Consider the following 57,671-nt stretch of genomic DNA (forward strand, 5'->3'; position numbering starts at 1 on the left):
ATCGGTTCCACCCCGAGGAGTCCACGTGCCGAACTCCCCTGCCGTTCCCGACTCCGCGGATCCGTCCGCCCCGTCCCCGTACGCCTCGTTCCCGGCCGACCTGCCGCCGGCCACCCCGCCCGAGCTGACCGCCGCAGCGTGGGAGCGGGCATCGCGCCGCCTGCTCGCCAAGATGATCGGCGAGTTCGCGTACGAGGAGATCATCCGGCCCGTCCGGCAAGCCGCCGCCGCGCCGGCCCCGGCCCGGCCCCCCGCCCCGTCCGCTGCCCCGCCCGCGACCGCCCCCGCCGCTTCCCCCGGGACGGCCCCTGCCGCGCCGGCCCCGGCCGGTGACCCGTACGCGCTCCGGCTCGACGACGGCAGCACCCTCACCTTCACCGCGCGCCGCACCGCGTACGGAAGCTGGCGGGTGGCCCCCGATTCCCTCGCCTGCGACGGGCACCCCTTCACGGACGCCCTCGGCTTCCTCGTGCGCGCCCGGAGCCTGCTCTCCCTCGACGGCGCCACCCTCGGCCACCTGCTGCGGGAGCTGACCACCACGCTCGCCGCCGACACCCGCCTCGACCACACGGCACTCACCGCCGACCGGCTCGCCGATCTCGGCTACGCGGAACTGGAGGGCCACCAGACCGGGCACCCGTGGATCGTCCTCAACAAAGGCCGCATCGGTTTCTCCGCCGGCGACGCCGCCCGCTGGGCACCCGAAGCACGCAGACCGAGCACCCTGCCGTGGATCGCCGTCAGCACCGACCTCGCCGCCTACCGGGGAGTCGCCGGTCTCGAAGGCCCCGAGCAGCTCTACGCCCGCGAACTCGACCCCGCCGTGCACGAGTCGTTCACCACCGTGCTGCGTGACCGTGGCCTCGACCCCGCCGCGTACCTCCTCCTCCCCGTCCACCCATGGCAGTGGGACGAGGTGCTCCTGCCCCTTTACGCACCGGCGATCGCACGCAACCGGATCGTGCCCCTCGGCACCGACAACGACCTGCGGCTTCCCCAGCAGTCCGTCCGCACCTTCCTCAACACCAGCCACCCGGACCGCCACACGGTCAAGCTGCCGCTGTCCGTCCTCAACACCCTCGTCTGGCGCGGTCTGCCCACCACCCGCACCCTCGCGGCCCCGGCCGTCACCGCCTGGGTGCACGCACTGCGCGACCACGATCCGTTCCTGCGGGACGAGTGCGGGGTGATCCTGCTCGGCGAAGTCGCCTCCGTCACCGTCGAGCACCCCCTGTACGACCACCTGCCCGAGGTCCCGTACCAGTACAAGGAGCTCCTCGGGGCGATCTGGCGCGAGCCTCTCCGGCTCCCGCCCGGGGAGCGCGCCCGCACCCTCGCCTCCCTGCTCCACACCGATCCGCACGGCCGCGCCTTCACCGCCGAGCTCGTGGCCAGGTCGGGGCTCGCCCCCGCGGTCTGGCTCCAGCACCTCTTCGCGGCTCTGCTGCCGCCGCTGATCCACTTCCTCCACCGCTACGGCACCGTGTTCTCCCCGCACGGCGAGAACGCCATCGTCGTCTTCGACGACCGGGACGTGCCCGTACGGCTGGCGATCAAGGACTTCGTCGACGACATCAACGTCAGCGCGCACCCGCTGCCGGAGCACGCGACGATGCCCGACGAGGTACGGACCATCCTGCTCACCGAGGACCCCGGCTTCCTCACCCAGTTCATCCACTCCGGTCTCTTCATCGGCGTCTTCCGCTACCTCGCCCCCCTGTGCGAGGAGCAACTGGGCGTCCCGGAGCGTGACTTCTGGTCACTCGTACGGGCGGAGATCCTCAGGTACCAGACCCGCTTCCCCGAGCTGAAGGACCGTTTCGAGCTCTTCGACCTGCTCACGCCCCGCATCGAGCGGCTGTGCCTCAACCGCAACCGGCTGCACCTCGACGGCTACCGGGACCGCCCGGAGCGCCCGCACGCGGCCGTCCACGGCACGGTCCCCAATCCGCTGGCGTGATCCCGGTCCTCCTGGTGATCGGCGGGACCGGAATGTCAGTGCCGCACCGTAGGGTGGACGGGCTATGACGAAGCCATCCCTCCCCGATCTCCTCCACGCCGCCGTCACCGCCGTCGGCGGCGTGGAGCGGCCAGGCCAGGTCACCATGGCCGAGGCCGTCGCCCAGGCCATCGACGACGGCTCCCACCTGCTCGTCCAGGCCGGCACCGGCACCGGAAAGTCCCTGGGCTACCTGGTGCCCGCTCTGGCGCACGGGGACCGGGTCGTGGTGGCCACCGCGACCCTGGCCCTCCAGCGGCAGCTGGTCGAGCGGGACCTGCCGCGCACGGTCGAGGCGCTGCACCCGCAGCTTCGGCGGCGCCCGGAGTTCGCCATGCTCAAGGGGCGGTCGAACTACCTGTGCCTGCACCGCCTGCACGAGGGCGTCCCGCAGGACGACGAGGACGGTCTCTTCGACGCCTTCGAGGCCGCGGCGCCCACCAGCAAGCTGGGCAAGGACCTCCTCCGGCTGCGGGACTGGTCGGACGAGACCGAGACCGGTGACCGGGACGATCTGACACCGGGCGTCTCCGACCGGGCCTGGGCCCAGGTGTCGGTCTCCTCGCGGGAGTGCCTGGGCGCGTCGAAGTGCGCGTACGGCGCGGAGTGCTTCGCCGAGGCCGCCCGCGAGCGCGCCAAGCTCGCCGAGGTCGTGGTGACCAACCACGCCCTGCTCGCGATCGACGCGATCGAGGGCGCCCCGGTGCTGCCGCAGCACGAGGTGCTGATCGTCGACGAGGCCCATGAGCTGGTGTCCCGGGTCACCGGCGTCGCCACCGGCGAACTCACCCCCGGCCAGGTCAACCGTGCCGTGCGCCGAGCCGTCAAGCTCGTCGACGAGAAGGTCGCGGACCAGTTGCAGACGGCCGCCGAGGGCTTCGAGCGGCTGATGGAGCTGGCACTCCCGGGACGCCTCGAGGAGATCCCGGAGGACCTCGCGTATGCCCTGATGGCGCTGCGTGACGCGGCCCGTGCCGTCATCTCGGCACTCGGCTCGACGCGTGACCGGTCCGTGCAGGACGAGGACGCGGTCCGCAAGCAGGCCCTGGCCTCCGTCGAGACCATCCACGACGTGGCCGAGCGCATCACCAACGGTTCCGAGTACGACGTCGTCTGGTACGAGCGCCATGACCGTTTCGGGGCCTCCCTGCGTGTCGCGCCGCTGTCCGTGTCGGGGCTGCTGCGGGAGAAGCTGTTCTCGGACCGGTCGGTCGTCCTCACATCGGCGACGCTCAAGCTGGGCGGTGACTTCAACGGGGTGGGTGCGTCCCTCGGGCTGGCTCCGGAGGGCACGGAGGGCGAGGACGTACCGGTCTGGAAGGGCATCGACGTCGGCTCACCCTTCGACTATCCGAAGCAGGGCATCCTGTACGTCGCGCGACACCTGGCCACTCCGGGGCGCGAGGGCAGCCGTACCGACATGATGGACGAGCTCGCCGAGCTGGTGGAGGCCGCCGGCGGCCGCACCCTCGGACTGTTCTCCTCCATGAGGGCGGCCCAGGCGGCCGCCGAGGAACTGCGCGGCCGGCTCGACAAGCCGATCCTGCTGCAGGGCGAGGACACCCTCGGCGAATTGATCAAGACCTTCGCCGGCGACCCGGAGACCTGTCTGTTCGGCACCCTGTCCCTGTGGCAGGGCGTGGATGTGCCGGGTCCGAACTGCCAGCTCGTGGTCATGGACCGCATCCCGTTCCCGCGTCCGGACGACCCGCTGATGAGTGCGCGCCAGAAGGCGGTGGAGGAGGCCGGGGGCAACGGCTTCATGGCCGTGGCCGCCACCCATGCCGCTCTTCTCATGGCGCAGGGGGCCGGCCGCCTGGTGCGGGCGTCGGGGGACCGGGGCGTGGTGGCCGTGCTGGACCCGCGCCTGGCCACCGCCCGGTACGGCAGCTACTTGCGGGCCTCGCTGCCGGACTTCTGGTACACCACGGACCGCAACCAGGTGCGGCGCTCGCTCGCCGCGATCGACGCCGCCGCGAAGGCGAAGGCGGACGGCGCCTGATCGGGCCGGTCTGTCCGGGGCCGTGCCACCGCGCGGGGGCGTGACTCGTGCAGCGCGGCGTGTGCCGGACCGGAGGCGTGGCTTGTGCAGTGGGGCGTGTGCCGGCCCGGATGCCGTGGCGCTGGACCTCGTGGGGCTGTCAGCCCCTGCCGGAGGCGCCGCGGGGGCGAGAAGGCCGCACAGGGTGGCTGGCGCGTGCGGGCGGCGCGCCTCCGCCGGACAGGGGCAGGGCGCGCGGACATAGCTGGACCCCGGGACCGGCGCAGTGGGTCCCGGGGCCGTCAGGGGGCGGCGGGGAGAAGTCAGACCCGCCGCAGTACCGCCACGACCTTGCCGAGGATCGTGGCCTCGTCACCGGGGATCGGCTGGTACGCCGCGTTGTGCGGGAGCAGCCATACGTGGCCGTCCTCCCGCTTGAAGCGCTTGACCGTGGCCTCGCCGTCCAGCATGGCGGCCACGATGTCGCCGTTCTCCGCGACCGGCTGACGACGTACGGTCACCCAGTCGCCGTCGCAGATGGCGGCTTCGATCATCGAGTCACCGACGACCTTCAGGACGAAGAGCTCACCGTCACCGACGAGCTGGCGGGGCAGGGGGAAGACGTCCTCCACGGACTCCTCCGCCAGGATCGGCCCACCGGCGGCGATCCGTCCGACCAGGGGGACGTACGACGCGGCGGGCTTGCCGGTCGTGTCCGTCGGCTGGGTACTGGGCTGGTCCGAACCCCGGACCTCGTACGCCCTCGGGCGGTGCGGGTCGCGGCGAAGGAAGCCCTTGCGCTCCAGAGCCATCAGCTGGTGGGCGACGGACGACGTGCTGGAGAGCCCGACCGCCTGGCCGATCTCCCGCATCGACGGCGGGTACCCGCGCCGCTGCACCGAGTCGCGGATGACCTCGATGACGCGCCTCTGCCGGTCCGTGAGTCCGGAGCTGTCCGCCCGGATGCCGGGAGGTCGGCCGGGCAGTGAGCGCGAGGGCTTGGGCCCCTCGGCGTTCGTGATCGCGTCATTCATGGCATGTACCGGCTCGAGTCGGCTCTGGGAGCGGTCCTGGGCAGTGATGGTGGCACTGTCTGCGGTGGTGGTCACGTCGGCCCCTCTCGAATGGTCTCCCTAGCCGGACAACGGTAGTAGCTTTCGAAAGGTTGCGCCAAACACACGTTCGAGTGAAAAATCGCGGAATGGCTTACCTGTGCGTGTGACGAGGTGTATGTACGACCCTTCGTGCCCTCGTGGACCCTCGGTGCGGTGGCATTTCGGGCCATCAAGGTAACCCTCGCCGCCGGCGCCCGGTGAGGCGGGGGCGAGGGCACCCAGTCTGTCATCCGGTGACCCCGGATCCTGGGCGCCGCGCCCGTCCCGTAGGCTCGTTGCCGCCGCCGCTGGTGACCTGTCCGGTCACGCAGCGTGTCCGGCGTCCCTCGTCCGGCGCCCGCGACCCCGCCGTCCGGGCTTTCCGGTCTCCCGGCCCGTACTACGGGCCACCCGTGCGCTCCTCGGGGTGCACGGTGCCGCCCGGCCGGGCGGCACCCGCCCGGTCGTGCGGGAGGCGCGCCGGTTTTCCGTGCGCTGCGGTTCGAATCGTTGTGCGCGGGCATGCGTCGATTCTGGTTCCATGTCGGTTCGGTACGTGCCCGGCCCGCGACACGCGGTAGGCGTGGATTGACCGACCGGACCCCAGATCTAGTGGTTGTATTGCCTCGGCCACCCAGAAGTTGTGGTCCCCGGGTCCTTCGGGGGCGCGGCGATCGCCTATGCTTATGGCTGCTTCGAGGGGCCCGACGGGCCTTGGCGAGGCTATTCAGTCGTGCTGTGAAGGAGGGAGGGGAGCCATGCACTGCCCCTTCTGCAGGCACCCCGACAGCCGCGTCGTCGACAGTCGCACCACCGACGACGGGACGTCCATCCGGCGCCGCCGCCAGTGTCCCGACTGCTCCCGCCGTTTCACCACGGTGGAGACGTGCTCACTGATGGTGATCAAGCGCAGCGGGGTGACCGAGCCCTTCAGCCGCACCAAGGTCATCAACGGTGTCCGCAAGGCATGCCAGGGGCGACCCGTCACCGAGGACGCCCTGGCCCAGCTCGGCCAGCGGGTCGAGGAGGCGGTGCGTGCCACCGGCAGCGCGGAGCTGACCACCCACGACGTCGGACTGGCCATACTGGGCCCGCTGCAGGAGCTCGACCTCGTCGCGTACCTGCGCTTCGCGTCCGTGTACCGCGCGTTCGACTCGCTCGAAGACTTCGAGGCCGCCATCGCGGAGCTCCGCGAACAGCGGCCACCCGCGGACGAGCGCGGGCCCGGTGCGACCCCGGAGGTCCCGGTGCCCGCGAGCGCCGTCGACTGATCGCCCCGTCCGGCGAGCGGTGGCGATACGCATCGATCGGTAGATCGGCAAACGACCTGTCGCAGGAGCTGTGCGTGGCTCCTGTGACAACAGACAAAGACTGTGCCTTGGGAAGATCTGGGCACTTCAGGGCGTTTTTGCCCACATATGGGAGGCGGCATGACAGAGACGACGAGCGGCCCGGCACGAGGCGCCCGCGCCAAGGGAGCCAAGGTGAACAAGGGCCTGCGTATCGAGCGCATCCACACGACCCCCGGCGTGCACCCGTACGACGAGGTCACCTGGGAGCGCCGTGACGTCGTCATGACCAACTGGCGCGACGGCTCGGTCAACTTCGAGCAGCGTGGCGTCGAGTTCCCCGACTTCTGGTCGGTGAACGCGGTCAACATCGTCACCAGCAAGTACTTCCGCGGGGCCGTCGGCACCCCGCAGCGCGAGACCGGTCTCAAGCAGCTGATCGACCGGATCGTGAAGACGTACCGCAAGGCCGGGGAGGACTACAACTACTTCGCCTCGCCCGCCGACGCCGAGATCTTCGAGCACGAACTGGCCTACGCCCTCCTGCACCAGATCTTCAGCTTCAACTCCCCGGTGTGGTTCAACGTCGGCACGCCGCAGCCCCAGCAGGTCTCCGCCTGCTTCATCCTGTCCGTCGACGACTCCATGGAGTCGATCCTCGACTGGTACAAGGAAGAGGGCATGATCTTCAAGGGCGGCTCGGGCGCCGGCCTGAACCTCTCCCGCATCCGCTCCTCCAAGGAGCTGCTCTCCTCCGGCGGCAACGCCTCCGGCCCGGTCTCCTTCATGCGTGGTGCCGACGCCTCCGCCGGAACGATCAAGTCCGGCGGTGCCACCCGCCGCGCGGCCAAGATGGTCATCCTCGACGTCGACCACCCCGACATCGAGGACTTCATCGAGACCAAGGTCAAGGAGGAGGAGAAGATCCGCGCCCTCCGCGACGCGGGCTTCGACATGGACCTGGGCGGCGACGACATCACGTCCGTCCAGTACCAGAACGCCAACAACTCCGTCCGCGTGAACGACGAGTTCATGAAGGCCGTGGAGTCCGGCGGCAAGTTCGGCCTGCGCGCCCGCATGACCGGTGAGGTCATCGAGGAGGTCGACGCCAAGGCGCTCTTCCGCAAGATGGCCGAGGCCGCCTGGGCCTGCGCCGACCCCGGCATCCAGTACGACGACACGATCAACCACTGGCACACGTGCCCGGAGTCGGGCCGCATCAACGGCTCGAACCCGTGCAGCGAGTACATGCACCTGGACAACACCTCGTGCAACCTGGCCTCGCTGAACCTGATGAAGTTCCTCAAGGACGACGGCAAGGGCCGCCAGTCGTTCGAGTCCGAGCGCTTCGCCAAGGTCGTCGAGCTGGTCATCACCGCGATGGACATCTCCATCTGCTTCGCGGACTTCCCGACCCAGAAGATCGGCGAGAACACCCGCGCCTTCCGCCAGCTGGGCATCGGCTACGCCAACCTCGGCGCCCTGCTGATGGCCACGGGCCACGCGTACGACTCCGACGGCGGCCGCGCGCTGGCCGGTGCCATCACCTCGCTGATGACGGCCACCTCCTACCGCCGCTCCGCCGAGCTGGCCGCGGTCGTCGGCCCGTACGACGGCTACGCCCTCAACGCGGAGCCGCACAAGCGCGTCATGAAGCAGCACGCCGACGCCAACGCCAAGGCCGTCCGCATGGACGACCTGGACACCCCGATCTGGGCCGCCGCGACGGAGGCCTGGCAGGACGTGGTCCGCCTCGGCGAGAAGAACGGTTTCCGCAACAGCCAGGCGTCCGTCATCGCCCCGACCGGCACCATCGGTCTGGCGATGTCCTGCGACACCACCGGCCTGGAGCCCGACCTCGCCCTGGTCAAGTTCAAGAAGCTGGTCGGCGGCGGCTCCATGCAGATCGTCAACGGCACGGTCCCGCAGGCCCTGCGCCGCCTGGGTTACCAGGAGGAGCAGATCGAGGCGATCGTCGCGCACATCGCCGAGCACGGCAACGTGATCGACGCCCCCGGCCTCAAGCAGGAGCACTACGAGGTCTTCGACTGCGCCATGGGCGAGCGTTCCATCTCCGCGATGGGCCACGTCCGGATGATGGCCGCCATCCAGCCCTGGATCTCCGGCGCGCTCTCCAAGACGGTCAACCTCCCCGAGACGGCCACCGTCGAGGACGTGGAGGAGGTCTACTTCGAGGCGTGGAAGATGGGCGTCAAGGCGCTCGCCATCTACCGCGACAACTGCAAGGTCGGCCAGCCCCTCTCCGCGAAGAAGAAGGAGCAGGAGAAGGCGGAGGTCACCGAGAAGGCCGAGGAGACGATCCGCGCGGCGGTCGAGAAGGTCGTCGAGTACCGTCCCGTCCGCAAGCGCCTCCCCAAGGGCCGTCCCGGCATCACCACCTCCTTCACGGTGGGCGGCGCCGAGGGCTACATGACCGCCAACTCCTACCCGGACGACGGTCTCGGCGAGGTCTTCCTGAAGATGTCCAAGCAGGGTTCGACGCTCGCCGGCATGATGGACGCCTTCTCCATCGCCGTCTCGGTCGGTCTGCAGTACGGCGTGCCCCTGGAGACGTACGTCTCGAAGTTCACCAACATGCGCTTCGAGCCGGCCGGCATGACGGACGATCCGGACGTGCGGATGGCGCAGTCGATCGTCGACTACATCTTCCGCCGCCTGGCGCTGGACTTCCTGCCCTTCGAGACGCGCTCGGCGCTCGGCATCCACTCGGCCGAGGAGCGGCAGCGCCACCTGGAGACCGGTTCGTACGAGCAGTCCGTCGACGATGTCGAGGTGGACGTCGAGGGTCTCGCCCAGTCGGCGCCCCGCCAGCAGGAGACGCCCAAGGCGGTCGCGGCCACGCCGGCGAAGGCCGAGGTCCCCGCCCCGAAGCAGGCCCACACCTCGGCGGAGCTCGTCGAGATGCAGCTCGGCATCAGCGCGGACGCCCCGCTGTGCTTCTCCTGCGGTACGAAGATGCAGCGGGCCGGCTCCTGCTACATCTGCGAGGGCTGCGGCTCCACCAGCGGCTGCAGCTGATACCGGGCGGAATTGCGTCGGATGCGACATCCGGCGTAGCTGAACCCGAAGCGTGATCTCCGTGAGGGAGGGGCGTCAGTCCTGTGCTGACGCCCCTCCCTCACCGCGGTCTGTACACCACGACTGCGTTCGGGGAGCGCGTGTCGCGCCGAAGGCGCGAGAAGAGGTCGTTCCGGGGCGCAAGCCTCCTGGCGGACGGGGTCGTGCATCTCGACCCTGAGCCGGCGGTCCTCCAGGACCGGCTGGTCGCCGCCGATCCGGAAGCGGCCGGTGCGCTCGCCGGGGCCTCGCTGACGGCCGCAGCCGCATCTGGGTGGAGGATGCGGCCATCGCCTTGATCGATGAGGCGGAGCTGCCGCGCTTCGTGCAGCGCCGCTTCACCATCGGCTACTGAAAGCCACAGCCAGCGTTCCCGTGGGGGATCGCATCAACTCCCCCACGGGCCAGGGCGACGACCGTCTGAGCCGGCCCGGCTGGTCGGCCTTCCAGTGTCGTCAGCCCGGCATGGACCCGGCCGACCCATCACCAACTGGCCGAAGCACCCCACACCCGAGCCGCCCTCACCGGCACCGACCGCGGCGAGCCCTGGCTCTTCCCCGGCCGCCCCATCTCGCAGACCGGCCTCAGCTCGAGACTCCTGTCCCAAGGCATCGACACCCGGCCTGCCCGGAACGCGGCCTGGTCGCGCTCGCCGGTGACCTTCCCGCACCGGTCCTTGCCAGCGTCCTCGGCCTCCGTCTCAACACCGCCGTCCGCCGGTCAGGTTCGCCAGGACCTCCTGGGCCTGCTACCACGCCGCCCGAGCCCACGGCGTGCGGAGGCATCCGGGCAAGGTGGTCCAGGACGGAGTCGCCCGTCTCCTTTCGAGCAGAAACACGCAGGACAACTGCCACTGACTCCGGGACCATCAACCAATGACCACAGAACCGCATCTGCTGTCCCTCCGCGTCGTCGTGCCACCGCTGGGAAGCCGACACGGCGCCGTGGAATGCCGACCGATCATCAACGGACGAGACATCCTGGCCGACGTGTTCGATGAGGGGCCGGCAGGTGACCCTCGGTATCTGTTGGGGTCGGATGCGCCGCTTCACGCGACAGATACCCCCCGCGAGGTTCGGCTTGCCGAGGCCGAATGCACGGAAGGATGCTGCGGCGCTCTCTACGTGACCATCAAGCGCGAGGGGCAACACGTGATGTGGAGCGGCTGGCGCAACCCGGATGATGACGATGTCGATCTCCCAGAGCTTCGATTCGACGTCGATCAGTACGAGGTGGAGGTCCGCCGGGCCTCGACGGACCACAGCTGGGAGTGGCCGGCCCGAACAGTCGCCAGGCTTCTGGAGGAAAGGCTCCGGGAGCGAGTCGACTGGCTGACGACCTGGGAATGCGAACTGGGAGCCGTCTCAGCTTGGCACTGGGAACCTGACCGGATCAGCGTCTTCCTGTTCCACCCCGGCCGTTCCGCGATCAGGGAAGACCGTCCCTGGCTTCAGTTCAGAATGACCCTCCCGGTCTCCGGAGATGACCCGGGTGACCAGGCAGAGCACCTTGAGGCGCGTCTCACGGCCGAGGATCCCCGCGAGGTCGCGGAGGTTTGCGGCGGTTCGAAGGACTCTGCTGATCGGCTCGGCTACCCCTGGCCAGGCCCCCGACGACACGCATGAAACGCGAGCGAGGCGAGGAACACGCCGAATCCCAGGGCCTGGGGGACTTGGGGACTGAGCCCCTGGGCTGCCCCTGGGTCTGCCCCCGCGGGCTTGAGCTCCCTGGGACCCTGAGCCCCTTGGTCGCTGAGCTCTGAATGCCCGCGGGGCGTGGTGCCGGTGGAATGCCGGGTCCACGCCCCGCGGGCCGTCTGCATGCGTGTGCGGTACGGATCAGTCCTGGCGGGCACCCATCAGGCTCGTGAAGGCCTGCGGGTCGGCGTCGAAGCCGCGGACCGTGCGGCGGTACTCCCAGCCGCCCGCTCCGTCCCGTACGAACTCGACGACGGTCGCGGCGGTCGCCTCCTGGACATCGTGGAAATCGTGTCCCTCCAGGTCCCGGTAACCCTGCCGGACGAGCACGTGCGCTCCGGACACGTCGGCGAAGGTGACGCGGCCACCGCCCTGCTGTATGGCCACACCCACGACCACGCGCGTGTACACCGGGGCGAGCCGGAACAGCTCGAGCGTCATCAGCTCGTCGGCCCCGAAGCCCTGCCCCGTCCTGCTGTCCCTGTTGAGCGTGATCGTGCCGTCCGGGGAACGGCTGCCGAAGTGCACCAGATAGGCCGGCTCCCCATGGGGGTCGTCCTCGCCGTAGACCGCGGCGATGATGTCGAGATCGTGGTCCGGTGCGCCGGCGGGGCTCGGGTCCCACTTGAGCGTCACCTCGACCTTGTCGACCCCCTTGTTGACATTGCTCACCGGATTCCCCTCTCTCGTCGGACAAGGCCAACTCCCCGTGGCCCCGGCTCCTTCGACATGGTGTCACGGGCTCCGGCGCGGATCATGTGGTTGTGGATGAGCGCGCGGGTCCGGTGGTGGATGGGCGTGCCGATACGGGTGCGGCGGGTGCCGATGCGGTGCCGTCCGCTTCCCGCGGGAGTCCGGCCTGCCGGAGCGTGACCCGCGCCACGTTCCCCGGCCGTACGATGGCGCGGTGCTGGTCAAGTGGATTCGCTGCACCGTGGTGGACCGCCGTGGGTTCGAGCGGGGGCAGCGGAAGTGGGCGGGGCTGCTCGGTGAGCCGGGGTTCCGGGGACAGGGCGGCGGCTGGAGCCGCTCCCGCCCCGGAGTGGCCCACGTCTTCTCCTTCTGGGAGAGCCGTGCCTTCTACGACTCGTTCATGGCGCGATCGCACGACCGGCTGGCGGCCTCCCAGTCGGGTACGTACAAGAACCTGCAGGCCAAGCTGTTCGACCACCGCTTCGACGTGAAGCTCGGCTTCGAGCCGCGGTTCACCGACGCCGATGTGGTCCGGGTCGCGCACAGCAGGGTCCACGAGGAGCGGGTCGAGCACTTCGCCCTGATGCAGGAGAAGGTCTGGAACCCGGCCATGGCCGGATCGCCCGGGATGCTGCGCGGGCTGTTCGGCGAGGCGCCGGGCAACGAGTTCCTGGTGCTGTCGATGTGGAAGTCGGCGGCCGAGCACGGCAAGTACCGCACAGAGCGGGTGGAGCGCCTGGCGTTGCGCGCGCAGATCGAGGCGGACGTGGCGGCGCTGACGGGGGACGTCGTGGACCTGGAGCCGGCCTGGACGGTGTGAGGGCCGTCGCCCCGGCCGACGGGCGGACAGCCCAGCGGCCCGTCGGGCGTCCGCCCCCGGGCTTCCGAGGCGTCGCGCCTATCGGGGCTGCGGGCCCCGTCACTTCCGCGACCCGGACACATCCGCGACCCGGACACTTCCGGGCCCGGGCACTTCCGCGACCCGGGCACTTCCGGGCCCGGGCGCTTCCAGGAAACCAGGCCCGCGACGCTCCGGTACGTCCGGGATTCCCGCCTCGCGAGGGAGACGGCTCCGGGCCTGCGGGGCACGCCGCACCACCCGTGCGAGCATCGACGGACCCCGGAACCGCCGGGCATCACCGGATAGAGTGGCAGTGCGATGACCGCTGACTCCTCTCTCGACTCGCTCGACGGGCGCTTCCGACGCGCCCTGGCCAGCCTGCGCGGCCTGGCTGTGGGAGACGCCCTGGGCTCCCAGTTCTTCGTCCCCGTCCACTACCCCCTGCTGAAGCGGCGTGAGCTCCCGCCCGGCCTCTGGCAGTGGACCGACGACACCGAGATGGCCTGTTCGGTGCTCGCCGTGCTCGCCGAGCACGGCCGGATCGACCAGGACGCGCTCGCTCGTTCCTTCGCCGTGCACCATGACTTCGACCGTGGCTACGGCCCCGCCGTCAACCGGATGCTCCGGCTGATCCGGGAAGGGGGCGACTGGCGCGAGCTGGCCGCCGGTCTCTTCAAGGGCCAGGGTTCCTGGGGCAACGGCGCAGCCATGCGGATCGCCCCGCTCGGGGCCTGGTACGCCGACGACCCCGAGCAGGCCACGCACCAGGCGGAGATCTCCTCGTACACCACCCACCAGCACCGCGAGGCCGTGGTGGGCTGCATGGCGGTGGCCGCCGCCGCCGCGCTCGCGGCCGCTCCGGACGGGCCTCCCAAGCCCGAGGAGCTCCTCGACGGCGTCATCGCGCTGGTGCCGCGCAGCGCGGTGGGCGCGGGCCTGCGCCGGGCCCGCGACATGCTGGACTACGGCGACGCCGGGACCGTGGCCGCGGTGCTCGGCTGCGGCCGGCGTACCAGCGCGCACGACACGGTGCCGTTCGCCCTGTGGTCGGCGGCGCGTGCCCTGGGCGACTTCGAGCATGCCTTCTGGACGACCGCCCAGGTGGGCGGCGACGTCGACACGACCTGCGCCATCGCCGGGGGAGTGGTGGCCGCTACGGAGGGTGGGGCGCCGCCCGCGCAGTGGCTGGCGCGGACGGAGGAGCTTCCCGACTGGCTGCCCTCCGGCCCGACGGGCTGAGGCCGCGCTCGACACCCGGCCGCCGGGCCGACGGTCGAAGCCTGACGGCCGGCGGGCGGATGCCTGCCGGCCTGCCGGCCTGCCGGTGTACCGCGTACCGCGTACCGGCCCAGTGTCACGGTCCTGCCACAGCACCGGGCCGCCCCGCGGTGGACAGCGCGTTCAGGGCTAGCCTTTCCGCCACGCCGTCGCGTTGATCATGACAAGCGCGCCGAAGACCACCGTGCCCCGTACGTCGCCTCAATTGCCCCAGTCGCCCCAGCGCCGCGGCGAGCCGACCTGTCCGGGACCGGTCAGGAGGGGGGTTCCATGCCAGATACACCGTCCGCATCGCCTTCACCGTCGGATCCGCCGCCTCGGGACACGCCCCCGCCGTCGCCCTCCGGAGCGCAGTCCGAGGGCTCGGCCCCGGCTGCCGCCCGGGCCACGGCCACGTCCGCCGCCCGGGCCACGGCCGCGTCCGCCGTTCCGGCCACGGCCACGGTCCCGGCGCCGCCCAACCCCTGGCGCAGCCCTTCCCCGCCCCCGCCGGTGTCGTGGCTCGCGCGCATCCGCCCCGAGGCGCCCGGCTCCGTGCCGACGGCCACTCTCTGGTCCGTCCTGGCCACGGCAGTGCTGAGCGCCGTACTGCTCGGGGAAGGTCTCGGCCTCAACCTGTTCCTGGTCGCGATCCCCGCGGCGCTCGCCGCGTACTTCGCCGCGGCTGCCGCCGGACGCCGGCTCCGCCCGTGGACCGCGGTCTGGGGCACCGGCGGCCTCGCCCTTCTGGTGGTGCCCGCGCTCCGCGACGCCGGCTGGCCGACGTTCCTCGCCGTCGTCACCGCTGTCGGGCTGGGCTCGCTCGCACTGCACGGCAGCCGCACCTGGCGGGGCATCGTCCTCGGGCCGGTCGGCCTCGCCGAGTCCGTGGCCTCGGGCATCGGCTGGGGCTGGCGCGGGCTGCGCGACCGTGCCGGCGGCTCGCAGGGCCGCTGGGGCCCGGTCCTGCGTACGACCGCGGTGGCCGTGGGGCTCCTCGTGGTGTTCGGTGCGCTGTTCGCGGGGGCCGACGCCGCCTTCGCCGATCTCCTCGGCTCCCTGACGCCGGACATCGACTCGGTGGCCGACACACCCCTGCGCCTCTTCCTCTTCGCGCTCGGTCTCGTCGGTGCGCTCGCCGCCGCGCGCACCGCCGCCGCCCCGCTGCGCTGGGACCGCCTGGAAGCGCGTCCCGGACGACCCCGCGGCCGGCTGGAGTGGGCGCTTCCGCTGATCGTGCTCAACCTGCTGTTCGCCGTCTTCAACGCCGTTCAGCTCGCCGTGCTCTTCGGCGGGTACGAGAAGGTCCTCAGCGAGACGGGCCTGACCTACGCCGAGTACGCACGCCAGGGCTTCTGGCAACTGCTGTGGGCCACCCTGCTCACCCTCGTGGTCATCGCCTTCGCTCTGCGCTGGGCGCCGCGCGAGGGCGGGCGCGACCGCACCCTGGTCCGCTCCGTCCTCGGCTCGCTGTGTCTGCTGACGCTGGTCGTGGTCGCGTCGGCGCTGCGTCGCATGGACCTCTACGTCGACGCGTACGGGCTGACGCGGCTGCGGATATCCGTGGCCGCGATGGAGCTGTGGCTCGGTGTCGTCATCGTGCTCATCATGCTGGCCGGTGCCGTCGGTGCGCGCCGGCTGCCGCTGCCGCGTGCCGTCGCCGTGAGCGCCGCCGCGGGGGTCCTCGCCTTCGGCCTCATGTCGCCGGACGCGCTGGTGGCGGAGCGGAACGTGCAGCGGTACGAGACGACGGGCAAGATCGACATCGGTTACCTGGACGGGCTGTCGGCCGACGCCGCACCGGCTCTCGACCGGCTGCCCGAGCCGCTGCGCTCCTGTGCCCTCCGTACCATCGAGGCGGATCTGGAGGGCGAGGACGAGCCCTGGTACGCGGCCAGTTGGGGCGAGCGCCGAGCCCGGGGCATCCTCGCCGAGCGCGCGGTCAAGACGAACGGATACTCCTGCACGCCGGAGCGCAACGGCATCGAGGACGAGTTCGGCCACGGCGGCGAGTCCGGCGAGTCGGGTGACTTCGGCGGCTCCGGTGACCCCGGCGGCTACGTCCCGCACGTCGGCCCGCTCGTCCCGCACGGCCCGCAGGGCCCGTACAGCGGGCCCTGAGACCAGGGCCCGCGGCGGCCGGGCCCGCCGGGAGCGGTGAAGCGGTTGAAGGCGGTGGAGGCGCTAGGCAGCCGGTGGCCCCGCCGCCTCCGCCGTGCCGCTGAGCGCCGCCAGGTCGCTCTTGCGGACGCGGATGACGATCAGCGCGGTGAGCAGCGCCAGGCCCACCATGGCGACCGCCGCCGTGAATGCCGTCGAGATCCCGTGGGTCAGCACCTCGTGCGACCACGGGGCCGGCAGCTGGTGCGTCCGGGCGAACTCGGCCTGCTGCTCGGGCGTCGCGTGGGCCAGGAAGTCCCGCGCCTGCTTGTCCCCTTCCTCGCGGCTCGCCGTGCCGAAGACCGTCACCAGGATGGAAAGACCCAGCGAGCCGCCCACCTGCTGGGTCGCGTTCAGCAGTCCGGAGGCCGCGCCCGCCTCGTGCTGGGCGACCCCCGACACGGCGGTGAGCGTCAGCGTCACGAAGTTCAGGCCCATGCCGAAGCCGAAGAGCACCATGGGGCCGAGTACGCCGGTCACGTAGGAGCTGTCGGGGGAGATGAAGGTCTGCCAGAGGAGGCCCACGCCGGTGAGAGCGGAACCCGTCACCATGAAGGGCTTGGGGCCGAGGACGGGGAGCAGCCGCTGCGAGAGCCCGGCGCCCGTGATGATCGCCACCGTCACGGGCAGGAACGCCAGACCGGCCTCGATCGGGCTGTAGCCGAGGACGTTCTGTACGAACAGGACGATGAAGAAGAACATGCCGAACATCGCCGCGGCCAGGCTCAGCATGATGACGTACGTACCCGATCGGTTCCGGTCGGCGAACATCCTGAGCGGCGTGATGGGCTCACGTGCCCGTGACTCGACGACCGCGAAGGCAGCCAGCAGGACGACGGCGGCGACGAAGGACGCGACGGTGAGCGAGTCCCGCCAGCCCTCCTCGGAGGCGCGGATGAAGCCGTAGACGAGCGAGGCCATGCCCAGCGTGCTGGTCAGCGCACCGGCGATGTCGAAGCGGCCGGGGTGGCGCTCGGACTCGGTGATGTAGAGCGGTGTGAGGAAGGCGATCAGCGCGCCGATCGGTACGTTGACGAAGAGCACCCAGCGCCAGTCCAGCCACTCGGTGAGCATGCCGCCGGCCAGAAGCCCGATCGCGCCACCACCGGCCGAGACGGCGGCGAAGACACCGAACGCCCGGTTCCGTTCCGGTCCTTCAGGGAACGTCGTGGTGATGAGAGCGAGCGAGGTGGGCGAGGCTATCGCGCCGCCCACGCCCTGGAGTGCGCGTGCCGCGAGCAACTGCCAGGGCTCCTGCGCGAATCCGCCCAGCAGGGAGGCGAAGGTGAACAGCAGGATGCCGGTCATGAAGACCCGGCGGCGCCCCAGGATGTCGCCCGCCCGGCCGCCGAGCAGCAGCAGACCGCCGAAGGTGAGCGTGTAGGCGCTCAGCACCCAGGAGAGGTCGGTGGTCGAGAAGGAGAGGGCTTCCTGGATGTGCGGCAGCGCGATGTTCACGATCGTGGCGTCGAGCACCACCATCAACTGGCAGGCCGCGATGACGGTCAGGGCGATTCCGGGGCGGCCTTCCCGGCGGGCCTGGCCGGGCGTGACCTGTGTTTTCAACGGAGAGGTTGGCACTATGGGTCCCCCACACATGAGTCAGTGAACGTATCCGTTCACTGTTGTCGCAACGGTAGTGAGTCCCCGTCAGTGAACGCAAGCGTTCACTGTCCTCCGCTTCCGTCCAAAGGAACCGCTCTGATGGAGAGTTGTTGATGGTTGCCATGCGTTCGCCGGCCACCGCTCGGTCGCAGCCGGTGCCCTCGCGGCGCCGGGGTCCCGTACTGGAACAGGCCATTCTCGAAGCCGCTCTGGAGCAGTTGAGCACCGTCGGCTGGAACGGTCTGACCATGGAGGGGGTCGCCGCCGGTGCCCGGACCGGCAAGGCCGCCGTCTATCGGCGCTGGCCCTCCAAGGAGGACCTCGTCGTGGAGGCGCTGCGCTCCGGACTCCCGTCGTTCGAGCAGGCTCCTGACCGCGGGAGCGTGCGCGACGACCTGTACGAGCTCTGTCTGCGCATGCGCGACGTGATGTTCTCCAGGCCGGGCTGTGCGCTGCGGTCAGTGCTTCACGAATGCGACAGCGTGACGGCGGAGAGGTTCCACGAGGTGATCGTCAGTGGCGTGATCGAGCCCTCCGCGCAGCTCTTCCGTCAGGTCGTACGCCGTGGAATCGAGCGCGGAGAAGCCCGGGCGGACGCAATGGACGACATGGTCAGGGACGTGATCCCGGCCATTCTCATGTACCGGGCGAAGGTGTGCGGGAGCGAATGGACGGACGTCGATATCGCGGAGATGATCGACCGGGTGATGGTGCCGCTGCTGCGGCCGGCGGCTGGTTGACACCCCCGCGACCGGCGGCTGGGCCGGTGTGCCGACTCGAGCGGCCCGGCCGGTCGGCCGTCCGTCCGCCCGCCCGTCGGCCGGGCTCGCTCGGGTACGCCGGGTCCGGGGCGGCCCGGTCGCGGTGCTCGGCGGCGGGCGGCCCGGCAGGACCGGTGGCTGCCGGGGCGGTACGGACGGGGCGCCGGGGCTCCGCGGCTCCCTGGTTCCGGCTCCGGCGTGGTCCGGTGCCTCGTGGTGGCCTGGCACCGGCCTGGTCCAGTGCCCGGGAGTGGCCTGGTACCGGCCTGGCCCGGGTCCCGGGCTCCGGCGTGGTCCGGTGGTCCGGTCGTGGTCCGGCTCCGGCCTGTGCCGGCCCTGGCCCTGGTCTGCTCCGGCCTCGGCCCCGGCCCGGCTTCGGCCTGATGGCGGCTGCCCGTGGAGGGCCGGGCGGACGCGGTGGTCGGCGAGATCGCAATCCCGGTGTTGCAGGCGGGGCCGGGCGGCGTAACCTATCTGGCGCCATGCCGTACGAACCACCCACCCACACCGTCGAGCGCTCGATCCGGGCGACCACCGGCGCCAAGATCATCGCCGGAGTCGACGAAGTCGGACGCGGGGCGTGGGCCGGGCCGGTCACGGTCTGCGCTGCGATCACCGGACTGCGCCGGCCCCCCATCGGCCTCACCGACTCCAAGCTCATCACCCCGAAGCGCCGCGGCGAACTCGCCGAGGAGCTGGAGAAGTGGGTGACGTCGTACGCGCTCGGCCACTCCTCGCCCGAGGAGATCGACGAGCTCGGCATGACCGCGGCGCTCCGGCTCGCGGCGGTCCGTGCTCTGGACGGTCTCCCGGTGCGGCCCGACGCGGTGATCCTCGACGGCAAGCACGACTACCTCGGCAACCCCTGGCAGGTCCGTACGGTGATCAAGGGCGACCAGTCCTGCGTCGCGGTCGCGGCGGCCTCGGTGATCGCCAAGGTGCGGCGGGACGCGATGATGGCCGAACTGGAAGCGGAGTCCGCGCAATACGCGGCGTTCGGTTTCGCGGCCAACGCCGGTTATCCCTCCCCGGTGCACAAGGCGGCGCTGCGGGAGTGGGGGCCGACGCCGTACCACCGCCTGACGTGGGCGTACCTGGACGCGCTGCCCCAGTGGCGGCACCTCAAGAAGGTCCGTATCTCCGCGGAGGCGGCCGCACTGGAAAGCGGGGGCCAGCTGGGCTTCGACTTCTGAACCCTCCGGCAGTCCCCGGCTGAACAGCCGTGCCGCGTACATGCGCCACCCGCCGATGCCGTTCGCACCGGCGTTTGATAGACATCCATTCATGCCTCTCATCCCCGAGGAGCCTCAGATTCACGAGAGTGCCCAGGGTCCCCGCGCCACTCCGGCCCCCGGCCGTCCCGCGCCGACCCCCCGTCCCGTACCCGGTCCGCGTACTGCGGCCTCGCCGCGTCCCGGCCGTCCGGGCCCCGCTCCCGCCAGGCCCACGCCTCCGGCGCCGCGCCCGCACAGCGGTGCCGGGCCGGCCCCTTCGCCCGCTGCCTCCCCGTCGTCCCCGCCCAGGCCGGAGAATCGTTCCGCGTCCCGGACCCGGCCGCAGATCCAGCTGATCCCCGCCCCGCCGGCCGGTGCGCTGGACGCGGCCGAGGAGGCCGTGGACCTGCTGCTCGAGACCGGTCGTGCTCCGGGCGACATCCTGGTCCTCACCACCGGTGAGCAGCACCCGTGGGCGACGCACGAGCTGTCCTTCGGCGACGCCGCCTACTGGGCTCAGCACGACGCCCGCGACGACGTCTTCTTCGCCGACGCTTCCGCCGTGGAGCGTGCCGCGCTGCGGCCCGTGGTGGTCGTGGCGGTCAACGGTGGCGACGCCGAGGTGGCTGCCCGGGCGCTGCCCGCCGCGCTGACGCGGGCAGGTGCGCTGCTGATCGTCTGCGGCGACCCGCAGCTGATCAACTCCGTGCTGGGCGCGGGCGTCTGACGCCAGGGCCTGGGTCGTGGGGCCCGGTGGCCCGCTCGGCGCACCCCGCACTGCGCGGGGGCGCGGCACAGCGGCCCACCGGTGGACGACGCCCGGTGGCCGGCCACGGTCCGGCGCGGACTCTTCGGGTCCTTGCCTCCGGTGGCCGCCATGCGGTGGGAGTTGTCCCCAGCGTGCCGCTGTGCGGTGAGGGGGCCGTCCTCACCGCGGTGCTGTGCGGTGAGGAGGTCGTCCTCAGCGTGCCGCTGTACGGCGCAGGGGTTCGGCCGCGCCGCCGGCGGTCCGTGGGGCGGGGAGTCCTACGTCGGCCGAGGAGTCCGCGAGGTCTCCCGGCTTGGACCGGGAGTGGGGGCGTCGGCCGCCGCGGCCTTCGCCCAGCACCTGCCAGCCGCTCTCGGTCAGCGTGATGTACGCCCCGCAGCGCAGCCCGTGCAGGGTGCATGCGTCGCGCAGGCCCCACATCCAGGCCCCGTCCTCCTCCGTCCAGCGCTCGTCGCCCTCGCGGCAGTAGAGCAGGACCGCGGTGCGCACCGGGGTGCGGCGCCGCAGGTCGTGCGGGACGACCCTGCGCAGGTGCGCGAGCAGCGCGTTGCGGAACTCCCACCCGTCCGCGGCAACGGGCCGCCGCGTGAACGAGGCGCTGGCAGTGAGCCGTTCCTCGTGGTCGAGGACGGCGACGACCGCGGTCGCCGGCGTCGGCCGGTGGCGGGCGTGCAGGCCGCTGACAACCTCGCGGGGGTTGCGCAGCAGCGGAATCCCCGCCGCTGCCCACTCGGCGGGTTCGAGCATTCGGGCAAGTCGGCTGGGAGAGTCGGCCGGGCCGGTGAGCGAGGTGGCTGCGGACGGAGCGAATCCGAAGGTCACGGTCCTCCCTTCGCATACGCGCCCACAGAGCGGGCAGGGTCGAGTGGGGGCGCACCGCGGCACAGCCCTTCGGACCGCGAACGGACCGTGCGGGGGGCGGTCTCCAATTCTGTCGGGCGCAACGGGCAGGCGGCAACGAGCAATTGACGCCACTGCCTGGTATGGGCTGGTATGACACTCATATCCTGCCCCGTGGAGCCCCTGCTGACGCGTCGTGTCATCCCTGGACGGCCAGGACCAGCGGAAACACCCCCTCGGCTCCGGCCTTCCGCAGCAGCCGCGCCGCCACCGCAAGGGTCCAGCCGCTGTCCGCGAGGTCGTCGACGAGGAGGACCGGTCCGGCTGCCGCGGCCAACTGCTGGGCGAGCGGCTGGGGGACCGTCAGCGCCCGGTGCAGGCCGACCACTCGCTGCGCGCTGTTCGTACGCGAGATCCGCGCCTCCACCGCTTCCGGTACGTACTCGACGGAGCCCAGCAGCGGCATCCGGCCGACCTCGGCGATACGCCGGCCGAGCGAGCCGACCAGCTGCGGCCTGCTGCGCGACGCGACGGTGACCACGCCGACCGGCCGGGGCGGTGCTTCCGCCTCGCCGGATGCCCAGCCGCCGGGACCCTTTGCCCAGTCGGCGAGCACGGTCACCACGGCGTTCACCACATCGTCCGGCACCGGGCCGTCCGGGGCGCTCTCCGCCAGCATGGGGCGCAGCCGGTTCCCCCAGCCGATGTCGGAGAGCCGCCCCAGCGCACGGCCCGGGAAGGACTGCTCGCCCGCCGGGATACGGCCCTTGAGATCGACGCCCACCGCGGTGAGCCCGGTGGGCCACATCTTGCGCGGCTCGACCTCCACGCCGGGCCGGCCCAGCTCGCCCCGCGCCGCGTCCAGCGCGGCGGCCGACACCTTGGCGTCGTACCGCGGGCCCGCGCAGTTGTCGCACCGCCCGCAGGGAGCGGCCTCCTCGTCGTCCAACTGCCGCCGCAGGAACTCCATCCGGCACGTCGTGGCGGACGCGTACTCGCGCATCGCCTGCTGCTCGGACCGGCGCTGCCGCGCCACCCACGTGTACCGCTCGGAGTCGTACGACCAGGGCTGCCCGGTGGCCGTCCAGCCGCCCTTCACGCGGCGTACCGCGCCGTCCACGTCGAGGACCTTGAGCATCGTCTCCAGTCGGGTACGGCGCAGTTCGACCAGTGGTTCCAGGGCGGGCAGGGACAGGGGCCGGTCGGCCTGCGCCAGTACGTCGAGGGTGCGGCGCACCTGCTCCTCGGGCGGGAAGGCGACGGAGGCGAAGTACTGCCAGATGGCCTCGTCCTCCTTGCCCGGCAGCAGCAGCACCTCGGCGTGCTCCACCCCGCGGCCGGCCCGGCCCACCTGCTGGTAGTAGGCGATGGGGGAGGACGGCGAGCCGAGGTGCACGACGAAGCCCAGATCCGGCTTGTCGAAGCCCATACCCAGCGCGGAGGTCGCGACGAGCGCCTTCACCCGGTTCGCGAGCAGGTCCTCCTCCGCCTGCTGCCGGTCCGCGTTCTCCGTGCGGCCGGTGTACGAGGCCACGGTGTGGCCGCACTGCCGCAGGTACGCGGTGACCTCCTCGGCGGCCGCCACGGTCAAGGTGTAGATGATCCCGGAGCCGGGCAGCTCCCCGAGGTGATCCGCCAGCCAGGCCAGGCGGTGGGCCGCGTCGGGCAGCCGCAGTACCCCGAGGCTGAGGCTCTCCCGGTCGAGCGGGCCGCGCAGGACCAGTGCGTCGGTGCCCGCGCCGGTCCCCAGCTGTTCGGCGACGTCCGCCGTCACGCGCGCGTTGGCCGTGGCCGTGGTGGCCAGGACGGGCACCCCCGGCGGCAGCTCCGCGAGCATGGTGCGCAGCCGGCGGTAGTCCGGGCGGAAGTCGTGGCCCCAGTCGGAGATGCAGTGCGCTTCATCGACGACGAGCAGGCCGGTGGCGGCGGCGAGCCGCGGGAGGACCTGGTCGCGGAAGTCCGGATTGTTGAGCCGCTCGGGGCTGACCAGCAGCACGTCGACCGAGCCCGCGGCCACTTCCTCCTGGATATTGTCCCACTCCTCCGTGTTCGAGGAGTTGATCGTCCGGGCGCGGATCCCAGCCCTTGCCGCGGCCTCCACCTGGTTGCGCATCAGCGCGAGCAGCGGCGAGACGATCACGGTCGGCCCGCTGCCCTGCGCCCGCAGCAACGAGGTCGCGACGAAGTACACCGCCGACTTGCCCCAGCCGGTGCGCTGCACGACCAGCGCACGCCGCTTGTGCGCGACCAGTGCTTCGATGGCCCGCCACTGGTCCTCGCGCAGCCGGGCGGTACCGCTGCCGTCCCCGACGAGACGGGCGAGCACGGCATCGGCGGATGCGCGGAGTGTGCTGGGTCCTGCGTCGCTCGTGTGCTCCATGCCCCCATGCAACAGCACGGGTCTGACAACAGGCGAACCGACGGCCGGCGGAGCCCCCCGGATTCCTTCCACCACGAGGCGGCCCGCGCCCGGAAGAACCGGGACCAGGCCGGGCACGGCGAGCCGTGCGGTACGGCGCACCGGCCGGGGGCGGGCCCACGCGGCGGCCGACGCGGCGATACGGGGAGCCATGCCCGAGCGGCGGCGCACCGGCCGGCGGCGGCACGCAGCGGCCGATGCGGCGATACGCGGGAGTCGCGCGGGCGCGCGTCCGCGCATAACAGGGGATCACCGCACGCGCCAGCGGACGGCCCGGCCTGTGGACGACGCACGACCGGCGACGATCCGCGGTTATCCACAGGGGTCGACGGCCCGCGGGGTTCGCGGGACCGTCGTGACCATGAACAGGCACCACGACTCGACCGGACCCGTCGGCGACCAGCAGCAGATCACCCTGCGCGGCCCCGCCGAACTCGCCGACGCCCTGCCCTACATGATGGGTTACCACCCGACCGACTCGATCGTCCTCGTCGCACTCCACGGCGACCGGGGTCGCTTCGGCGGCCGCGTACGCCTCGGCATTCCGCGCTCGCCGAGGGAGTGGCCACCCGTCGCCGAACAGCTCGCCGAGTGCCTGGTCGAAGGGTGTGAACGCCGTGGCTCCCGCCCCGAGGGCATCGTCGTCTTCCTCTGCCAGGACCCGGCCGACGGCGAGACGGGCGTGCGCGTGATGGAGCGCCTGCGCCCCCTCGCCCAGCGGCTGCGTACCGCCTGCGGTGCCCTCGACGTGCCGGTGTACGAAGCACTCTGCATCTCCGGCGGCCGCTTCTGGTCGTACTGCTGCCCCGACTCGCGCTGCTGCCCGCCGGAGGGCAACGTCCTCGCCCTGCCCGGTACGACCGTGATGGCCGCCGCCGCGGCGTACGCCGGCATCCAGGTCCGCGGCTCGCTGAGGGAGCTGGAGGAACGGCTGGCACCGTGGCGGTCGGGGCAGGCGGAGGAGCAGAGCCGTGCGCTGGACGCGGCGTGCGCTGCGCTGGTCCCCAGGATCCTGGACGTGGATCACCGCGAGGATGTACGCACGGAGACGATCCGGCTGGCGCGGCAGGTCATGCGCCGGCTGACGGAGAAGGTGCCGGCGCCCGAGCCGGCGGTGGCCGATGCCGCCGACGACTCCTTGATCGCCCACGATGAGGCCGCCGCGCTGATCGTCGGCCTTCAGGACCGGGAAACCAGGGACCGGGCGGCGGAGTGGATGGAAGGTGCGGAGGCACCCCCGGCGCTGCGGCTCTGGCGCGCACTGTCCCGCCGGTGCGTCGGCGCCTACGCCGAGCACGCCGCGGCGCCCCTGACCCTCGCCGGCTGGGTCGCCTGGTCGACCGGCGACGAGCCGAGCGCGCGGGTCGCCCTGGGGCTCGCGCTGACCGCCGACCCGGAGTACGTCTTCGCCCGGCTGCTGCACCAGGCCTGCAACGAAGGGCTCGACCCGGAGTCGCTGCGCGCCTGCCTGCGCCAGGAGCGCGGTGCGCGTGCCGCCGCGGGCGGGTGCGGCGTGCCGGGTACGGGTGGCCCCGCCCGCAGGGGCGTCACCAGGCGCGCGGGCGCGGCGGTGCGGCGGACCCGGGTCCGGGCGGTATGCCGGCCCGCACCCGGGAAGCACGCGCCGGAGCGGACCGCACCGGACAGGACCGCCCCCGACCGGGCGGGCCCCACCCGGACCGGTCACCACACGACAGGTACTGGCACGCCGAGCGCTGCCATGGCAGGTGCCGACACCGGCCCGGACACGACCGCTGCCGGGGCCGATACGACCGCCCCCGGCACGACCGCTCCCGGGCCCGGTACGACCGGCCCCGGCCCCGGCAGCGCCGGCCCCGCCGCGGGGCCGCCCCTCCGGCCGGCTCCCGCCCGGACGCGGAACCGGACGGCCAAGGGCAGCGGCCGCCGCGGCAGCAGGAGCGGACAGTGATGGCCGTGACCCGTGACCCGGTGCCGCCGTTCACGTCTTCGGCGGAGTCGTATGACCCGTGCCGCCGTACCTCCAGCGGCTGTCCGGAGCGCACAGAAGGCTCAGCGAACCACTCATGGACCGTCCCGTCCCGAACCGAACCCCCGTCCCGCAGTTCCGGCAACCGTCCACCGCCGGCCTCCCACCGGCGAGCGCGCCGGGAGCTCCGGCTTCCCGGGGTGCCGCCGGTGCGCCCGCGGCTGCCGTTCATCCGGTCATCGATCCCTCCCGTGCACCGGGTGCCCGCGGGCTCGTCGGAGCCGGGCCACCGGGCGCCCTGTGGCCGGGCCCCGCACGCGCCGACGACCTGCCACCCGTGCACGACGCCCTCATCTGCGTCGCCCTGCCCCACCTCGCGGTGTCGCAGGACCACGGCCAGCTCACCGGGCACGGTCTGGAAGGCTTCTACCAGTCCGGCCGCCGGCTCCTGTCCCACTGCCGGCTGCGGGTGGGCGGCCGTGAACCCGTTCCCGTACAGGGCAGGCTCCTCACCGCCGACCGTGCCCACTTCGTCGGCGTCGTCCGCACACCCGCGGACCCCGGCCCCGACCCCGGCATCCGCGTGGAGCGCTCCCGGCATGCCGAAGGGACCGAGCGCATCACCTTCCGCAGCTCACTCGGGCACACCGTCCGGCTCCCCGTCGAGCTGTCCCTGGGCACCGACCTGGCGCACCTGGGCGCGGTCGCGGCAGGTCGGCCCGCGGCCGAGCTCCGCGCCACCGTCCACGACGCGGGCATGCGCTGGACCGCCTCCGACGGCCACCACGCCATCGTCACCGCCGACCCGCCTCCCAAGGACGCCCTGGCGTCCGCCGGGCTCCTGCGCTGGGAGCTCGTGCTCCAGCCCGGCGGGGCGAGCACCATCGAGCTGCGGGTCCGCTCCGGGCAGCCGATCCGTCCGGCGAGCAGGACGACGAACGGCCCGGTCCTCCCCGAGGCTCGCGCCGAGAGCGACGATCCCCGGGCCGGGAAACTGCTGCGCACCGCGCTCGACGATCTGCGCGCGATGCTCCTGCGCGACCCTGCCCACCCCGCGGATCTCCACCCGGCCGGAGGCGTGCCCTGGCGCTGCGGCCTCGCCGCGGCCGAAGCCCTCTGGACGGTCAGGATGGCGCTGCCCCTCGGCACCCGGCTCGCCGCCGCCACCCTGCGCACCATCGCCCGCACCCAGCTCACCGGCCCGGGGCCCGGTACCGGCCGCATCCCCGGTCCGCTCCGGGACGCGGGCCCCCACCTCCCGCCCGGCTGCACGGGCGTCGAAGCGACCCTCGCCTTTCCCGCCGTACTCGCCGAAGCCCATCGCTGGGGCCTGCCGGAGCAGGAACTCGCCGAGCTGCTGCCGGCTGCCGAGCGCTGCCTGCACTGGCTGCGCTCCGCCGCGGGTGACAGCGCCCTGGTTCCGGAGCCGAGCCCCGCCGGCCTGCGGCGCGCGGAGACCCAGGCGCACGCGCACCGGGCGGCGCTGCTGGGGGCCGATCTGCTGGATGCCTGCGGCCGTGCAGGTGCGGAGGGCTGGCGGGACTGGGCGGCCGACCTGCGCCGGCGCTTCCGCGAGGAGTTCTGGATCGACGATCGGGCCGGCGGACGCCCGGCCGCCGCCCTCGCCCCGGACGGCCGGCCGCTGCCCCACCTCGGGGCGGGCGCGGCCCACCTCCTCGACACCGGTCTGCTGGGCGGTGGACGGCTCGCCGACGGCCTGCTGGACAAGGTGCAGACCGAGCAGCTCGCCAGGCTGCTCGGAGGCCCCGCCGTGGACTGCGGATGGGGCCTGCGCAGCCTCGGTTCCCGCGAGCCGGGCCACAACCCCTTCGGCCACCGCTCCGGGGCGGTACGGGTGCACGAGACGGCCGTCGCCGTCGCGGGACTCGCCGGCGCGGGGTACGACAAGGAGGCCACGTCCCTGCTGCGCGGACTGCTCGACGCCGCTGAGGTCTTCGGATACCGCCTGCCCGAGATGTACGCCGGGCTTCAGCGCACCGCGGACAGCGCCCCGGTCGCGCATCCGGCCGCCTGCCGCCCGGCAGCGGTGGCCTCGGCCGCCGCCGTCCAGGTGCTGACCACGCTGGCCGGTGTCCGCCCCGACGCACCGGGCCGGACGGTCACCCTGCAGCCGCTGCGCTGCGTCCCGCTGGGGGCCATCAGGCTGTCCGGGCTGTGCATCGCGGGGGAACCGTTCGCGGTGCGGATCAGCAGGATGGGACTCGGCATGGTGGAGGAGGCGGCCCCGGGACTTCAGTTGGGTGTCTGACCGAGGAGGGAAAGTGGCCATCACGGACGTCGGGGGCGTGCTTATCGTCAGTGAGACGACTATGATCAACGGCATGTCGCCCTACGACCCGTCGGCCTTTCCACCCTTCGCCGTCACCGTCGATCTGGTCGTGCTCACCGTGCGCCGTCATGCGCTGTGCGCCTTGGTCGTACGCCGCGGCGAGCCACCGTTCCAGGGGCGCTGGGCCCTGCCCGGAGGGTTCGTGCGGCCGGACGAGGACCTCGGCACGGCCGCGGCACGGGAGCTCTCCGAGGAGACCGGTCTCCGTGCCCACGAACCCGGCACGCCTCTGCCGGCCGAAGGGAACGGTGCGCATCTGGAACAGCTCGCCACCTACGGGGACCCCAAGCGGGACCCGCGGATGAGGGTCGTGAGCGTGGCCCACCTCGCGCTCGCCCCCGACCTGCCGGCACCACGCGCTGGGGGCGACGCCCACAGCGCCCGCTGGGCGCCCGTCGAGGACCTGCTCCAGGAGGCGGGCTTCGGGCGCGAGGGCGAGCAGCCGGCGCCGCTCGCCTTCGACCACGCCCAGATCCTGGCCGACGGGGTGGAGCGCGCCCGGTCGAAGATCGAGTACTCGTCGCTGGCCACCGCCTTCTGCCCGCCCGAGTTCACGGTCGGCGAGCTGAGACGGGTCTACGAAGCCGTCTGGGGTGTTGCCCTCGACCCCCGGAACTTCCATCGCAAGGTGACCGGTACGCCGGGCTTCCTCGTGCCGTCCGGCGGCACCACCACGCGGCAGGGCGGCCGGCCCGCCCAGCTCTTCCGGGCCGGCGGCGCCACCCTGCTCAATCCGCCGATGCTGCGCCCCGAGGTCTGACACCAGGGGCCGCGCGCCCTCAACCCTGCGCAAAAAGTCCGAAATGTCGCGTTATCTTGCTGCGGTACCCGACCTGCCGCCGAGCGGTCTCATCTACCGCGGGAGAAGCGATGCTCCAGGCAATCGGACTGACCAGCACCCCTCGGCGGGGATGCGACTTCGCCGTGCGCGACCTCACGTTCGAGGCCCGGCCCGGCGCGGTCACCGTGCTCCTCGGGGCGCCGGGCGCAGGCAAGACCACCGCACTGCGGCTGATGCTCGAACTCGAACCGGGCCGTGGCATCACGTACTTCCGCGGCCGCCCCCTGCACCGCATCGCCCATCCCGCCCGTGAGGTCGGCGTCCTTCTCGCCGATGTCCCGGGCCGTCCCTCCCGTACCGTCCGTGGGCAGCTCCGGATGCTCTGCGCGGCCGCCGGTGTCCCCGTCGCGCGCGCCGACTCGGTGCTCGAGGCCGTCGGGCTCCACGGCCTGCAGGACCAGCGCCTCGGTGCCCTCTCGACCGGTATGGAGCGCCGACTCGGGCTCGCCGCCGCCCTGTTGGGCGACCCGCACACCCTCCTGCTCGACCAGCCCGCAGTGAGCCTGTCGCCGCGCGAGGCCGGCTGGCTGCACGAACTCCTGCGTGCTCACGCCACCGACGGCGGCACCGTCCTGTGCACCACCGACGACCCCAAGGAGGCCGCCCGCATCGCCGACCACGTCGTCACCATCGACGAAGGCCGGCTCGTCGCGGACCAGGACGCCGCCGACTTCGCCCGCACCCGGCTGCGCCCCCGCGTCGCCGTCCGTACGCCCCACGCCGCCCGCCTGGCCGCCGTCGTCAACCGCGAGGCCCGCGCCGCCCGGCGCTCGGTCGAGGTGGTCACCGAGAACGGAAACCGTCTGTGCGTGTACGGCAGCACGTGTGCCGAGATCGGCGAGACGGCCTTCCGGCACGGGGTCCTGCTCCACCAACTCGCCGACGAGACCGGCGACACCGGTCCCGCTCTCGCCCCCGAGGCCGCTCCCGGACCCCGATCGGCACCCGCATCCGGCTTCGGGGCGGAAGCCGGGCCGCATGCCGGGCCCCGTTCCTCCGGAGCGTCCCCCTCCGGCGCACCCCCCTCCAGTGGGCCTTCATCCAGCGCGCCTTCGTCCGGCGCAGGACCGGCTCCCGGGGCCCCGGAAGAAGCCCTCGCGGCTCCCGGTGCCGGCGCACCGTCCGGGCCGGCCCCCGCGCCACGCCGGGGCTCCGACGCGGCCGGGACGCACGTGCGTCCCGTGCTCGCCGGCTCCGTGGTCCCGAGCCGCCCCGGCGAAGCAGGTTCGCGTGCCGCTGCCCCCGGAGGCGCGCTCCCCGGACCACGTGCCGCCACCTCCGCCGAGGACGCGCACCCCGGCCCCTTGCCGCCGCCGCTCCGCCCCAAGCCCGTACGCAGCCCGCTGCACCCCGTGCGGTACGAGATGCGCCGACTGCTCGGTGCGCCCGCCACGTACGCGGTCACCGTCGCTGTGCTCGTCGCCTCCGCAGCCATCGCCGTGCTGCTGGCCCGGACCGGCCGCACGCCGCTCCCGAGCGTGATCGCCGCCTGGCCCGGCCTGCTGCCGCTGCCCCCCGCGGCCCTCGGGGCCGGCCTGCTCGGCGCCTTCTCGTTCGGCGACGAATACCGTTACCCCGTCCTCTCCTCCGGTCGCGGCGCCGTCCCGCGCCGCCCCGGCCTCCTGCTCGCGAAACTGGCCCTCACCGCCATCACCGCGCTGATGCTGGCCCTGGTCGCCGCCGTGATCGACCTCGAAGCACTCCGCCTCGTCTACGGCGGAGACTTGATTCCCGTGCCGGACAACTGGCCCACCCTGTGCGCCAGCTGGGCCGGACTGGCGGTCGGATGCGCCTGGGCGGGCCTCCTGGCGGCGGGGATCTTCCGGGCGACCGCGGCCGGTGTGACCGCCGTCCTCGCCGTGCCGGTCCTCATCACCCCGCTCGTGCAGAAGGTACTCGTGGGGCCGTCCGTGCGTTCGATCACGGGACTGCCCGGCCGACTGCGCGAACTGTCCTGGACGCGCTGGCCGTACGAGGTCGATCGCTGGCTGATGGGAGCGGTGCACGTGGTGGCGCAACCCGTCGGCGCGGCACTGGTGTTGTCGCTGACCGCCCTCATCTGCGCCTATCTGCTCACAGGGCTGCGGCGCCGCGCCCGTTGGTGACCAAGCGGTGACCAAAGCGCTTCGAACGGTCATAACTCCCTTGGAAATTGCCCGCTTCCTTCCGATAAGGCGTCAATTGAGAAGCGAGCGCCGATCACCCTTTCGTGTGCTTTTCACCAAAGACCTCAAGGGCCGTGGAAACGACGCCGACAAAGGATGCGTGAGTACCCTTGCGCACACCATGATGACCGCCGCCCGCCCCGTGGAGACCGGCCTCGCGGCCCCGGGCGGACTGGACCGATACCCCTACGCGGAAGGCCCTGGTGCCGACCGCGTCGGCCCGCCCGCGTGGGAAGGCGCCGACACGGACCTTGGCCGGGTGGGCCGGCGGGCGGCGGGCAGTCGCGGCCGCGGACTGCACGGCCAACTCGTCCAACAGCTCGGCCAGATGATCGTTTCCGGCGATCTGGGCGCGGACCGGCCGCTCGTACCCGAGGAGATCGGCCAGCGCTTCGAGGTCTCCCGCACCGTCGTCCGGGAGTCCCTGCGCGTCCTCGAAGCCAAGGGCCTGGTCAGCGCGCGCCCCAACGTCGGCACCCGGGTCCGGCCGGTCAGTGACTGGAACCTGCTCGATCCGGACATCATCGAGTGGCGGGCCTTCGGGCCGCAGCGCGAGGATCAGCGCCGCGAGCTGAGCGAGCTGCGGTGGACGATCGAACCGCTGGCCGCGCGCCTCGCCGCAGGGCATGGCCGCGAGGACATGCAGCAGCGGCTCGGGGACATGGTCGAGATCATGGGCCACGCCTTCGCGCAGGGTGACGCGATCACCTTCTCCCGCGCGGACGCCGAGTTCCACTCCCTGCTGATCCAGGTCGCGGGCAACCGGATGCTCGAGCACCTCTCCGGCATCGTCTCCGCCGCCCTCCAGGTCTCGGGATCCCCGGCCATCAGCTGCGACCGTCCGAGCGAGCCCTGCCTCGCGCACCACGCGCGCATCGTCGACGCCCTGGCCACGGGTGACGGGCATGCGGCGGAGTCGGCCATGCGGCAGCTGCTGACGACCCACCCGGAGGTGGAGCGGGTCGTGCCCGCTCCTCGCGAGCACTGAGCCGCCGGCGGCAACCGCGCACGCGCACGGATCACGGGCGCGGGTGCTGTGTGCCGCCGGGCCCCGGTCGATCCCGCGCGTCGATCACGTTCAACATGGCGCCTGCGGCGTACGTGCAGCATGCTGCGCGCGCGACGCAAGCGGTACAAGTGGCGTACGCGGCGTAGTCGCGCACGCCGCGCCCGTCCGGACGTACCGGATCCGGACGTACCCCGGCGGTCCGCCGACGTGCATTTACAGGGGTGATCTCCCCATCTGGCCGTTTTGAACATATTTGGGGTGTGACTCGGGCCACGTGAAACGGGCGTAACGCTCCACGAAGCCCTGCGATGACCTAAGAGGTGATGGCCGAGGAAGGAATACAGCCGCCGTTCAGGGCGCTGTCCAGCTCCGAGGTCCACCCGCGTCGTCGGCACATTCCCCGCCGGCGGTCGTCGGCTCCGGCTCGATCATGAGCGGGGCCGGAAGCCGTTTCCATCGTTCCGAGAGGTTGTTCGTGTCGGCCAGCACATCCCGTACGCTCCCGCCGGAGATCGCCGAGTCCGAGTCTGTGATGGCGCTCATCGAGCGGGGAAAGGCTGATGGGCAGATCGCCGGCGATGACGTGCGTCGGGCCTTCGAGGCTGACCAGATTCCGCCAACCCAGTGGAAGAATGTTCTGCGCAGCCTCAATCAGATCCTCGAGGAAGAGGGTGTGACGCTGATGGTCAGTGCAGCGGAGTCGCCGAAGCGCGCCCGTAAGAGCGTCGCAGCGAAGAGCCCGGCAAAGCGCACCGCCACCAAGACCGTCACCGCCAAGACGACCGTGACGAAGCCCGTCGCGGCCGCCACGGCCCCGGCGGCCCCGAGCGCGGACGCCCCGGCCGACGAGGCCGGTACCCCCGCCAAGAAGGCGGCCGCGAAGAAGACCGCCGCGAAGAAGACGGCGGTGAAGAAGACCGCCGCCGCGAAGAAGACGACGGCCAAGAAGACCACGGCCAAGAAGGACCCCGACGAGCTCATCGAGGGCGAAGAGCTGCTCGACGACGTCGCCCCCGGCAAGGGCGAGGAGGAAGAGGCCGACGGCGAGACCAAGGGCTTCGTCCTGTCCGACGAGGACGAGGACGACGCGCCCGCGCAGCAGGTCGCCGTCGCCGGTGCCACCGCCGACCCGGTCAAGGACTACCTCAAGCAGATCGGTAAGGTCCCGCTCCTCAACGCCGAGCAGGAGGTCGAGCTCGCCAAGCGCATCGAGGCCGGTCTGTTCGCCGAGGACAAGCTGGCGAACTCCGACAAGCTGGCCCCGAAGCTCAAGCGCGAGCTCGAGATCATCGCCGAGGACGGCCGCCGCGCCAAGAACCACCTGCTGGAGGCCAACCTCCGCCTCGTGGTCTCGCTCGCCAAGCGCTACACCGGCCGCGGCATGCTCTTCCTGGACCTGATCCAGGAAGGCAACCTCGGTCTGATCCGCGCGGTCGAGAAGTTCGACTACACCAAGGGCTACAAGTTCTCCACGTACGCCACCTGGTGGATCCGGCAGGCGATCACCCGTGCCATGGCCGACCAGGCCCGCACCATCCGTATCCCGGTGCACATGGTCGAGGTCATCAACAAGCTGGCGCGCGTCCAGCGCCAGATGCTCCAGGACCTGGGCCGCGAGCCCACCCCGGAGGAGCTGGCCAAGGAGCTCGACATGACCCCCGAGAAGGTCATCGAGGTCCAGAAGTACGGCCGCGAGCCGATCTCGCTGCACACCCCCCTCGGTGAGGACGGCGACAGCGAGTTCGGTGACCTGATCGAGGACTCCGAGGCGGTCGTGCCGGCCGACGCGGTCAGCTTCACCCTCCTCCAGGAGCAGCTGCACTCCGTGCTCGACACGCTCTCCGAGCGCGAGGCGGGCGTGGTCTCCATGCGCTTCGGCCTCACGGACGGTCAGCCGAAGACCCTGGACGAGATCGGCAAGGTCTACGGCGTGACCCGTGAGCGGATCCGCCAGATCGAGTCCAAGACCATGTCGAAGCTCCGTCACCCGTCGCGCTCGCAGGTCCTGCGCGACTACCTCGACTGAGTCGGCAGCGCAAACGCAGCTGGGCGGAGGGCCCGGTTCCCGGAAGGGAGCCGGGCCCTCCGGCGTCCGAGCGGGTGCGGCCGCGGGCCAAATGGCCGACGCTGGGTGAACGGGGTTCACCGGAGAGTCAGGAGACCGCATGCGTCGTCTGCGTCGACCCATCAGCCGGATCCGGACGGGGGCCGTGGCCGTGGCCATGGGCGCACTGGCGGCCGTGGCGCTGCCCCTCGCCGTGCCGGCGCCCGTGTCCGCCGACAGCGTGGTGGTCGGCGGACAGCCGGTCCGCGCCGCCGACAGCCCCTGGGCCGTGGCCCTGGCGAGCCGTGAACGGTTCGGGGCCATGCGCTCCGGCCAGTTCTGCGGTGGTGTGGTCGTCGCGCCCACCAAGGTGGTGACCGCCGCCCACTGCCTGGGACCCGCGGTGCTCGGCAGCGAACCCGGCTCCGTGGCCGATCTGGCGGTCATCGCGGGGCGGACGAACCTGAGTGGCACGGGCGGGCGTGAGGTGTCCGTGACGCGGGCGTGGATCAGCCCGGCGTACGACCCCGAGACGCAGTCGGGCGACCTCGCCGTGCTGACGCTGGGGAGCGCCCTGCCCGCCTCGTATGTGATCAAGGTCGCGGGACGGGACGATCCGGCATACCGGCCCGGCACGAGCGCGGACGTGTACGGCTGGGGGGATACGACGGGTGGTGGCGCCTATGCGCACGGTCTGCACTCGGCGCGGGTGCAGGTCCTGCCCGACGACGTCTGCCGTCGCGCCTACGCGACGGGAGCGGGCGGGGCGTACGTGCCGGCGACGATGCTGTGCGCGGGGGTGCCCGACGGGGGGCGGGACGCCTGCCAGGGCGACAGTGGAGGGCCGCTGGTGGCGCAGGGCCGGCTGATCGGCCTGGTCTCCTGGGGCAGCGGTTGCGGGCAGCCGGGAAGTCCGGGGGTGTACACCCGCGTCTCGGCAGTGATGCCGGCGCTCTGACGACCTCGCCGCATGGGCGCGCACGCACCCGGGCGCCCGGTTCTCCGCTGCGCCGGGGTGTACGAGAACGGGCGGCCGACCCCCGTGGTGCGGGGGGCGGCCGCCCGTCGGCCGGTCCTGGACCGGCCCGTAGCTCGTCGGGATGTGAGCGTCAGCGATCCTCTTCGGTGCTGGCCGGCACGGTGGTGAGCCGGTCCGTCTCATCCTGTATTTCCGCGGCGATCTTCTTGAGTTCCGGCTCGAACTTGCGCCCGTGGTGGGCGCAGAAGAGCAGTTCGCCACCGCTGGTCAGCACGACGCGCAGATATGCCTGGGCGCCGCAGCGGTCGCAGCGGTCGGCGGCCGTCAGCGGGCTCGCGGGGGTCAGAACAGTAGTCACGTCGCCTCTTCTCTAGCTCGACGAGCTGTCGTACCAGGGTCAACATCCAACCAGGCCGAAAACGTTCCCGCTCGTGGCTTTTCCTCGAAACTTTTTCCAAGGTGGCTGTCTGCTGCCGGTTGGCGGCGAATGAGCCGTATTGCTGTGCTCTACGGGTTTCGCGTTGTTTGCGGTGTATGTCTCGTTCGTCCTCCCGGCTGGTTGCCGGTTGTGCATGAGGACGTGCCCGGAGCCTAAATGGTTCATGCCTGGAAGGGAACGTGATGTGCACGTCACCCCATCGAGGGATCGAACACCTATACGACGCTGGACTAGCATGAGTGTTCCACGAGGGTGGCGTTACAACGGCTCTACCAGGCATCGGTACCCTCTGACCCGGTGACAGACGCCGGGCCTTACCCCCATGGGCCAGATCCCAAATTCAGCGAGGAGCGAACCGCGTGACCGCCGAGACGTCCGTGCCGTCCAGTGCGCTGCTGACCGCAGACCGTGACGGTTCCAATTACACCGCTCGGCACCTGCTCGTCCTGGAGGGCCTCGAGGCGGTTCGCAAGCGCCCCGGCATGTACATCGGGTCCACGGACAGCCGCGGCCTGATGCACTGCCTCTGGGAGATCATCGACAACTCGGTCGACGAAGCCCTCGGCGGGTACTGCGATCACATCGAGGTGATCCTGCACGACGACGGCTCGGTCGAGGTCCGGGACAACGGCCGCGGCATCCCGGTGGACGTCGAGCCGAAGACCGGTCTCTCCGGCGTCGAAGTGGTCATGACCAAGCTGCACGCCGGCGGCAAGTTCGGCGGCGGGTCGTACGCCGCCTCCGGCGGTCTGCACGGCGTGGGCGCCTCGGTGGTGAACGCCCTGTCGGCCCGCCTCGACGTCGAGGTCGACCGCAGCAGCTCCACCCACGCCATCAGCTTCCGCCGCGGAGTCCCGGGCATCTTCACCGAGTCCGGCCCGGACGCCCCCTTCGACCCGGCGAACGGCCTGCGCAAGACCAAGCGTGTGCCGAAGACCCGCACCGGCACCCGCGTGCGGTACTGGGCGGACCGCCAGATCTTCCTGAAGGACGCCAAGCTCTCCCTGGAGACGCTGCACCAGCGCGCCCGCCAGACCGCCTTCCTGGTCCCCGGCCTGACCATCGTCGTGCGGGACGAGCGCGACCTCGAGGGCGAGGGCAAGAGCGAGGAGACGTTCCGGTTCGACGGCGGCATCAGCGAGTTCTGCGAGTACCTGGCCCAGGACAAGGCCGTCTGCGACGTGCTCCGGCTCACCGGCCAGGGCACCTTCAAGGAGACGGTGCCGGTCCTCGACGAGCGCGGCCACATGACGCCCACCGAGGTCACCCGCGAGCTCGGCGTCGACGTTGCCCTGCGCTGGGGCACCGGGTACGACTCCACGGTCAAGTCCTTCGTGAACATCATCGCCACCCCCAAGGGCGGCACCCACGTCACCGGCTTCGAGCGTGCCGTCACCAAGACGGTGAACGAGGTGCTGCGCTCCACCAAGCTGCTGCGCGTCGCCGAGGACGACATCGTCAAGGACGACGCCCTGGAGGGCCTCACCGCCGTCGTGACCGTACGGCTGGCCGAGCCGCAGTTCGAGGGCCAGACCAAGGAGGTCCTCGGCACGTCCGCGGCGAACCGCATCGTGGCCACGGTGGTCGCCAAGGAGCTCAAGGCCTTCCTGACCTCCACCAAGCGCGACGCCAAGGCGCAGGCCCGCGCCGTCCTGGAGAAGGCCGTCGCCGCGGCCCGGACACGCATCGCCGCCCGCCAGCACAAGGAGGCGCAGCGTCGCAAGACCGCGCTGGAGTCCTCCTCCCTCCCCGCCAAGCTGGCCGACTGCCGCAGTGACGACGTGGAGCGCAGCGAGCTCTTCATCGTCGAGGGGGACTCCGCGCTCGGTACGGCGAAGCTCGCGCGGAACAGCGAGTTCCAGGCGCTGCTGCCGATCCGCGGCAAGATCCTCAATGTCCAGAAGTCATCCGTCTCGGACATGCTGAAGAACGCCGAGTGCGGCGCGATCATCCAGGTCATAGGGGCGGGATCCGGCCGGACCTTCGACATCGACGCGGCGCGCTACGGGAAGATCGTGCTCCTCGTCGACGCCGACGTCGACGGCGCCCACATCCGCTGCCTGCTGCTGACGCTCTTCCAGCGCTACATGCGGCCGATGGTCGAGGCGGGCCGGGTCTTCGCCGCCGTACCGCCGCTGCACCGCATCGAGCTGATCCAGCCGAAGAAGGGCCAGGACAAGTACGTCTACACGTACTCGGACAACGAGCTGCGGCAGACGCTGCTGGAGTTCCAGCGCAAGGGCGTCCGGTACAAGGACTCGATCCAGCGGTACAAGGGTCTCGGCGAGATGGACGCCGACCAGCTCGCGGAGACCACGATGGACCCCCGGCACCGCACCCTGCGCAGGATCAACATCGGTGACCTGGAGGCCTCGGAGCAGGTCTTCGACCTGCTGATGGGCAACGAGGTGGCGCCGCGCAAGGAGTTCATCACCAGCTCCGCCGCGACGCTGGACCGTTCCCGCATCGACGCCTGATTCACCGGAGCTCCCCGCCGACTTCACCTGATGGGGTGAAGAGGTCGGGGACGGGAGGTCGGGATCCTTCCGGAATGCCCATCCTTGGGCACGCGGCCGAAACGGTTCGCTGACAAGGAGGGTCGATTCCGTGATCCATGACCCGTGGTATGACGCGGCGGCCTCCGGCTGGGGAGAGCCGGCCGGAGCGGACGAGCCCGCCGCTGCGGGGCCGCGGCGGGCACAGCCGCCGCAGCGGCCCCCGGCCGCGACCGACATCTACCGCGAAGTGCAGCGCAGCGCCGCCTTCCAGGAGGTACGCAGCCGCTACCGGCGGTTCGTGGTGCCGGCCGCGCTCGCCTTCCTCGCCTGGTACCTGGCGTACGTCGTCGCCGCGACCGCCGCGCCCGGGCTGATGTCCCGGCCGGTGGCCGGCGCGGTCAATGTGGCGATGATCGCGGGACTCGGCCAGTTCCTCACCACCTTCGTGCTGACCTGGGCGTACGTACGTCATGCCCGGCTGCACCGGGACCGGGCGGCGCTGGACCTGCGCTGGGCCGTGTTCGACCAGGAGCGAGGCCGGGACAGGGACCGGCGGAGCAGCCGGGAGAGGGGCCCGGAGTCGACCCGGGAGGAGGCCGGGCGGTGAGCGGAGACCACCAGACCCTGGCGCTGCTGCTGTTCAGCACGTTCGTCGCGGTGACCCTGGCCATCACGACCTGGGCCGGCCGCAACCGGCGCGGCTCCGCCGAGGAGTTCTACGCCGGAGGACGGCTGTTCTCCCCCATGGAGAACGGTTTCGCCATCGCCGGCGACTACATGTCCGCCGCCTCCTTCCTCGGTATCTCCGGGCTCATCGCGCTCTACGGATACGACGGAATGCTCTATTCCGTGGGCTTCCTGGTGGCCTGGCTCGTCGTCCTGCTGTTCGTGGCCGAACTCGTCCGCAACTGTGGCCGGTTCACGCTCGCCGACGTCATCGCCGCGCGGATGAGGGAGCGGCCGGTGCGGATCGCGGCGGGCACGTCCTCCGTCACCGTGTCGGTGCTCTACCTCGTGGCCCAGATGGTCGGCGCGGGCAGTCTGGTCGCCCTGCTGCTGGGCGGTACGAGCGAGGCCGCGCGCTCCTGGACCGTCATCGGGGTCGGGGCGCTGATGGTCGTCTACGTATCCCTGGGCGGTATGCGCGCCACCACCTGGATTCAGATCGTCAAGGCCGTGCTGCTGATGGCGGGGACACTCGCCCTCACGGTCCTCGTCCTGCTGCGCTTCCACGGCGACGTCGACCAGCTGCTCACCACCGCGGCAGAACGCAGCGGCCACGGCTCCGACTTCCTCGCCCCCGGCCTGAAGTACGGCGCGGACTGGACCGCGCGCCTGGACTTCATCAGCCTCGGTCTCGCGCTCGTCCTCGGCACCGCCGGCCTGCCCCACATCCTGTCCCGCTTCTACACCGTGCCGACCGCCCGCGCGGCACGGCGCTCGGTCGTCTGGTCCATCGGACTCATCGGCAGCTTCTACCTCATGACGATCGTGCTCGGCTTCGGCGCGGCCGCGATCGTCGGCAGCGACGACGTGCGGGCGTCCAGCGCCGCCGGCAACACCGCCGTGCCGCTCCTCGCCCTCGACCTGGGCGGCGGAGCGGGCACGACGGGCGGGGCGGTGCTGTTCGCCGTGGTCGCGGCGGTTGCCTTCGCGACGATCCTGGCCGTCGTCGCCGGCATCACGCTCGCCTCTTCCGCCTCGGTCGCACACGACCTGTACGCCTCGCTGCGGCGGCGCCGGCGCTCCACGGCGTACAGCGAGGTCGCGGTGGCACGCGTGGCCGCGGCCGGGATCGGCGCGGTGGCGATCGGCCTGGGCCTCCTCGCCCGGGACCTGAACGTGGCGTTCCTGGTGGGCCTCGCCTTCGCGGTCGCCGCCTCCGCCAACCTGCCGGTCCTGATCTACTCGCTCTTCTGGCGGAACTTCACCACGCGCGGCGCGGTCTGGTCGGTGTACGGAGGGCTCGTGCCGGCCGTCCTGCTGGTGGTGCTCTCCCCGGTCGTCTCCGGCAGTCCCGACTCGCTCTTCCCCGGTGTGGACTTCCAGCTCTTCCCGCTCCAGAACCCCGGAGCGGTTTCCATCCCGCTGGGCTTCCTGGCCGGCTGGCTCGGTACGGTCACCTCGCCCGAGCCGCCCGACGAGGCCGGGCACGCGGAGACGGAGGTACGGGCGCTGACGGGCGCGGGCGCGGTCTGAGGCTTTCCGGGCCGCCCCTCAGGAGATCCGGGCCTCGAAGAGCGCCCCTCAGGAGGTGGCCCACGCGTAGCGGTGCTCCGGGCGGCCGGTCTCGCCGTACCTCAGCGACAGCCGCACCCGCCCCGCCCGCTCCAGCAGCTTCAGGTAGCGCTGCGCGGTCTGCCGGCTCACCCCCGCCCGTTCGGCGATCTCCTGTGCCGACAGCGGACCGCCGGCGGCCAGCAGCACCTGCCGTACGAGCTCCGCCGTGGTCGGGGAGTGCCCCTTGGGCAGGTCCGGCGCGCCGGAGCCGACCGACAGCGCACCGAAGATCCGGTCCACCTCGGCCTGTTCGGCCTCGCCGCCGCCGTCCAGGGTGCGGCGCAGCGCGGCGTACGCCTCCAGCTTGGGGCGCAGACCCGCGAAGTTGAACGGCTTCACCAGGTACTGCAACGCCCCGTGACGCTGGGCGGCCTGGACGGTGGCGACGTCCCGGGCCGCCGTGACCATGATCACGTCGGTCTCGTGGCCGCGCCGCCGCAGCTCCCGCACGACCGCGAGCCCGTTCCGGTCCGGCAGGTAGTGGTCGAGGAGGACCAGGTCGAGGCCGGGCAGCTCCTGCACGCGTGCCAGGGCCTCCGCCGCGGTGTGCGCGCGGGCGGCGACCTCGAATCCCGGCACCTTGGCCACGTACGCGGCGTTGATCTCCGCGACCCGGACGTCGTCGTCCACGACGAGCACGCGGATCACGGGACGACCTCCGCTCCGGGGACGACCTCCGCCGCCGGAGGGTCTCCCGCCGGGTCGCGCGGCGCCGGTGCGGGCTCCGTCAGGGCCTCCGGCAGCACGACGGTGAACTCGGCGCCTCCACCCGCGCCCTCCCCCACCCGCACGCTGCCGCCCTGCCGCTCCGCCAGCCGGCGCACCATGGCCAGTCCCAGGCCCCGCTGTCCGCCGTGCGCGGGCAGGTCCTTGGTGGACCAGCCCTCCGTGAAGATCACCTCGCGTCGCTCGGCCGGCACGCCCGGCCCGGTGTCCGTGACCCGCAGCACCGCGGTACGCCCCTCGGCGCCCAGCTCGACCACCACGACGGGCTCCTCGGAGCCGGCTGCCGCGTCCAGCGCGTTGTCGACCAGGTTGCCGACGACCGTGACCACCTCGCGCGGCTCCACCAGCCGGTCCGGCAGCAGTGTGCCCGGCGCGACGCGCAGCGAGACGCCGCGCTCCGCCGCCACCGTGGCCTTGCCCACCAGCAGCGCCGCCAGCAGCGGATCGTGCACCCGCTCGGTGACCTGCTCGGCGGTCGCCCGGTGCACGCCCACCACCTCGGTGACGAACTCCACCGCCTCCTCGTGCATCTCCAGCTCCAGCAGCCCGAGGAGCGTGTGCATCCGGTTGGCGTGCTCGTGGTCCTGGGCGCGCAGCGCGTCGATCAGCCCGCGCGTCGAGTCCAGCTCGCGCCCCAGCCGCTCCAGCTCGGTCCGGTCACGCAGCGTCGCGACGGCGCCTCCGTCGTCCGTGGGCATCCGGTTGGCGATCAGTACGCGCTGTCCGCGTACGGTCACCAGGTCCTCGCCCGTGACCCGGCCGGCCAGCACGTCCGCCGTCCGCCCCTCCCCGAGCACCTCGTCCAGCGGCCGCCCGGCCGTCTCGGGCCCCACGCCCAGCAGCCGCTGCGCCTCGTCGTTCAGCAGCCGGATCCGCCCGGCCCCGTCCAGGGCGACGACCCCTTCGCGGATGCCGTGCAGCATCGCCTCGCGCTCCGCGAGGAGCGCCGAGATGTCGGAGAAGGCGAGGTCGTGCGTACGGCGCTGGAGCCGGCGCGAGATCAGGTACGCGGCCAGTGCTCCCGCGGCCAGCGCCCCGCCCGCGTACGCCAGCAGCCCCGGGATGGCCGCCAGCAGCCGGGCCCGGACGCTGTCGTACTCGATGCCGACCGACACCGCGCCGACGATGTCGCCGGCCGCCGCGCGCAGCGGCACCTTGCCGCGGGCGGAGCGGCCGAGCGTGCCGCTGTCGATCTCCATGACGTCCCGGCCCGCGAGGGCGTCGCTGGGATCGGTGGACACTACCTGGCCGATCTTGCGCGGATCGGTGTGCGACCAGCGCACTCCACGGGTGTCCATGATCACCACGTACTCGGCGCCGGTGGCCGTCCTGATCCGCTCGGCCTCCGCCTGGACGGGCCCGTCGGCGCTGGGCGGCGTGGCCAGCAGCTCGCCGGCGACCTCGGGGGAGGCCGTGGCCTCGGCGATGGCCAGGGCCCGCCGCATGGCCTGGTCGTCGAGCTGCTCGCTCAGCGGTGCCAGGAACAGTCCCGTGGCGAGGACGGTGACCCCGGTCGCGATGGCCAGCTGCATCAGCAGGACCTGCGAGAACACCCGCTGCGGCCAGCCGAACCGCCTCCGCCGCGCCGGTGCGCGCACGGCGGGGGAGGGGGCGGGGACCGGTGCGGGGCTCATCCCAGGAACCGTAAACGGCCGAGCCCCCTCGGGGAAATGCCGGACATCACGCCGGCTCCCCGCGCTGATCACCACGCCTATCCTGGGTAGCCGTGATCCGGAGCCGTCGACCGGAAGCCCCAGCGGAAAGGTGTCCCTTGAGCAGCGTGCAGCAGATCCCCGTCGTGGTCCTCTCGGGCTTCCTCGGGTCGGGGAAGACGACCCTGCTGAACCATCTGCTGCGCAGCGCCCGGGGCACCCGCATCGGCGTCATGGTCAACGACTTCGGCTCGATCGAGATCGACGCCATGACGGTCGCCGGCCAGGTCGGCTCCACCGTCTCCCTCGGCAACGGCTGCCTGTGCTGCGCGGTCGACGCCAGTGAGCTCGACACCTACCTGGAGGCCCTCACCCGGCCCTCCGCCCACCTCGACGTCATCGTCATCGAGGCGAGCGGCCTCGCCGAGCCGCAGGAGCTGGTGCGGATGGTCCTCGCCAGCGACAACGAGCGGATCGTGTACGGCGGACTGGTCCAGGTCGTCGACGCGGCCGAGTTCGACGCCACGCGCGCCCGGCACCCCGAGACCGACCGCCACCTCGCCATCGCCGACCTCGTCGTCGTCAACAAGGCCGACCGGGTGGATCCGGAGGAGCTGCGCCGCGTGCACACCGTCGTCGCCGGCCTGGCGGACCGGGCCGCCGTGATCGACGCCGCGTACGGCCGGGTCGATCCGGAGCTGCTCTTCGACCGGGCCGCGCGACGGGACGACGACGGGATCGAGGGACAGCTCTCCTTCGACGACCTGCGGGAGGACGAGCACCACGCCCACCCGCACGCGGAGTACGAGACGCTCTCCTTCACCGCCGGGGACCCCTTGCACCCGCGCCGCCTGCTGGACTTCCTCGACTCGCGCGCGGAGGGCCTGTACCGGATCAAGGGCTTCGTTGACTTCGGCGACGCCGACCCCGCCAACCGGTACGCGGTCCACGCGGTCGGCCGCTTCCTGCGCTTCCACCCCGAGCCCTGGCCGGCCGACGAGCAGCGCCTCACCCAGCTGGTGCTCATCGGCTCGGGCATCGAGCCCGACGCCCTGCGCACCTCCCTGGACGGCTGCCGGGTGACCGGCCCGCACGACGCCCCGGAGGAGCACAGCATGTGGGGCGTCCTGCGCTTCGTCCCCGACAAGGGCGAGCCCGACGAGGTTCCCTAGAGATCGTCCGTGTCGTCGGGGTCGTCCAGGCTGACCGCCGTCTCGGCAGTGGCCGGTTCCTCGCCCATGGCCTTGCCCATCTCGGCGGAGATCCTGCCGAGGAGGGCGGCCTTGCGGTCCTCGAAGAATCCTGTGAAGTCGTCGCCGGACATACGGTCCGGGGAGATGAGGTGGGACCGGATGTGCTCGGCCACGACATCCGGCGTCGATTCCGCACTCTTGGCGAGCCGTACGAGGTATTCGGAGGGGGCGGCGCCCCCTATGATCCGGTTCGTGCGCGCCGTGAGCGGGGTCTTGTTCACGATCGAGTTGTAGACCTCCGACGGGTGCCCGGCCTTCTCGCACCACGTCTTCGGGAAGACGTGGTGAATATCGATCGACTCGTCGAAGTACCCCGTCACCTCAGCCTTCTCTCCCGTGCGCCAGTCCACGGCGCCGGCCTTGAGGAGCAATGCGTAGATTCCCTTGTAGGCGGCGCTGTTGCGGGTACGCAGGGTGAGAAGCCGGCCGGGAGCGAATTCCGCCGCTTCGACGGTCCGGGGCTCCGTTGCCGAGCCGCCGATCCAGTCGACCACATCGGGAAGGTCCTGGCTGAAGCGCGTTTCCGTCGAACCGCCGTACAGCTCGCCGAACACGCCGCACCAATACCAGCGTGCCAGTTTCTGCTGGGCTCCGGCGCTCTGCGCGGACTCCCCCGCCAGTGCCAGGATGGCGGCGAGAGGGATGAGCTGGGTGCCGTACGGCAGGAACTTGGTGTCGAAGATGTACTGCTGCCGCAGGAACTTGGCGGCTGCCTTGAAGCCCTGGACCACGACGGGTGCGAAGCGCTCGTATTCGTCCAGTGCGAGCGCCAGCATGTCCTTGCGCTTGCAGCCGATGCGCGGCCGGCGCTCCTCGGGAATGCCCGCCCGCGCGGCCGCCGCGTGGCGGTCGGCGGTTGCCAGCAGAGTCACCGCCTGGAGGAAGTCGGTGTTCGAGACGTCCCTCAGGATGCGGTACTCGGGCGCTCGCCACGCCGCTTTGCAGTGCTTTTCCCAGTGCTGCCTGAGGTCGAATTCGTCGGCGGCGAAGGTGGCGGTCAGCAACTCGAAGACGGTCAGGGTCACGCCGCCCGTATTGACCTTCTCGAACACCTGGCAGACGGCCTGTCGCGGTGTCGCCCTGCCCAGGGAGATGACCGGGATCTGGTACCGGTCGAAGGGCTTGATGAATTCGTTGTAGAACGTCTTCCAGAACTTCCGCTTCTCCTTGTCGTACTCCCAGTGGTCCTCGAAGCCGGATTCCCAGTCATCGGGGTCGAAGACGGAGCTCAACGGGAAGAGGTGCGCTTCGTACTCCCGCTCACTGGTCGAGTAGTCCTCGACCGGCTCCCCGCGGAAGTTGCGCACGACCCGGTCGGCGGGGAGGAAGCGGATGGCGTCCTCCCGGTCGGTGTTGCCGTCGACGGCCGCCCGCATGTCGACGTAGAACCACCCCGAGACGCGTTGCTTGCGCAGGTCCTGCGTGACGACGGGGCTTCCCTGTTTCAGGGACTGGAACAGGGACGTGAGCCGTTGCTGTCCGTCGAGAACCAGGGTGTCCGGCGTCGCGGTGGCCGGTGGCGTGGCGCCTTCGATGGGCCGGTACTTGAACCGGACATCACCACCTGCCTGCAGCAGCATCACCGTACCGACGGGATAGCTCAGAGATATCGACGCGAGCAGACTCGCGATGTTCGGATGAGGCCAGACCCAGCCGCGCTGGAACTCGGGCAGCTGCGCCCGGCCGTCCTCGACCTGGCGCAGCAGATCGCGCAACGGGCGCTTGTCGATGCTGAATGCCTCTTCCGTCAACGCTGGCCATCCTTCCCCAGGGGTGCCGGACACACCGGCAGCCTCCGCGAGCGTCGGGGGAGGGCTGCCGATCATGTCGAGGCTATCCGGCGTACCGGGCCGGCATGCGGGAATCGGCAGGACATCGCCGTGAGACACGAAGACCTCCCGCGGCACGGCGTGAACCGCCGACCGCAGGAGGTCCTCGCGCCGGGTTACGACGCCGGGCCCGCCACCACCGCGACCGGCTTCGGGAGCGGCGTGCCCGAGCCGTCGCGGCGCGGGTCGGGCTCCGGCAGGTCGACCGGGGAGCCGTTCTTCTGGGCCGCCCGGGCCGGGGCGGCCCCCGCCCAGGCCAGGATCAGCATGTCCTCGCCCTTCAGGAAGCGCTGGCAGCGCACGCCGCCCGTCGCCCGGCCCTTGCGCGGGTACTGGTCGAACGGGGTCAGCTTCGCCGACGTGCCCGCCTCCGGGTCCAGCGCGCCGGACGAGCCGGCGACCGTGAAGACCACCGCGTCCGCCGCCGGGTCGACCGCGGTGAACGAGATCACCTCGGCGCCGGCCGACAGCTTGATCCCCGTCATACCGCCCGCCGGGCGGCCCTGCGGCCGCACCTGGGAGGCCGGGTAGCGCAGCAGCTGCGCGTCGGAGGTGATGAAGACCAGGTCCTCCTCGCCGGTGCGCAGCTCGGCCGCGCCCACGATCCGGTCACCCTCCTTGAGGGTGATCACCTCCAGCTCCTCCTTGTTCGCCGGGTAGTCCGGCACGACGCGCTTGACGACGCCCTGGAGCGTGCCGATCGCCAGACCCGGGGACGACTCGTCCAGCGTGGTCAGGCAGACCACCGTCTCGTCCTTCTCCAGCGTCAGGAACTCGGAGATCTGCGCCCCGCCCGACAGGTTCGGCGCGGACGCCGTGTCCGGCAGCTGCGGCAGGTCGATCACCGACAGCCGCAGCAGCCGCCCGGCGGACGTCACCGCGCCCACCTCGCCGCGCTGCGTCGCGGGCACCGCCGAGACGATCACGTCGTGCTTGGTGCGCCGGCCGCCGCTGTCCGGGAGCGGCTCGCCGCTCGCCGTGCGCGCCAGCAGACCCGTCGACGACAGCATCACCCGGCACGGGTCGTCCGCGACCTGCAGCGACGCCGCCTGGACCGGCGTGCCCGCCGACTCCAGCAGCACCGTGCGCCGCTCGGTGCCGAACTTCTTGGCCACCGCGGCGAGTTCCGACGAGACCAGCTTGCGCAGCTCGGCGTCCGAGTCCAGGATCCGGGTCAGCTCCGCGATCTCGGCGTTCAGCCGGTCCCGCTCGCTCTCCAGCTCCAGCCGGTCGAACTTGGTGAGCCGGCGCAGCGGGGTGTCCAGGATGTACTGCGTCTGGACCTCGCTCAGCGAGAACCGCTCGATCAGCCGCTCCTTGGCCTGCGCCGAGTTCTCGCTCGACCGGATCAGCCGGATGACCTCGTCGATGTCGAGGAGCGCGACGAGCAGGCCCTCGACCAGGTGCAGCCGGTCCCGCTTCTTGCCGCGCCGGAACTCGCTGCGGCGCCGCACGACCTCGAAGCGGTGGTCGAGGTAGACCTCCAGCAGTTCCTTCAGGCCCAGCGTCAGGGGCTGCCCGTCGACCAGCGCCACGTTGTTGATGCCGAAGGACTCCTCCATCGGCGTCAGCTTGTACAGCTGCTCCAGCACGGCCTCGGGGATGAAGCCGTTCTTGACCTCGATGACCAGCCGCAGGCCGTGCTCGCGGTCGGTCAGGTCCTTGACGTCGGCGATGCCCTGGAGCTTCTTGGCCGCGACCAGATCCTTGATCTTGGCGATGACCTTCTCGGGGCCGACCGTGAAGGGCAGTTCGGTGACGACCAGTCCCTTGCGCCGGGGCGTCACGTTCTCCACGGCCACGGTGGCGCGGATCTTGAAGGTGCCGCGGCCCGTCTCGTACGCGTCCTTGATCCCGGACAGCCCCACGATCCGGCCGCCGGTCGGCAGGTCCGGCCCCGGCACGTACCGCATCAGGGTCTCCAGGTCCGCGCCCGGGTGCCTGATCAGGTGCCGGGCCGCGGCGATGACCTCGCCCAGGTTGTGCGGCGGCATGTTGGTCGCCATGCCGACCGCGATCCCGGACGCGCCGTTGACCAAAAGGTTGGGGAAGGCGGCGGGCAGCGCGACCGGCTCGCGCTCCTGCCCGTCGTAGTTCGGTGTGAAGTCGACGGTGTCCTCGTCGATCGACTCCGTCATGAGGGAGGTGGCGTCCGCCATCCGGCACTCGGTGTACCGCATCGCCGCCGGCGGGTCGTCGTTGCCGAGGGAGCCGAAGTTGCCGTGGCCGTCCACCAGCGGCAGGCGCATGGAGAAGGGCTGCGCCATGCGCACCAGCGCGTCGTAGATCGAGGCGTCGCCGTGGGGGTGCAGCTTGCCCATCACCTCGCCGACGACCCGGGCGCACTTGACGAAGCCGCGTTCGGGCCGCAGGCCCATCTCGTTCATCTGGTACACGATGCGGCGGTGCACCGGCTTCATGCCGTCGCGGGCGTCGGGCAGTGCCCGGGAGTAGATCACCGAGTACGCGTACTCGAGGAAGGAGCCCTGCATTTCGTCGACGACGTCGATGTCGAGGATCCGCTCCTCGAAGTCGTCGGGCTGCGCGGTCTTCGTGCTGCGGCGGGCCATCGCGGCTGCGCTCCTTCACCAGGCAAGGGCTGATCTGACGCCGACCATTGTGGACCGTCCCACCGACAACGCCGACCGCGACCCGGAAGAGGGACGATCCGGCGGTACGGGAACTTCGCCAGGTGTCGGTCCGCTTGCATACAGTGGCAGCACTTTCCACTCCGCGATCGAAGGGACGTACATGCCCATGGGTCACACGGCCACAGCCCAGGCCGGCTCCGGCGGCCTGACAGCGACCGAGCACCGCCTGGCCAACGGCCTGCGCGTGGTGCTCTCCGAGGACCACCTGACCCCGGTCGCCGCGGTGTGCCTCTGGTACGACGTCGGCTCCCGTCACGAGGTCGAGGGCCGCACCGGCCTCGCCCACCTCTTCGAGCACCTGATGTTCCAGGGCTCGGCCCAGGTGAAGGGCAACGGCCACTTCGAGCTGGTGCAGGGTGCCGGCGGCTCGCTCAACGGCACCACGAGCTTCGAGCGGACCAACTACTTCGAGACCATGCCCGCCCACCAGCTGGAGCTGGCCCTGTGGCTCGAGGCCGACCGGATGGGCTCCCTGCTCGCCGCGCTCGACGAGGAGTCCATGGAGAACCAGCGGGACGTCGTCAAGAACGAGCGCCGCCAGCGGTACGACAACGTCCCGTACGGCACGGCCTTCGAGCGGCTGACCGCCCTCGCGTACCCGGAAGGCCACCCCTACCACCACACGCCGATCGGCTCCATGGCCGACCTCGACGCCGCCACCCTCGAGGACGCGCGGAACTTCTTCCGCACGTACTACGCGCCCAACAACGCCGTCCTGTCGGTCGTCGGCGACATCGACCCCGCCCAGACGCTCGCCTGGATCGAGAAGTACTTCGGCTCCATCCCGGCCCACGACGGCAAGCAGCCGCCGCGCGACGGGACCCTGCCCGACACCATCGGCGAGCAGCTGCGCCACGTCGTCGAGGAGGAGGTCCCGGCCCGCGCGCTGATGGCCGCCTACCGCCTGCCGCACGACGGCACGCGCGAGTGCGACGCCGCCGACCTGGCCCTGACCGTCCTCGGCGGCGGCGAGTCCTCCCGGCTGCACAACCGCCTGGTGCGCCGCGACCGTACGGCCGTGTCGGCCGGCTTCGGCCTGCTGCGGCTGTCCGGCGCTCCGTCGCTCGGCTGGCTGGACGTGAAGACCTCCGCCGGCGTGGACGTGCCCGACATCGAGGCCGCCGTCGACGACGAGCTGGCCCGGTTCGCCGCCGAGGGCCCCACCCCGGAGGAGATGGAGCGGGCCCAGGCCCAGCTGGAGCGGGAGTGGCTCGACCGGCTCGCCACGGTCGCGGGCCGCGCGGACGAACTGTGCCGCTTCGCCGTCCTGTTCGGTGACCCGCAGCTCGCCCTCACCGCCGTCCAGCGCGTCCTGGACGTCACCGCAGAGGAGGTGCAGGCGGTCGCCAAGGCCCGGCTGCGCCCGGACAACAGGGCCGTACTGGTCTATGAGCCCGTCACCGCAGACCGCAGCGAGCAGGAAGAGGGAGCCGACCAGTGAGCGACGCCGCTGTGTCCCTGACGTCCATGGAGTTCCACCCGCAGCCCCGGGCGGGCACGCCCAAGCCCTGGGCCTTCCCGGCCCCCGAGCGCGGCACCCTCGACAACGGCCTGACAGTGCTGCGCTGCCACCGCCCCGGCCAGCAGGTCGTGGCCGTCGACATCTCCCTCGCCGCCCCGCTGGAGGCCGAGCCGGAGGGCCTCGACGGAGTCGCCACGATCATGTCCCGGGCCCTGTCCGAGGGCACCGACAAGTACTCGGCGGAGGAGTTCGCCGCCGAGCTGGAGCGCTGCGGCGCCACGCTCGACGCGCACGCCGACCACCCCGGCGTCCGGGTCTCCCTCGAGGTGCCGGTGTCCCGGCTGGCCAAGGCCCTCGGGCTGGTCGCCGAGGCGCTGCGCGCCCCTGCCTTCGCCGACAGCGAGGTCGAGCGCCTGGTGCGCAACCGGCTCGACGAGATCCCGCACGAGCTCGCCAACCCGGCCCGCCGCGCCGCCATGCAGCTCTCCAAGGAGCTCTTCCCGGCCGCCTCGCGCATGTCCCGCCCCCGCCAGGGCACCGAGGAGACGGTGGCGCGGATCGACGCCGCGGCCGTGCGGGCCTTCTACGAGGCACACGTCCGGCCCGCCACGGCCACCGCGGTCGTCGTGGGCGACCTGACGGGCGTCGACCTCGACGCGGTGCTCGCCGACACCCTCGGCGCCTGGACGGGCGACACCGCCGCGCCCCGCCCCGTCCCGCCGGTCACCGCCGACGACACGGGTCGCGTCGTCATCGTCGACCGGCCCGGCGCCGTGCAGACGCAGCTGCTGATCGGCCGCATCGGCCCCGACCGGCACGACCGCGTGTGGCCCGCGCAGGTCCTCGGTACGTACTGCCTGGGCGGCACCCTCACCTCCCGGCTGGACCGCGTCCTGCGTGAGGAGAAGGGCTACACCTACGGCGTGCGCGCCTTCGGACAGGTGCTGCGCTCCGGTCCCGAGGGCAACGGCGCCGCGATGCTGGCCATCAGCGGATCCGTCGACACGCCCAACACGGGTCCGGCGCTCGGCGACCTGTGGAAGGTGCTGCGCACCCTGGCAGCCGAGGGCCTGACCGACGCCGAGCGCGAGACTGCCGTGCAGAACCTGGTGGGCGTCGCCCCGCTGAAGTACGAGACGGCGGCCTCGGTCGCGGGCACCCTCGCCGACCAGGTCGAGCAGCACCTCCCGGACGACTTCCAGGCGCAGTTGTACGCCCGCCTGGCCGAGACCGGGACCGTGGAGGCCACCGCCGCCGTCGTCAGCGCCTTCCCGGTGGACCGTCTCGTCACCGTGCTCGTCGGTGACGCCGCGCAGATCAAGGAGCCCGTCGAGGCGCTCGGCATCGGCGAAGTGACCGTCGTCTCCGGCTGATTGACGACGGGTCGGGCGCCCGCCGTCCGCCCGGTTCGCGGAACCCCGGCATCCGATCGGATGCCGGGGTTCCCCTGTCTCCTCGCCGTATGTCCGTTTTATTGGGGAGGTTACGTGTCTGCCCTGTGGCGTGCGCTACAAAAAAGCGTGTTCGTTTGGTGATTGAAAGATCGGCCGCTTAGCGTCTGATGCGCTGTCCGCCCGCTGCACCCGCCGCACCCGCGGCACCGGACAGCCATCGCCGAATCCCCATCGGGCGCGAGCCCGGGGAGCCGGGGACCCATGCAGTCCCTGGGGTGAATCGGACGCCTTCGCATCCGTGCGGAGGGGCCCGTAGGAGACCTTCCTGCTCCGAACCCGTCAGCTAACCCGGTAGGCGAGAAGGAAGGAAAGGACCAGCCACTTCATGGCGTTCACCCGTGCCACCGGGAAGCACCGTGCCCCGAGCCGTCTGAGCCGCAAGAGCGCACACGCCGCAGGCGTCGCGGCTCTCGCCACCACCGGCGTGATCGGAACCCTCGCTTCCCCGGCGCTCGCCGCCGACACGGACACCCGCGCTCTCGAGGACACCGGCCTGAACCAGGCGGTCATCACCGACACGATCGCCGACCGCATCGACGCCCAGGCCGAGGCCCAGGAGCGGGAGGCCGAGGAGGCCGCCGCCCTCGCCGAGGCCCAGGCCAAGGCGGAGGCCGAGGCCAAGCGCAAGGCGGAGGCCCGCGCCAAGGCGGCCCGTGAGGCCGAGGAGCGCGCCGCCCGCGAGGCCGAGCGCAAGCGGCTCAACTCCTTCACGCTCCCGGTCGCCGGCTCGTACGTCAGCACCTCCTACGGGGCCGGCGGGGCCATGTGGTCCTCGGGCAGCCACACCGGCATCGACTTCCACGCCCCCTACGGCAGCGAGGTCGTCTCCGTGGGCCTGGGCACCGTCGTCGAGGCCGGCTGGGGCGGCGCGTACGGCAACAACGTCGTGATCCGGATGGCGGACGGCACGTACACCCAGTACGGCCACCTCTCCTCCGTCAGCGTCGCCGTGGGCGAGCGCGTCATGCCGGGCCAGCAGATAGGCATCTCCGGCTCGACCGGCAACTCGTCAGGTCCGCACCTCCACTTCGAGGCCCGCACGAGCGCCGAGTACGGCTCCGACATCGACCCGGTCGCGTACCTGCGCTCCCACGGCGTCAACGTCTGACCCCGACGCCCGGGACCCACCCGGCGTCCGCCGGCCCCGGCTCGCTCCACGCGAGCAGGGGCCTTTCGGCATGCCCGGGCCCGTCGGGCACGGCTCCGTGCCGGCCCACCCCCCCCGCTCGATGCCGGCCGGTCCCGCTCTATCCCGCTCGATCCCGCTCGGTCCCGGCCCGTTCCGGCCGATCCTGGCCAAAAGATATCCATGGTTTTCGGTCGGCCATCGGAAATTCAGCCGTGCTGCAATAGAGTCACTGAACACTCGTCAAATCGTCGGCGCTCATTGTTCCGCGCGGATCCAGTCGGAGGTTCGGTATGCGCATTCCCGCGCACTCGGTATGCACGGCTATCCGCGACGACATCGTCTCCGGGGTCTTCGAGCGCGGCGGCCGGCTCACCGAGGAGCAGCTGGCGCGCCGCTACGGGGTCTCCCGCGTCCCCGTTCGCGAGGCCCTGCGCACCCTGGAGTCGGAGGGCTTCGTCACCACGCGCCGGCACATCGGGGCGTGCGTCGCCGAGCCGACCGAGCAGGAGGCCGCCGACCTGCTGGAGATCCGCGCCCTGCTCGAACCGCTCGGCGCGGCACGCGCCGCCCAGCGGCGCACCGAGGCGCACCTCAAGGTGCTGCGGGGCCTGGTCAGACTCGGTCAGGAGCGGGCGCGCCGGGGCCGGGGCGAGGACCTGCGCTCGCTCGGCGGCTGGTTCCACGAGACCCTCGCCCAGGCCTCCGGAAGCCCCGGACTGACCGCCCTGCTGACCCAGCTGCGGCACAAGATCGCATGGATGTACGTGGTCGAGGAGTCCGCGCAACCGGTGGAGGAGTGGGCCGAGCACGGCGCCATCGTCGACGCCGTGGCGCGCGGTGACGCGGAGCGGGCCAGGGCGCTCACCGCCCTGCACGCGGAGCGGTCCCGCGGGGCCCACCGGCTGCGTGTGAGGACTTCGCAACCTGACGTCAACACAGCGAGCGTCCGCAATTAACAGCGGGGCCGTATACAAAGAAGAGCAATTCCGCGGCGTGGATATTCCTGTCCAGCCCTGTCATTCACGTCCGCACCACGAAAACGGTGGAGCCGTACCGGCCCGGAATCGAATTCCGTGGCGATACGGCTCCGCCGCTCGTGTCCGGAAACCGGGAACGGCCGGGTAAAGCCCCGTCCCGGAAGTCCGGAAGACTCAGACGGTCTCGGGGAGCTCTTCGAGACCCTCGGCGACCAGCTTCGCCAGACGGTCCAGGGCGGCGTCGGCACCCTCCGCGTCCGAAGCGAGCACGATCTCCTCGCCGCCCTGCGCGCCCAGGCCGAGCACCGCGAGCATCGAGGCGGCGTTCACCGGGTTTCCGCCGGCCTTGGCGATCGTGACGGGAACGCCGGAGGCCGTGGCGGCACGGACGAAGATGGAGGCGGGGCGGGCGTGCAGGCCCTCGGCCCAGCCGACGTTGACGCGGCGCTCAGCCATGGTGTTGCCCTTCGAGTTCAGGGGGTTGTCTAGACCACTCTCTCATGTTGTCCGGGGTGCGCGCGAACCTGATCATCCGGCCCTGTCCACAGCACCTCCGCGACCGGTGCCCCGCCCCGTACGCTGGCCCCATGCGGACCCCGTCGGATCAGCCGGACCATGCGTACCCCGACCACTGGGAGGCCGACGTCGTACTGCGCGACGGCGGCACCGCGCGCATCAGGCCGATCACTCCCGATGACGCGGAACGCCTGGTCAGCTTCTACGAGCAGGTCTCCGACGAATCGAAGTACTACCGGTTTTTCGCACCCTACCCCCGCCTCTCCGCCAAGGACGTGCACCGCTTCACCCACCACGACTACGTGGACCGGGTGGGCCTGGCGGCCACGGTCGGCGACGACTTCATCGCCACCGTCCGCTACGACCGGATCGACGACCGGGGGCACCCCGCGAGCGCGCCCGCCGACGAGGCCGAGGTCGCCTTCCTCGTCCAGGACGCCCACCAGGGGCGCGGCGTCGCCTCCGCGCTCCTGGAGCACATCGCGGCGGTCGCGCGCGAGCGGGACATCCGGCGCTTCGCGGCCGAGGTGCTGCCCGCCAACTCCAAGATGATCAAGGTCTTCACGGACGCCGGGTACACCCAGAAGCGCAGTTTCGAGGACGGCGCCGTACGCCTCCACCTCGACCTGGAGCCCACCGACCGCTCCCTCGCCGTGCAGCGCGCCCGGGAGCAGCGCGCCGAGGCCCGGTCCGTGCAACGGCTCCTGGCCCCCGGATCGGTCGCCGTCATCGGTGCCGGCCGCACCCACGGCGGGGTCGGTCGCACGGTCCTGCGCAACCTCCTCGACGCCGGGTACACCGGCCGCACCTACGCCGTGAACCGCGCCCTGCCGGAGGGGCGCAGCGAGATGGAGGGCGTCCCGGCCTTCCGTTCCGTCGGCGACATCGGCGAGCCCGTCGATCTCGCCATCGTCGCCGTACCGGCCGAGCGGGTCCCGGAGGTCCTCGCCGACTGCGGCGAGCACGGCGTCCAGGGGCTGGTCGTCCTCTCCGCCGGATACGCCGAACAGGGCGCCGCCGGACGGGAGCGCCAGCGGGAACTGGTCCGCCAGGCCCGCACGTACGGCATGCGCGTCATCGGCCCCAACGCCTTCGGTGTCATCAACACCGCGCCCGGCGTGCGGCTGAACGCGTCCCTCGCGCCGCATTCCCCGGCACAGGGCCGCATCGGCCTGTTCACCCAGTCCGGCGCGATCGGCATCGCGCTGCTCTCCGGACTGCACCGGCGCGGCGCGGGCCTGTCGACCTTCGTCTCCGCGGGCAACCGCGCCGATGTGTCGGGCAACGACATCCTGCAGTACTGGTACGACGACCCCGACACGGACGTCGCCCTGATGTACCTCGAATCGATCGGCAACCCGCGCAAGTTCACGCGCCTCGCCCGCCGCACGGCGGCCGTCAAACCCGTGGTCGTGGTGCAGGGTGCCCGCCACGGGGGCAGCGCCCCGCCGGGCCACGCGGTGCCGGTCACCCGCATCCCGTACGCCACGGTCTCCGCCCTGCTGCGGCAGGCGGGCGTCATCCGCGTCGACACCGTCACCGAGCTCGTCGACGCGGGCCTGCTGCTCGCCGGGCAGCCGCTCCCCGCCGGGCCGCGCGTGGCGATCCTCGGCAATTCCGAGTCGCTCGGCCTGCTCACGTACGACGCGTGCCTCACCGAGGGCCTGCGGCCGCTCCGGCCGCGCGACCTGACGACCGCCGCCACGCCGCAGGACTTCCGCGCCGCGCTCTCCGAGGCCCTGCGGGACGACGCGTGCGACGCCGTCGTGGTGACCGCCATCCCCTGGGTCGGCGATAACGGGGTGACCGAGTCGGGCGACGGCGAGGTTCTGGCGGCCGCCCTGCGGGCCGCCTCCGCCACCGCTCCGGCGAAGCCGGTCCTGGTGGTCCACGTCGAGATGGGCGCCCTCGCCGACGCCCTGGCGGCCGCCACCAGCACGGCGCCCCCGCCCCCCGGCCCCGCCGTCCACCCGGCTCCGGAGCCCCCGGCACCCGCCGGAACCCCGCATCCCGCACCCGCCGACACCCCGCACCCCGCGCGCACGGAACCAGCCGAACCAGCGGGACCCGCCGGCCCCGCCCCGGAAGCCGGCGGTACCCCGGGCCCCCGGGAGAGCCGCATCCCCGCGTACCCCGCCGCCGAGCGGGCCGCACGGGCGCTCGCCGAGGCCGTGCGGTACGCACAGTGGCGGCGGCAGGCGGCCGAGCCGGGCCGGGTGCCGCATTACGAGGGCATCGACGAGGCGGGTGCCGCCGCCCAGATCGAGCGGGCGCTCGGTGAGGGCGACGGCGTGGGGGAGCGGGGCGTCACCCTGGACCCCGCGGCCACCCGCGAGCTGCTCGGCCGGTACGGCATCGACGTACGCCCCGCCCTCGCCGCCCCGACGCCGGACGCCGCCGTCCGCGCCGCCGGGCACCTCGGCTACCCCGTCGCCCTCAAGACCACCGCGCCCCACCTGCGCCACCGCCCCGACCTCGGCGGCGTACGCCTCGACCTGGCCACCGAGGAGCAGCTCCGCACCGCGTACGCCGAGCTGACCCAGACCCTCGGCAAGCCCGAGGAGCTCCAGCCCGTCGTCCAGCCCATGGCGCCGCGCGGCGTGGACACCGTCGTGCGCGCCGCCCTCGACCCCGCCGTCGGAGCCGTCCTGTCGTTCGGCCTCGCCGGCGCCCCCTCCGAGCTGCTCGGCGACACCGCGCACCGGCTCGTCCCGGCCACCGAGCGGGACGTCGCCGAACAGATCCGCTCCATCCGCGCCGCGCCGCTGCTGTTCGGCTGGCGCGGCGCCGACCCCGTCGACACCTCCGCCCTGGAGGAGCTGCTCCTGCGCGTGTCCCGGCTGGTCGACGACCACCCGGAGATCGTCGCCATCGGCCTGGAGCCGGTGGTCGTCGCGCCGCGCGGCCTGTCCGTCCTCGGCGCCACCGTCCGCCTCGCCCCGCCCCCCGCCCGCACCGACCTCGGGCCACGACGTCTCCCCAGCTACTGAGGGGGACGGGCCTGGCCGACCGGCCCCGTAGGATGGAGCCCATGGCGAAGACCGGTACGACGACCCAGGGGCTGCGCGCGGCGATCGAGCGCAGCGGCTACTACCCGGCCCTCGTGGCCGAGGCGGTGGAGGCCGCCGTCGGCGGCGAGTCGATCGCGTCGTACCTGGTCCACCAGGAGACCACCTTCGACAACAACGAGGTGCGCCGCCACGTCACCGTCCTGGTGCTGACCTCCACCCGCTTCATCGTCAGCCACACCGACGAGCAGAACGCCGACACCAGCTCCCCGACGCCGTACGCGACCACCTCCACCGAGTCCGTCAAGCTCGGCCGGATCTCGTCCGTCGTCCTCAGCCGGGTCGTCGCCAATCCCGAGTCCTACACCCCGGGCACCCTGCCCCGCGAGGTCGTGCTGAACATCGGCTGGGGCGCCGTCTCCCGCATCGACCTGGAGCCCGCCGCCTGCGGCGACCCGAACTGCGAGGCCGACCACGGCTACACCGGCAACTCCACGGCCGACGACCTGAGCCTGCGGGTCAGCGAGGCCGGTGACGGTCCCGAGACGGTCCGCCAGGCCCTCGCGTTCGCGCAGGCCCTGTCCGAAGCCACCGCGGCCACGCGCTGATGGGGCAGACCACGACCACGGCCTCCGCCTGGCCCGACGATCCGGTACCGCGCCCGGGCTCCGCGGCATGGGGATACTCCACCGCGCTCGCCGTCGACAGCGCGCCCGTGCCCGAGTACGGCTCCGGCTCCCTCGCCGACCTGCTGCCGACCCTCG

At 72.0% G+C, this 57,671-nt stretch carries 40 protein-coding genes and 1 riboswitch (1 of these 41 running past the window's edge); of the genes, 29 read left to right on the top strand and 11 right to left on the bottom strand.

The window, feature by feature from the left end; translation table 11 throughout:
• Window positions 1–25: 25 nt before the first annotated feature.
• Together IH00_RS0120995 and IH00_RS0121000 are read left to right on the top strand one after the other, a co-directional pair.
• Window positions 26–1,960, top strand: coding sequence for an IucA/IucC family protein (locus tag IH00_RS0120995; protein ID WP_031075841.1), 1,935 nt, complete (start codon window positions 26–28; stop codon window positions 1,958–1,960).
• A gap of 64 nt (window positions 1,961–2,024) precedes the next feature.
• Complete coding sequence (locus tag IH00_RS0121000; RefSeq protein ID WP_031075844.1) at window positions 2,025–4,001, top strand: ATP-dependent DNA helicase; 1,977 nt, start codon at window positions 2,025–2,027, stop codon at window positions 3,999–4,001.
• Window positions 4,002–4,303: 302 nt separating this feature from the next.
• Here IH00_RS0121000 and lexA read toward each other — a convergent pair whose 3' ends face one another.
• Window positions 4,304–5,089, bottom strand: coding sequence for a transcriptional repressor LexA (gene lexA / locus IH00_RS0121005; RefSeq protein ID WP_031075845.1), 786 nt, complete (start codon window positions 5,087–5,089; stop codon window positions 4,304–4,306).
• A 743-nt stretch (window positions 5,090–5,832) separates the two neighbouring features.
• On the opposite strand from lexA, the gene nrdR reads away from it, so the two are divergent.
• The 3 genes from nrdR to IH00_RS37540 all read left to right on the top strand — a co-directional run bounded on the left by nrdR (window position 5,833) and on the right by IH00_RS37540 (window position 11,066).
• On the top strand, window positions 5,833–6,345 hold the full coding sequence (nrdR, locus tag IH00_RS0121010; protein ID WP_031075847.1) for a transcriptional regulator NrdR: 513 nt from the start codon (window positions 5,833–5,835) through the stop codon (window positions 6,343–6,345).
• A 159-nt stretch (window positions 6,346–6,504) separates the two neighbouring features.
• Entirely contained in the window at window positions 6,505–9,402 is a 2,898-nt protein-coding gene (locus IH00_RS0121015; RefSeq protein WP_031075849.1) for a vitamin B12-dependent ribonucleotide reductase, read from the top strand.
• 914 nt (window positions 9,403–10,316) lie between these two features.
• Window positions 10,317–11,066 carry a hypothetical protein gene (locus IH00_RS37540; protein ID WP_052411532.1) on the top strand — a complete coding sequence of 250 codons (750 nt, stop codon included), beginning with the start codon at window positions 10,317–10,319 and terminating at the stop codon, window positions 11,064–11,066.
• A 213-nt stretch (window positions 11,067–11,279) separates the two neighbouring features.
• On the opposite strand, the gene IH00_RS0121030 is transcribed toward IH00_RS37540, so the two are convergent.
• Entirely contained in the window at window positions 11,280–11,810 is a 531-nt protein-coding gene (locus tag IH00_RS0121030; protein WP_031075853.1) for a TerD family protein, read from the bottom strand.
• 235 nt (window positions 11,811–12,045) lie between these two features.
• Between IH00_RS0121030 and IH00_RS0121035 the strand changes: the two genes are divergently transcribed.
• The 3 genes from IH00_RS0121035 to IH00_RS37545 all read left to right on the top strand — a co-directional run bounded on the left by IH00_RS0121035 (window position 12,046) and on the right by IH00_RS37545 (window position 16,050).
• The gene (locus IH00_RS0121035) at window positions 12,046–12,651 is read left to right on the top strand and encodes a YdbC family protein (protein ID WP_031075856.1); all 606 of its coding nucleotides are present in this window, start codon (window positions 12,046–12,048) and stop codon (window positions 12,649–12,651) included.
• Between the two features lie 339 nt (window positions 12,652–12,990).
• The gene (locus tag IH00_RS0121040; protein WP_031075857.1) at window positions 12,991–13,911 is read left to right on the top strand and encodes an ADP-ribosylglycohydrolase family protein; all 921 of its coding nucleotides are present in this window, start codon (window positions 12,991–12,993) and stop codon (window positions 13,909–13,911) included.
• A gap of 309 nt (window positions 13,912–14,220) precedes the next feature.
• Window positions 14,221–16,050 (top strand): DUF4153 domain-containing protein, encoded by a 1,830-nt coding sequence (locus IH00_RS37545; RefSeq protein WP_078887873.1) that lies wholly within the window; start codon window positions 14,221–14,223, stop codon window positions 16,048–16,050.
• Window positions 16,051–16,113: 63 nt separating this feature from the next.
• Here IH00_RS37545 and IH00_RS0121050 read toward each other — a convergent pair whose 3' ends face one another.
• Entirely contained in the window at window positions 16,114–17,670 is a 1,557-nt protein-coding gene (locus IH00_RS0121050) for an MFS transporter (protein WP_039947268.1), read from the bottom strand.
• Window positions 17,671–17,807: 137 nt separating this feature from the next.
• Here IH00_RS0121050 and IH00_RS0121055 point away from each other — a divergent pair, with 137 nt between their 5' ends.
• The 3 genes from IH00_RS0121055 (at window position 17,808) to IH00_RS0121065 (ending at window position 20,396) form a co-directional block, all read left to right on the top strand.
• Window positions 17,808–18,434, top strand: a complete 627-nt coding sequence (locus IH00_RS0121055) for a TetR/AcrR family transcriptional regulator (RefSeq protein ID WP_031075863.1) — start codon at window positions 17,808–17,810, stop codon at window positions 18,432–18,434.
• Window positions 18,435–18,937: 503 nt separating this feature from the next.
• Window positions 18,938–19,648 carry a ribonuclease HII gene (locus IH00_RS0121060; protein ID WP_031075866.1) on the top strand — a complete coding sequence of 237 codons (711 nt, stop codon included), beginning with the start codon at window positions 18,938–18,940 and terminating at the stop codon, window positions 19,646–19,648.
• A gap of 91 nt (window positions 19,649–19,739) precedes the next feature.
• Complete coding sequence (locus IH00_RS0121065; protein WP_031075868.1) at window positions 19,740–20,396, top strand: hypothetical protein; 657 nt, start codon at window positions 19,740–19,742, stop codon at window positions 20,394–20,396.
• 234 nt (window positions 20,397–20,630) lie between these two features.
• Here the strand turns inward: IH00_RS0121065 and IH00_RS0121070 are convergent, their stop codons facing one another.
• Entirely contained in the window at window positions 20,631–21,260 is a 630-nt protein-coding gene (locus IH00_RS0121070; protein WP_031075870.1) for a hypothetical protein, read from the bottom strand.
• 217 nt (window positions 21,261–21,477) lie between these two features.
• Entirely contained in the window at window positions 21,478–23,658 is a 2,181-nt protein-coding gene (locus tag IH00_RS0121075) for a RecQ family ATP-dependent DNA helicase (RefSeq protein ID WP_031075873.1), read from the bottom strand.
• Window positions 23,659–24,058: 400 nt separating this feature from the next.
• On the opposite strand from IH00_RS0121075, the gene IH00_RS37550 reads away from it, so the two are divergent.
• The 7 genes from IH00_RS37550 to IH00_RS0121110 all read left to right on the top strand — a co-directional run bounded on the left by IH00_RS37550 (window position 24,059) and on the right by IH00_RS0121110 (window position 35,012).
• Window positions 24,059–25,627, top strand: a complete 1,569-nt coding sequence (locus IH00_RS37550) for a DUF4192 domain-containing protein (protein ID WP_078887882.1) — start codon at window positions 24,059–24,061, stop codon at window positions 25,625–25,627.
• A 115-nt stretch (window positions 25,628–25,742) separates the two neighbouring features.
• Window positions 25,743–27,914, top strand: a complete 2,172-nt coding sequence (locus IH00_RS0121085) for a glycogen debranching N-terminal domain-containing protein (protein WP_078887875.1) — start codon at window positions 25,743–25,745, stop codon at window positions 27,912–27,914.
• Between the two features lie 73 nt (window positions 27,915–27,987).
• Window positions 27,988–28,755, top strand: coding sequence for an NUDIX hydrolase (locus IH00_RS0121090; RefSeq protein WP_031075879.1), 768 nt, complete (start codon window positions 27,988–27,990; stop codon window positions 28,753–28,755).
• A 110-nt stretch (window positions 28,756–28,865) separates the two neighbouring features.
• A complete protein-coding gene (locus IH00_RS0121095; RefSeq protein WP_031075881.1) occupies window positions 28,866–30,941 on the top strand; it encodes an ABC transporter ATP-binding protein in 2,076 nt (691 codons plus the stop codon).
• Window positions 30,942–31,101: 160 nt separating this feature from the next.
• Complete coding sequence (locus IH00_RS0121100; RefSeq protein ID WP_078887876.1) at window positions 31,102–31,989, top strand: FadR/GntR family transcriptional regulator; 888 nt, start codon at window positions 31,102–31,104, stop codon at window positions 31,987–31,989.
• Window positions 31,990–32,485: 496 nt separating this feature from the next.
• Window positions 32,486–34,036 (top strand): RNA polymerase sigma factor, encoded by a 1,551-nt coding sequence (locus IH00_RS0121105; RefSeq protein ID WP_031075884.1) that lies wholly within the window; start codon window positions 32,486–32,488, stop codon window positions 34,034–34,036.
• Window positions 34,037–34,184: 148 nt separating this feature from the next.
• Window positions 34,185–35,012 (top strand): S1 family serine peptidase, encoded by an 828-nt coding sequence (locus tag IH00_RS0121110; RefSeq protein WP_031075886.1) that lies wholly within the window; start codon window positions 34,185–34,187, stop codon window positions 35,010–35,012.
• 151 nt (window positions 35,013–35,163) lie between these two features.
• On the opposite strand, the gene IH00_RS0121115 is transcribed toward IH00_RS0121110, so the two are convergent.
• Window positions 35,164–35,391 carry a DUF7455 domain-containing protein gene (locus tag IH00_RS0121115; protein WP_031075888.1) on the bottom strand — a complete coding sequence of 76 codons (228 nt, stop codon included), beginning with the start codon at window positions 35,389–35,391 and terminating at the stop codon, window positions 35,164–35,166.
• Between the two features lie 440 nt (window positions 35,392–35,831).
• Here IH00_RS0121115 and IH00_RS0121120 point away from each other — a divergent pair, with 440 nt between their 5' ends.
• The 3 genes from IH00_RS0121120 to IH00_RS0121130 all read left to right on the top strand — a co-directional run bounded on the left by IH00_RS0121120 (window position 35,832) and on the right by IH00_RS0121130 (window position 40,169).
• On the top strand, window positions 35,832–37,949 hold the full coding sequence (locus IH00_RS0121120; protein ID WP_031075890.1) for a DNA gyrase/topoisomerase IV subunit B: 2,118 nt from the start codon (window positions 35,832–35,834) through the stop codon (window positions 37,947–37,949).
• A gap of 130 nt (window positions 37,950–38,079) precedes the next feature.
• Window positions 38,080–38,577, top strand: coding sequence for a DUF485 domain-containing protein (locus tag IH00_RS0121125; protein WP_234334912.1), 498 nt, complete (start codon window positions 38,080–38,082; stop codon window positions 38,575–38,577).
• A complete protein-coding gene (locus IH00_RS0121130; RefSeq protein WP_031075893.1) occupies window positions 38,574–40,169 on the top strand; it encodes a solute symporter family protein in 1,596 nt (531 codons plus the stop codon). The genes IH00_RS0121125 and IH00_RS0121130 overlap by 4 nt, the downstream gene beginning before the upstream one ends.
• Before the next feature lie 48 nt (window positions 40,170–40,217).
• Here IH00_RS0121130 and IH00_RS0121135 read toward each other — a convergent pair whose 3' ends face one another.
• Together IH00_RS0121135 and IH00_RS0121140 are read right to left on the bottom strand one after the other, a co-directional pair.
• Complete coding sequence (locus tag IH00_RS0121135) at window positions 40,218–40,898, bottom strand: DUF7342 family protein (protein ID WP_031075894.1); 681 nt, start codon at window positions 40,896–40,898, stop codon at window positions 40,218–40,220.
• A complete protein-coding gene (locus tag IH00_RS0121140) occupies window positions 40,895–42,610 on the bottom strand; it encodes a sensor histidine kinase (RefSeq protein WP_052411533.1) in 1,716 nt (571 codons plus the stop codon). The genes IH00_RS0121135 and IH00_RS0121140 overlap by 4 nt, the downstream gene beginning before the upstream one ends.
• A gap of 146 nt (window positions 42,611–42,756) precedes the next feature.
• Here IH00_RS0121140 and IH00_RS0121145 point away from each other — a divergent pair, with 146 nt between their 5' ends.
• Window positions 42,757–43,800: a CobW family GTP-binding protein gene (locus IH00_RS0121145; protein WP_031075896.1), complete on the top strand. Its 1,044-nt coding sequence runs from the start codon at window positions 42,757–42,759 to the stop codon at window positions 43,798–43,800.
• Here IH00_RS0121145 and IH00_RS0121150 read toward each other — a convergent pair.
• Both IH00_RS0121150 and IH00_RS0121155 read right to left on the bottom strand, forming a co-directional pair.
• Complete coding sequence (locus IH00_RS0121150; protein WP_031075897.1) at window positions 43,797–45,632, bottom strand: DUF262 domain-containing protein; 1,836 nt, start codon at window positions 45,630–45,632, stop codon at window positions 43,797–43,799. The two genes, IH00_RS0121145 and IH00_RS0121150, sit on opposite strands and share 4 nt — an antisense overlap.
• A gap of 194 nt (window positions 45,633–45,826) precedes the next feature.
• Complete coding sequence (locus tag IH00_RS0121155; protein WP_031075900.1) at window positions 45,827–48,280, bottom strand: DNA gyrase/topoisomerase IV subunit A; 2,454 nt, start codon at window positions 48,278–48,280, stop codon at window positions 45,827–45,829.
• A 181-nt stretch (window positions 48,281–48,461) separates the two neighbouring features.
• Between IH00_RS0121155 and IH00_RS0121160 the strand changes: the two genes are divergently transcribed.
• From IH00_RS0121160 to IH00_RS0121175, 4 genes are all read left to right on the top strand, one after another.
• Window positions 48,462–49,802: a M16 family metallopeptidase gene (locus tag IH00_RS0121160; RefSeq protein ID WP_078887877.1), complete on the top strand. Its 1,341-nt coding sequence runs from the start codon at window positions 48,462–48,464 to the stop codon at window positions 49,800–49,802.
• A gap of 26 nt (window positions 49,803–49,828) precedes the next feature.
• Window positions 49,829–51,196: a M16 family metallopeptidase gene (locus IH00_RS0121165; RefSeq protein WP_031075904.1), complete on the top strand. Its 1,368-nt coding sequence runs from the start codon at window positions 49,829–49,831 to the stop codon at window positions 51,194–51,196.
• A gap of 229 nt (window positions 51,197–51,425) precedes the next feature.
• Window positions 51,426–51,590, top strand: a riboswitch (cyclic di-AMP (ydaO/yuaA leader).
• A gap of 12 nt (window positions 51,591–51,602) precedes the next feature.
• On the top strand, window positions 51,603–52,385 hold the full coding sequence (locus tag IH00_RS0121170; RefSeq protein WP_031075906.1) for a M23 family metallopeptidase: 783 nt from the start codon (window positions 51,603–51,605) through the stop codon (window positions 52,383–52,385).
• 311 nt (window positions 52,386–52,696) lie between these two features.
• Window positions 52,697–53,362 carry a GntR family transcriptional regulator gene (locus IH00_RS0121175; protein WP_031075907.1) on the top strand — a complete coding sequence of 222 codons (666 nt, stop codon included), beginning with the start codon at window positions 52,697–52,699 and terminating at the stop codon, window positions 53,360–53,362.
• A 195-nt stretch (window positions 53,363–53,557) separates the two neighbouring features.
• Here the strand turns inward: IH00_RS0121175 and IH00_RS0121180 are convergent, their stop codons facing one another.
• Window positions 53,558–53,839 (bottom strand): HPr family phosphocarrier protein, encoded by a 282-nt coding sequence (locus IH00_RS0121180; protein WP_031075909.1) that lies wholly within the window; start codon window positions 53,837–53,839, stop codon window positions 53,558–53,560.
• Window positions 53,840–53,970: 131 nt separating this feature from the next.
• Between IH00_RS0121180 and IH00_RS0121185 the strand changes: the two genes are divergently transcribed.
• The 3 genes in view from IH00_RS0121185 to IH00_RS0121195 are tightly spaced (at most 41 nt apart) and all read left to right on the top strand, a layout consistent with a single transcriptional unit that may run on beyond the window.
• Window positions 53,971–56,889: a bifunctional acetate--CoA ligase family protein/GNAT family N-acetyltransferase gene (locus tag IH00_RS0121185; protein WP_031075911.1), complete on the top strand. Its 2,919-nt coding sequence runs from the start codon at window positions 53,971–53,973 to the stop codon at window positions 56,887–56,889.
• A gap of 41 nt (window positions 56,890–56,930) precedes the next feature.
• Window positions 56,931–57,515 (top strand): DUF5998 family protein, encoded by a 585-nt coding sequence (locus IH00_RS0121190; protein WP_031075913.1) that lies wholly within the window; start codon window positions 56,931–56,933, stop codon window positions 57,513–57,515.
• On the top strand, window positions 57,515–57,671 hold the 5' end (the start) of the coding sequence (locus IH00_RS0121195) for an alkaline phosphatase family protein (protein ID WP_031075914.1). Its footprint extends 1,085 nt past the window's final position; the window shows 157 of its 1,242 coding nt (coding positions 1–157); it begins with the start codon at window positions 57,515–57,517; its stop codon lies beyond the right edge, outside the window. The genes IH00_RS0121190 and IH00_RS0121195 overlap by 1 nt, the downstream gene beginning before the upstream one ends.

The organism is Streptomyces sp. NRRL S-118, assembly GCF_000716335.1.
Lineage (GTDB): Bacteria > Actinomycetota > Actinomycetes > Streptomycetales > Streptomycetaceae > Streptomyces.

Coding starts and splice junctions, on each gene's coding strand:
- IH00_RS0121000 (WP_031075844.1), top strand. CDS start 2,025: ATGACGAAGCCATCCCTCCCCGATCTCCTCCACGCCGCCGTCACCGCC.
- nrdR (WP_031075847.1), top strand. CDS start 5,833: ATGCACTGCCCCTTCTGCAGGCACCCCGACAGCCGCGTCGTCGACAGT.
- IH00_RS0121015 (WP_031075849.1), top strand. CDS start 6,505: ATGACAGAGACGACGAGCGGCCCGGCACGAGGCGCCCGCGCCAAGGGA.
- IH00_RS37540 (WP_052411532.1), top strand. CDS start 10,317: ATGACCACAGAACCGCATCTGCTGTCCCTCCGCGTCGTCGTGCCACCG.
- IH00_RS0121040 (WP_031075857.1), top strand. CDS start 12,991: ATGACCGCTGACTCCTCTCTCGACTCGCTCGACGGGCGCTTCCGACGC.
- IH00_RS37545 (WP_078887873.1), top strand. CDS start 14,221: ATGCCAGATACACCGTCCGCATCGCCTTCACCGTCGGATCCGCCGCCT.
- IH00_RS0121055 (WP_031075863.1), top strand. CDS start 17,808: ATGGTTGCCATGCGTTCGCCGGCCACCGCTCGGTCGCAGCCGGTGCCC.
- IH00_RS0121060 (WP_031075866.1), top strand. CDS start 18,938: ATGCCGTACGAACCACCCACCCACACCGTCGAGCGCTCGATCCGGGCG.
- IH00_RS0121065 (WP_031075868.1), top strand. CDS start 19,740: ATGCCTCTCATCCCCGAGGAGCCTCAGATTCACGAGAGTGCCCAGGGT.
- IH00_RS0121075 (WP_031075873.1), bottom strand. CDS start 23,658: ATGGAGCACACGAGCGACGCAGGACCCAGCACACTCCGCGCATCCGCC.
- IH00_RS37550 (WP_078887882.1), top strand. CDS start 24,059: ATGAACAGGCACCACGACTCGACCGGACCCGTCGGCGACCAGCAGCAG.
- IH00_RS0121085 (WP_078887875.1), top strand. CDS start 25,743: ATGGACCGTCCCGTCCCGAACCGAACCCCCGTCCCGCAGTTCCGGCAA.
- IH00_RS0121090 (WP_031075879.1), top strand. CDS start 27,988: ATGTCGCCCTACGACCCGTCGGCCTTTCCACCCTTCGCCGTCACCGTC.
- IH00_RS0121095 (WP_031075881.1), top strand. CDS start 28,866: ATGCTCCAGGCAATCGGACTGACCAGCACCCCTCGGCGGGGATGCGAC.
- IH00_RS0121140 (WP_052411533.1), bottom strand. CDS start 42,610: ATGAGCCCCGCACCGGTCCCCGCCCCCTCCCCCGCCGTGCGCGCACCG.
- IH00_RS0121155 (WP_031075900.1), bottom strand. CDS start 48,280: ATGGCCCGCCGCAGCACGAAGACCGCGCAGCCCGACGACTTCGAGGAG.
- IH00_RS0121160 (WP_078887877.1), top strand. CDS start 48,462: ATGCCCATGGGTCACACGGCCACAGCCCAGGCCGGCTCCGGCGGCCTG.
- IH00_RS0121165 (WP_031075904.1), top strand. CDS start 49,829: ATGGAGTTCCACCCGCAGCCCCGGGCGGGCACGCCCAAGCCCTGGGCC.
- IH00_RS0121170 (WP_031075906.1), top strand. CDS start 51,603: ATGGCGTTCACCCGTGCCACCGGGAAGCACCGTGCCCCGAGCCGTCTG.
- IH00_RS0121175 (WP_031075907.1), top strand. CDS start 52,697: ATGCGCATTCCCGCGCACTCGGTATGCACGGCTATCCGCGACGACATC.
- IH00_RS0121180 (WP_031075909.1), bottom strand. CDS start 53,839: ATGGCTGAGCGCCGCGTCAACGTCGGCTGGGCCGAGGGCCTGCACGCC.
- IH00_RS0121185 (WP_031075911.1), top strand. CDS start 53,971: ATGCGGACCCCGTCGGATCAGCCGGACCATGCGTACCCCGACCACTGG.
- IH00_RS0121190 (WP_031075913.1), top strand. CDS start 56,931: ATGGCGAAGACCGGTACGACGACCCAGGGGCTGCGCGCGGCGATCGAG.